A 57671-nucleotide genomic window follows, 5' to 3' on the forward strand; every position below is an offset into this window, starting at 1 on the left:
TCAATGATTTTATCCTCTCCATCTGCACCAGTACTTCGATCTCCTCCTCCGTCTCCACCGTGTCCAGCTTTGATATGACGGGCGAATTTTAAATGAAACAGTGTCCAAAGACCTTTATTACCCACTAAATATACGTGTCCTCCACGTCCTCCGTCACCTCCGTCCGGGCCTCCTTTTTCAATAAATTTCTCCCTATGTAAATGCGTAGATCCCTTTCCTCCTTTTCCGGAAGAAACGTATATCTTAACATAATCTACAAAATTTCCTTCTGTCATTGTTTTTGTTTATGTATAGTTTCAGGTTTCAGGTTTCACGTTCCAAGTTTACTCAATGCTGTTAACCTGAACTTGAAACCTGAAACCTGAAACAAATTCTCTCTACTCTTTTAATGCTTTCACAAGCACTTTATCAATCTTTACGCCGTCCATATCGACAACTTCTAAGACAAATTTCTGCCAAATTAACTTTTCGCCTTCTTTTGGAATATGTGAAAGCTCGGTCATGATCATTCCGCTTACGGTATTTACTTCGTAATCGTTTGTCAATTCATCTAATTCGAAATACGTTAAGAAATCGTGTAATGAATAATGTCCATCAACCAGCCATGATCCGTCTTCTCTTTCTATTAATTGAAATTCGTCCTTATAAAAATCTGATGCATCACCTACCAAAGCTTCCAAAATATCGTTTAAGGTAATCATACCCTGAAAAACACCATATTCATCAGAAACCAATGCATAATGAACACCTGTTTTTTTGAAATTCTCCAAAGCTTTGTAAGCAGTGGTTTGTTCCATTAAATAAGGTGCTTCTGTCATTATCGTAGCCAGATCAAAATTATCTTTTTCGATATTGGCAAAAATATTTTTTAAGGTTACTACACCCACGATGTCATCATAATTATCCTTATAAACCGGATAAACGGCATGTAAATCATGCAAAACCAGTTCTTTAATTTTAGCTTTATCGACTTTTAAAGGCAGCATGTCTACTGATTTTCGATGCGTCATGAGAGAGCTTACTTTACGGTCTCCAATGTGAAAAACACGTTCCACAATATCCTGCTCTATTTCCTGTACTTCGCCAACTTCTGTTCCTTCTTTGATGATGGCTTTGATTTCTTCCTCCGTAACTTTTCCGTCAGCAGTTGGTTTTATCTGAAAAACATTCAGTAAAAAATCCGTTGAAGAGGTCAGCAGCCAGATAAAAGGCGCTGTGATGATCGAAATCACTTTCATTGGCATCGCTACCATTTTGGCAATTGATTCAGGATAATTTAAACCGATTCGTTTTGGCAGTAATTCGCCTAAAACTAGTGAAAAGAAAGTTAAAACAACCACCACAATACCAACTGCAACAGAATTAGCATACGGTTTTAAAATTTCAAATCCACTGACAAAAACCTGAACATCGGTTGTGATTTTATCCCCGGAATAAATACCCGTCAAAATTCCGATAAGTGTAATTCCGATTTGTACTGTGGATAAAAATTTATTTGGTGAATTGGCTAAATCAAGTGCTGTTTTGGCGCTTTTATTTCCTTTTTTTGCAGCAGTTTCAAGTCTGTTTTTTCTTGCCGAAATCAATGCGATCTCTGACATTGAGAAAACTCCGTTTAGTATTATCAGAAAAAATATTATTAGTATTTCCATTTTTAAGTTAAAAGTTAAAAGTCAAAAGTTAAATGTTTTGAGTATTTCAAATTCCTTCCTCACATTTAACTTTTAACTTCAAAACAGATTTATTACAAATTATCTATAACTGACGTTAATCTTTCTGTAATTTCTTCAATTGTCCCTATGCCGTTTACAGCATGAAATTTATTTTGCTCTTTGTAATATCCAATTAAAGGAGCAGTTTTTTCGTTATATTCCTGATATCTTACACGAATTTTTTCTTCATCCTGATCATCTGCTCTTCCGCTTGTTTTCCCTCTTTCTAATAAACGTGCTACCAAAATTTCGTCATCAGCTTCTAAAGCGATAGTAGCGGTAACTTTTGAACCAATTGTTGGCAAAAATTTATCTAAAGCTTCAGCCTGATTGATTGTTCTTGGATATCCGTCGAATAAAAATCCTGCTGTATCAGGATGTTTTTTTACCTCATCAATTAACATTTCGGTAGTTAATTCGCAAGGAACCAACTCTCCATTATCCATAAAAACCCTTGCTTTTTTACCTAGTTCTGTATCATTTTTTAAATTGAAACGAAAAATATCTCCTGTTGAAAGGTGTGTTAAATTATATTTTTCTTTTAAAAATTCTGCCTGAGTTCCTTTTCCTGCTCCCGGCTTTCCAAATAAAACGATGTTAATCATAATGAATGTAATTGTTGTGACTCCCTATTTTTTAAGAAGTTTAAAATGAATATATAGTTGTGTTTGTTTAAAATTATTCTGCTAACTTATAGATTTCGGGTAAATTTCTTCCCAGACCATCGTAGTCCAACCCATAGCCTACAATGAATTTGTTTGGAATCCTGATTCCGACATAATCTATTTTGATGTCTTTTTTATACGCTTCCGGTTTAAAGAACAAAGTTGCAATTTTAAAATGCTTTACATTTCGCTCCTTAAACTTCTGTTTTAATGCTTCGATTGTGTTTCCGGTGTCAATAATATCTTCAATTATAACAACAGTCCTTCCCGAAAGATCCTGATTAATTCCGATTAATTCTTTAACCGAATTAGTACTTTCTGTTCCTTCATACGATGCCATTTTGATAAATGAAACTTCGCAGGGACTTTTATATTTTTTCAGAAAGTCTGCAACAACCATAAAAGCACCGTTCAGAACACCAACAAAAATGGGCGTGTCATCTCCAAAATCATCTTCTACCTGTGCCACTATTTTGGATAAAGCAAAATCAATTTCTTTAGCCGAAATAAACGGAACAAATTGTTTATCGTGAAGTTGTATCATTATTTTTGTACTTTAAAATAATGGACAAAGATACAGAATTACTACCAAACTGTAAGTATCAAAATTTTATAGTACCTAGAATTTTTACGAATGTTAAATATCAGTTAATATTTACAAACGATTTAGGGTAACTCTTTCAGAATCATTAAATTGTTGTTTGACAAATATTTAATCAAAATCACCATGAAAATCACCATACAAATATTATCTGTATGCTTATTAACTGTAATAACAGCCTGCAATGGCCAGGTGAAAAAAGAAGAAAAAGAAGCGCTGGCAAAACAGCCTGCAAATGTTGTAAAAACGGCTATTGGAAATATTACACTTCCTCCGCCCTACGCAACAGAATCTAAATCTAAAAACAGTAAAGTAATAGGCTGGCCAGAAGGCAAAACACCAAAAGCACCGGAAGGATTTACGGTTACAAAATTTGCTGACGGATTTGAGAATCCGCGTTGGTCATATATCGGTCCAAACAATGATATTTTCGTTGTTGAAAGCGGTACCAGGGCAAGTAAAAACCAAATTGTAGTTTTGCGTGACAAGGATAAAGACGGTGTTTTTGAAACCCGAGAGGTTTTCTTGAAAGGTCTCAACAGACCTTTGGGAATGCTTATCCTGAAAGACTTTTTTTATGTAGCTAACACTGATGGTCTTTACCGTTATCCTTATAAAAATGCCCCATTAAAACTTGAAACACAGGGGGTCAAAATTGTTGAACTTCCGGCTGGCGGATACAACAACCACTGGACACGAAGTCTTCTCGCCAACCCGGAAGGAACTAAAATTTATATTGGCGTAGGTTCTGGAAGTAATGTAGGTGAAAATGGTATGGACAAAGAAATTCGACGCGCTGCAATTTTAGAAATCAATCCTGACGGAACTGGCGAAAAAATTTATGCTGAAGGTCTAAGAAACCCAATGGGAATGGACTGGAATCCTGCCAATAAAAAAGAACTCTGGACTGCAGTTAATGAGCGCGATGAACTGGGCGATGATTTGGTTCCGGATTATATCACCAGTGTAAAAAGAGGTGGGTTTTATGGATGGCCCTATTCTTATTTTGGAAATATTCCTGATCCGAGACTAAAAGGCGAAAGAAAAGATCTGGTTGAAAAAGCAATTGTTCCTGACGTTCCGGTTGGTGCACACACCGCTTCATTGGGATTGGCTTTTTATACGAAAAATGCTTTTCCGGCAAAATATAAAAACGGAGCTTTTGTAGGTCAGCACGGTTCATGGAATCGTTCTGTAATTTCGGGTTATAAGGTGTTGTTTGTTCCTTTTAAGGACGGAAAACCATCCGGAAAACCGGAAGATTTTTTAACTGGCTTTATTTCTGATGCTGATAAAGCCGAAGTTTACGGACGTCCGGTTGCTGTTACGGTTATGAATGACGGATCGCTTTTGGTAAATGATGACAGCGGGAATACGATTTGGAAAGTTACAGCGAATAAGTAAACCTATTATTTTACTCTTTTTTGTCATTTCGACGAAGGAGAAATCACACTCGGGATTCGACAAAGATTGGCGACTTTCATTGCGGAGCTTCTAGTGTGATTTCTCCTTCGTCGAAATGACAAGATTGTGTTTAAACTTTGTATTTTCTGAAAAACCTTAGCGTCTTCCACAGTTATTTTTTTTCATTTTTAAGAAACTCTTTTATGCTTTTAAAAAAATATTTTCTTCTTCTTTTTGCATTGATTGTTTTACAAAACTTGAATGCACAAGAAAAAGAAGTCCAAAATATTGATTCTGTAAAAACTCAAAAACTAAACGAAGTTTTAATTAGTCCGCTTCATCTTAATCGTGATTTACAAAATAGTCCTGCTTCGATTGGCATTTTATCCGAAAAAGAATTACTTCGAAATAACACTACCGATATCAGCAATGTCATTAATACGATTCCCGGCGTTTTTATGCAATCGTCAAACATCACCACAACCCGAATTTCGATTCGGGGAATTGGAGCGCGAACGCCTTATGGAACAAATAAAATTCGTGCTTTTTACGGAAGTATTCCTTTAACTTCAGGAAATAGTGAAACCGTAATTGATGATATCGATCTTCAAAACATTAATCAGATTGAAATTATAAAAGGTTCGCTTTCAAGCGTTTACGGAGCCGGATTGGGCGGCGCTATTTTAATTTCTCCTCAAACATTAAAAAAAGGGAATTATCAAGCCGAAGTCAGTTCTGTTTTTGGCTCTTACGGCTTATTGAAAAACAGAATAAGTTTTGATTTAAATGAAAAAAGCTCATCTCTAAACATCAGCTATCACAATTTAAAAACAGAGGGCTGGCGCGAAAACAGCGCTTACAATCGGGAAGGAATAACGCTTGGCGGAGAATTATTTAGAAAGAAAAACAGCAAACTGAGTTATTTTTCGAATTACACCTATTTAAAAGCATATATTCCGAGTTCGATCAATAAAACTACCTTTGAGAATAATCCCAAGGCAGGTGCGCCGACCTGGGTTGCTTCAAAAGGTTTTAAAGAATACAAATCGACTCTGGCAGGACTGGCTTATGACTTTAAAATAAACGACCATCTCAATAATTCAACTTCTATTTTTATTAATTATAAGGATAGCAACGAACCTCGTCCATTTGATGTTTTGCGTCAATATACTTTTGCTTCCGGCATACGAACGCAATTTTCGGGTGATTTTAAAATCGGAAAAATCAACAATCAGTTTATTGGTGGAATTGAATATTTTGCAGATAATTATAACGGAAATACTTTTCAAAATCTGTATCAGCAAAATAATGGAAACGGAAGTTTGCAAGGCGATCAGCTTTCGGCAACTGATCAGAAAAGGCACTTTTACAATGTTTTTTCCCAACTTAGAACATTACTTTCTGACCGATTTGAGATTCAGGCAGGTTTAAATTACAATAAAACCAAATTCGAACTTCAGAATGATTTTCCTGCTTATGCGAATAATCCAATGGAACATTATAGTTATGATGGCATTTTTTCGCCACAGCTTTCTTTGTTATTCAGACCAAATGAAATTCAGACTTTTTACTTTTCTGCAAGCAGAGGATTTTCTCTTCCCGCAACCGAAGAAACTTTAACAAGCACTGGAAATATCAATCAAAACATAAAACCAGAAACAGGTTACAATTTTGAATTAGGAAGTAAACTGCATCTTTTCAGTAAAAAATTATATGCTGAAATTGCCGTTTATCGAATGGAAATTAAAGATTTACTGGTTGCCAAAAGAATTGGAGACGATCAGTATGAAGGCGTAAATGCCGGAAAAACATTTCATCAAGGAATCGAAATTGCATTAAAACACAATTGGACAATCAATCGGGCTTTTAATTTAAATTCTTATGTCGGAGCTTCCATAGGAAATTATGAATTCAAAGAATTTGTAGATAACGGAAATGATTATTCTGGAAACAAATTAACGGGAGTTCCCGCCAATACGGCAAGTGCAGGTTTTAACTTCAATACTAGTACAGGGTTTTATTTTTCAGCCGATTTTCAGTTTACCGATAAAATTCCGATGAATGATTCAAACGCTAATTATTCAGATTCTTATTCTTTATTAAATTTAAAAACTGGTTATCAATTTGAGATTCTATCGGGTTTTAAAGCACATTTCGATGCTGGAATCAACAATGTGGCAAACGAAAAATATGCTTCCATGATCTTGACCAATGCAACGGGTGTCGGAAATGCGCAACCACGATTTTATTATCCTGGTTTGCCCATAAATTATTACGGAATTGTCTCATTGAATTACGTATTTTAGCAAAGTATTTAAACTTCTAAAAATGCTTTCTGAATTACAGGAAAAACTGAATTATGTAAATGCTTACAGGGAAAATCGGCTAAGTGCAGCACAATATGTTTTAGAAAATCATTCGCTTTTTAGCGAATTAGTTTCAATCTGTTTTACACCTTCAGACAAAAACAATCATAAAGCCTGCTGGATTTTAGAATTTGTTTCTTACGAAGAATTACTTTGGCTGCAGCCACACCTTGATTTTTTCTGCTCAAATTTAAAAGTTTTGAAAGATGAAAGTGCAATGCGTCCAATTGCAAAAGTCGTTCAGCTGTTAGTCAAATCACATTATCAAAAAGAGGGAAACAAAATCTGTTTATCTGAAGAAAATATACAGGATTGTATCGAAGCGAGTTTTGACTGGCTGATTAGTGATGTAAAAGTGGCTACAAAAGCTTACTCGATAAGAACTTTATATCTTTTAGGAAAACATTATAACTGGATTCATCCTGAACTAAAAATCATTCTTGATAAAGATTTTGGAGATCATTCCGCAGCATACAAAGCTGTGGCAAAAGAAGTTTTGAAGAAAATTAAATAACACCTCTTGAATTTTTACGTATATTTGTAAAAACTTTACGTATATGAATACTAAACTCACATTATCTTTAGAAAAAGAAGTTATCGAGCAGGCAAAATCGTATGCTAAAAAAACGGGCAGAAGCTTATCTGAACTGGTAGAAAGCTATTTTAAAAATCTGACCGAAAAGGAACAAACTTACGATGACATTCATCCAAAAGTTAAAAAACTGATTGGAATTGTTACACTTCCAGACGACTTTGATGAAGAAAAAGTACGAGAAGAACATTACAGGGAAAAGTACGGTCTATGAAAAATGTATTTATCGATACCAATATTCTGATGGATATTTTTGCCAACAGGCAGCCTTTCGTTCATAATTCCTTACGAATTTATACTTTAGGCGTTGACAAAAAAATTCAGCTTTTCTCGACATCAAACACTATTATTACATTGCATTATCTTTTAAAAAGGTTAATTCCTGAAGAAAAGATAAGAATGGCATTAGATGAGATTACACAAAACATAGAGATAATTCCTGTTGATGCAACGATTATAAAAAAAAGTCTAAAATCGAATCACAAAGATTTTGAAGATGCGATTCAGATTACATCGGCACAATCGATACATAACATGGATTGCATTGTAACCAGAGACATTAAAGATTTTAAATTTTCAGAAATTAATGTCTTTACACCAGACGAATTTCTAAACATACTATAAAAAAAATGAATTATTTTTCTTCTGATTTTAAATTAGGAATATTAGGCGGCGGACAATTAGGTAAAATGCTTTTGTTCGACACCAGAAAATTTGATATACAAACGTACGTTTTAGATCCAAGTGACGAAGCACCTAGCAAAATTGCTTGTAATAAATTCTTTCAGGGCGATTTAATGGATTATGATACAGTTTACAATTTCGGAAAACAAGTCGATGTTTTGACTTTCGAAATCGAATTGGTAAACCTTGACGCTTTAACACAATTAGAAAATGAAGGTTTAAAAGTATATCCATCTCCAAAAACCTTAAAAGGAATTCAGAATAAAGGCGTTCAAAAAGATTTTTATGCTGCACATAATATCCCAACTGCAACATATAAAAGATTCGAAAATTTAGAAAATCTAAAATCTGCCGTTTCATCAAACGAAGTTGCCTTGCCATTTGTATGGAAATGTACTGAATTTGGTTATGATGGAAATGGCGTAAAAATAGTTCGCCAAGTTTCCGATTTAGATACGCTTCCAAATGTAGAATGTATTGCCGAAACTATGGTTCCTTTTAAAAACGAACTGGCGGTAATTGTCTGCAGAAATCCATCAGGAGAGATCAAAACCTATCCGGTTGTCGAAATGGAATTTCACCCAGAAGCCAATCAGGTAGAATACGTAATCTGCCCGGCAAGAATCGATGATAAAGTCGCTGAAAAAGCCAGAGCAATTGCCTTAAACGTTTCTGAAAACTTCAATCACGTTGGACTTCTGGCAGTTGAAATGTTCCAGACTGCAGATGATGAAATTTTGGTTAACGAAGTAGCCCCACGTCCACACAATTCAGGACATTATTCTATTGAAGCAAGTTATACATCCCAATTCGAAAATCATTTACGTGCCATTCTAGATCTTCCGTTAGGAAACACAGAAAGTAAAGTTGCCGGAATCATGGTAAATTTAGTCGGCGCCGAAGGTTTTTCCGGAGATGTGGTTTATGAAAACATCGAAACCATTTTAGGATGGAACGGCGTTACACCACATATTTACGGTAAAAAACAAACGCGTCCTTTCAGAAAAATGGGTCACGTAACTATTGTGAATGAGAATATGCAAGAAGCGAGACGAATTGCTGAGGAAGTTAAAAACACAATTAAAGTGATTAGCGCTTAGTAATTAATCGTATTATAAAAAATATAGTTGCCACGAATTACACAAATTTTCACAAATTTTTCTTTAATGAATTTTAAATTTAATTCGTGTGAATTTGTGTAATTCGTGGCAAAAAACAAATAACTTTAGATTTCAGCTTATCAACTTGAAACCTGAAACTTGAAACAAACAAAAAAACATGAGCAAAGTAGCTATTATAATGGGAAGCATCTCAGACATGCCAGTCATGCAGGATGCAATCGACATATTAAAACAATTCAATATTGAAGTTGAGGTAGATATTGTTTCGGCACACAGAACGCCTGAGAAATTATTCGATTTCAGTAAAAATGCACATACTCGCGGGATTTCGGTGATTATTGCCGGAGCTGGTGGTGCGGCACATTTACCGGGAATGGTAGCTTCGATGTCTCCGCTTCCTGTAGTTGGGGTTCCGGTTAAATCAAGCAACTCAATTGACGGCTGGGATTCTGTTTTATCGATTTTGCAAATGCCGGGCGGAGTTCCTGTTGCGACTGTCGCGTTAAATGGTGCAAAAAATGCCGGAATTTTAGCAGCACAAATCATCGGAAGCCATGACAAAAAAGTTTTGGACACGATTATTGCCTACAAGGAAGAATTGAAAGCGGCGGTAAATAAAGCGGCTGAAGGTTTGAAGAAGTAATTTCACAGAGATACACAAAAGTTACACAGAGACACACAAAGATTTTGTGAATCTCTGTGTTTTTTCTTTGTGGAACTTTGCGAAATAATCTTAACGAATCATTATTATTATTTTTTAAAGAAAAACTTAACTTTGAGAAAAAATGATAAAATGATTATTAAACCTTCTAAAATAGAATTAACAAAGAATGATAGTCATTTCATTCATGAAATAGGCGACAAAACTCCGCGAAATGAAGCTCTCTCAGAATTGCTAAAACAAAAAATAGATGAAGCTATTTATTCTTTAGACAATAACAAAGGTATCTCTAATGATTTGGTTATGGAAGAAACTAAAAATCGTTATCCAAAATATTTTTAATTAATGAATTCTAAACCCATAAGGTTTTGAAAACCTTGCAGGATAAAAAATTACACTATGAGCGTATTAACACAATACTTCAACACCAAACACAACACTGCCCCTTTTTTGCAAATAAAAATCGAAGATTATTTTCCGGCTTTTCAGGAAGGAATTGCTTTGGCGAAAGCCGAAATTGATGCGATTGTAAATAATCCTGAAGTACCAACTTTTGAGAATACTATTCTGGCAATGGAATTTTCGGGTGAGATTCTGGATCGTCTTTCGAGTATTTTCTTCAATCTAAATTCGGCTGAAACGAATGACGAAATGCAGAAAATTGCTCAGGAAGTTTCGCCTTTATTAGCTGAATTCGGAAATGACATTACACTAAATGCGGAATTATTCGCCAAAATAAAAGCAGTTTACAATCAAAAGGAAAGTCTGAACCTCAACCCGGAACAAACTACACTTTTAGATAAAAAATACAAGAGTTTCTCCAGAAACGGAGCTAATCTTGCCGAAGACAAAAAAGACCGCTTACGCGAAATTGACAAAGAATTATCGAAATTGAGTTTGCAATTTGGCGAAAATGTTTTGGCAGAAACCAATAACTTCGAATTGCATTTAACGGATGAAAGCGATTTAGCCGGATTACCGGAAGGCACAATCGAAGCTGCCCGATTACTAGCCAAAGAGAAAGAAAAAGAAGGCTGGATTTTCACTTTAGATCATCCAAGTTATGTTCCTTTTTTGACTTATGCTGATAATCGCGAACTGCGTAAAAAAATGGCGATTGCCTTTGGAGCAAAAGGTTTTCAAAAAAACGAATTCAATAACGAAGAAAATGTTCTGAAAATTGCTAAACTTCGTCATGAAAGAGCCAATTTATTAGGGTATAAAACACATGCTCATTTTGTTCTGGAAGAAAGAATGGCGCAAAGTCCTGATAAAGTTTTTACTTTTTTAAATGATTTATTGGCAAAGGCAAAACCGGCGGCTCAAAAAGAATTTGCTGAATTGACTGCTTTCGCAAAAGAGCTAGACGGAATTGAGCAATTGGAAAAATGGGACGGCGCTTATTATTCTGAAAAGTTAAAACAACAGCTTTTTAATTTAGATGATGAAAAGCTAAAACCTTACTTTCAGTTAGAAAAAGTTTTAGAGGGTGCTTTTACTGTTGCCAATAAACTTTTCGGATTAACATTTACCGAAGTTTTTGATATAGATAAATACCACGAAGAAGTAATAACCTATGAAGTTCACGATGCTGATAATAATTTAGTTTCGATTTTCTACGCTGATTTTTTCCCAAGAAAAGGAAAAAGAAACGGCGCCTGGATGACTTCATTCAAATCGCAATATGTAAAAGACGGTGTAAACGAAAGACCGCACATTTCGAACGTTTGCAACTTTACAAAACCAACCGAAACAAAGCCTTCCTTATTGACTTTTAATGAAGTAACCACTTTATTCCACGAATTCGGTCATGGATTGCATGGAATGCTGGCGAATACAAACTACCCTAGTTTATCCGGAACTTCTGTTTTCTGGGATTTCGTAGAATTACCAAGTCAGATTATGGAAAACTGGTGTTACGAACCGGAAGCTTTGGCTTTATTCGCAAATCATTACGAAACGGGAGAAATTATTCCGATTGAGTATGTTCAGAAAATTAAAGAAAGTGCGAGTTTTCAGGAAGGTTTGGCCACACTACGTCAATTAAGTTTTGGATTGTTAGATATGGCGTGGCACGGACAAGATCCAACCAATATTACAGATTTAAAATCATTCGAGACAGAACAATTTGCCAACACGCAATTGTATCCGGATGTAAAAGAAAATGCGATGAGTACAGCATTTTCTCATATTTTTCAGGGCGGTTATTCTTCAGGATATTACAGTTACAAATGGGCGGAAGTTCTGGATGCTGATGCTTTTGAATACTTTCAGGAAAAAGGAATCTTCAATGAAGAAGTAGCGAAAAAATTCAAAGACAATGTACTTTCAAAAGGAGGAACAGAACATCCAATGACTTTATACAAGCGTTTCAGAGGTCAGGAACCAAAACCTGAGGCCCTGTTAAAGAGAGCGGGATTATTATAAAGTTGCTAAGTGTCTTAAAAATGAAATACTGAAACCGAGGTAGAAATGCTTCGGTTTTTTTATTTGATTTTATCTAAAAATAAATTTAGTTATCTTCGTTATTGAACCTAATCTTATATTATATACATTTTGAAAAAATATTTTAAAATAGCGCTGTATCTAGCCATTATTGGATTGATTGCAATTGTTTCTGTAAATTATCACGTAAAATCATCGACCAAAAAATATATTCACTATTCTTTGAGAAAGTTTCCTAAAAATGACATTGGAATTATTTTTGGCGCCGGAATCAACGGAGACCAGCCAGGTAAATATTTAAAAGACAGGCTTGATGCAGGAATCCGTTTGTACAAAGCAAAAAGAATTAATAAAATATTGCTATCCGGAGATAATGGAAGTGAGAAATATGATGAATTGAGCGTAATGAAAAATTATTGTCAGCGACATGGAGTTGACACCACAAAAATTTTTATTGATTACGCCGGTTTCGATACCTATTCTACCCTGTACAGAGCAAAACATATTTTTAAAATAAAAAAAGCAACTTTAATTTCGCAGGAATATCATTTGAATCGCGCCCTTTATATTGGAAGAAGTCTTGGAATAAAATCAGCGGGTTATTCGGCTAACAAAGGAGAATATCGTGGTTACCAATATGTCAGATTCAGGGAATATATTTCGATATTCAAATCCTTTTTTGATGTTTTGCGAAATCGTGAGCCTCACTTTTTAGACAATTCAATAAATATTAACGGTCCTTCAAATTATTCCAAGGAAGACAAACGATAAAAAAAACAAAACCCTACGAATTAACTGTAGGGTTTGTAGTTTAAAGACAAAGATCGAAATCTTCATTCTTTACTCTTTATCTAAAACCCGTTTTGCCAGTTTTCCAACTGTTAATCCTTGAACAACAATTGAGAATAAAACGACAATATAAGTTACTTCGAGCAGCAGGTTTTTATATTCTCCTTCTGGCATGGAAAGTACAAGTGCAATAGAAACTCCACCGCGAATTCCGCCCCAGACCAGAACCATTAAAGAACCTTTGTTGTAGGCTGATCTGATTCCAAAAAACTTAAATATGTCGAAAAATTGCCAGGGTAAAACTATAGAGGTTAACCTTGAAAAAAGCACTATAAAAATAGCAACAAAACCTGTTAGTAATTGTTTGTTCAAATCTGGCAGCAATAACAATTCAAAACCAATAAATAAGAATAAAACAGCATTTAGTATTTCATCAATAAGTTCCCAGAACTTTCCCAGATAGTCTTTAGTAACTTCGCTCATGGCTACTTTTTTACCATAATTTCCAATAATTAATCCGGCAACAACCATTGCCAGCGGGCTTGAAACGTGAAGACTTTGGGCAACTAAAAACCCTCCTGTTACAATCGAAAGTGTGATTAAAACAGAAACTTTATAATCATCTATTTTTTTCATAACCTTCGATGCAGTAAATCCGAAAACAACTCCCAATAAAAGTCCGCCAATCCCTTCCTTAATAAATAACCAGGTAATCGAGCCTAAAGTTGCATCAAATGCAGGATCAGTAGCCATTTTAAGAACAACCGCAAACATCACTACTGCTACTCCATCATTAAATAAAGATTCGCCAACGATTTTGGTTTCTATTCTTTTAGGGACTTTAGCCTCTTTTAAAACTCCCAACACCACAATTGGGTCAGTTGGAGATATTAATGTTCCAAAGACTAAACAAAATATATAAGGAATTTTTATTCCTAAAATTGGCGCAATGTAATAAAGCAGCATTGAAATGATTAAAGCTGATAGTACAACGCTTATAGTAGAATAAATCATAATGGGAACTTTCTGCTCTTTAAGATCAGACATATTTACATGAAGTGCCCCTGCAAATAAAAGGAAGTTCAACATTGCGCCCATTAAAATTGCATTGAAATCAAATTCTTTTATCAAATCAAAAAAATGTTTTGTAGTTGCAGGGAAATAAGAATCTCCTAAAAGACGAATCCCTACTGAAACCAGCATCGCAATAATCATGATTCCGATCGTGCCGGGGAGTTTTAAAAATCTTAGGTTTAAATAGGCGAAGAAAGAAGCCAGTACAATAAGTACCGAAAAGGTGTAGTATAATTCCATAAAAAGTGATTTTTACAAAAATAGCTGCATCATTATCTAATCTAAAATTTGAAGGGCTGAATTAACAAAAAATTACAATTATAGACATAAAAACAGCGCTAAATCTATAATAAGTCCCAATCATGTGATGAAAATCATTACGTAACATTTCCTGAAGAAAATCAATAAAGTAAATCTATAATTAAAAGTTCCCTTAGTCGGCAAAGGGATAAACAATTTCAACAGCAACCAATTGGCAGGAAGAATCTTCGATACTGTTGTCCGGAGGTCTGTATCCTGGAGGCTGGGGCTTAATTTTTACTACTATTGAATTATTATTTTCACTTCCAAACTCATATGTATAATTTAATGTTTCTGATGGATTCCCAACAGATTTTCCTAAAAAGCTAAATTTAGATGTCTTATTTGCTTCAAAGTATTTTTTTACTTTTCTGGTATTACAATCTGTAAAAGTTATGTACAATTCTAGAAATTGACTGAATACGAAGGAATTTATAAATCCAAAATCTCCTCCTTCCTTAAAATTAAAATTGGGTTCACTATTGAATACATATCCTGTAATGTTTGTTGGTGCCGGATATCCATTTTTAATTGCATCTTTTACAGGTTCAGTAAGCATCCAGCCAGTATTGGTTAAAATGTCAAAAGGTACAGGAGTAACCCTTAATTGTGGATTGATGACAGGATTGTTGACTATTGCTTCAACAACATAAGATGTTCCTGAAAATGTTTCTTTAAAAATGCTATTGCTCATTCCGTTTTCTAAAGTATTGGATAAAAAACGCAACGGTGGGATCATAATTTGATCTACTTGTGATACGTCTACCTTCAAGAGACCTGAAGACAATTTAATGACATTATTATTATTCTTATACGAAACAACCGGACTATTATTTAACTGATTAATAATATCTTCAGGCTCACTTCGCTCAAAAAATAAGCCCGGGATTAATTTGTTGGTTCCTGTCAGGGAAAGTCCTTTATTTTCAATGGTAGGTCTTAACAAATTATTTATTATCACTCCTAAGGAATGAATAGCATAAGCAATACGTGATGTTATTTCACCAGAAGCACCTGATATTTTATAAATCTTTATCATTAATTCGATCATCTTGTTCGGAACCGTTTTCGGAATTTGATTATAAACATTTTCGAATTCATCAATATGCTCATAAGGAAATGAAGGTTTTTGTTTCAGGATTGGAATAAATTCGGGATTAATCCATACTGTATTTAAGGTATCTGTAATTTGAATTAAGGCAATATCTGTATTAGTTTCATTTAATTTACTTATATTTTCTATATGAAATTCATTGACATAAGCATTCCATATCGGAATAAGTCCTTTTACTGTAGAAGCTACATCAGTATTTATTCTTTGTTGTTCATTTTTGTCTTTTTGAGATAATTGGTACCTTAATTTCATATAAACACTTAAATAGCTATTTATAAAAGAATCTAATGTTAAACCTGCCTGTCTTACTCCGTATTGAGTTCCTTCTCCTGAGATTCTTTGGTTCAAAAAATTATTGTACAAACTGGCATTAACAGATCCTTTCGCATCCTGAAAATAAAATGAAGCCTGTCCGCTTGATGTTCCTGTTAAAAATTGCAATTTATCCGAATTTGGCAATTGTAAAATGATATTTGACATATATTCTGCATAAATCTGATATTCTTCGGCAGCATCACCTATGCTTTCCCTATTTGTTTTATTATTGGTATTGGATAGTAAAGTTTCCATAAACGTTCATTTATATTCTATTGATTAGAGGATTACTCTATTTAGTATATCTAATAACAAGAGGGTTATCAATCATTATTTATGATTAACAACCCTCTTTATTATTTTGTGCCTAATAAATTATGCAAAAGGGTATTCTACCCCTACGGCCACTAATTGAGACAACGATTGATTGATACTATCAGTTCCCGGAACATATCCCGGAGCCTGAGGTTTTACAGTAACTTTAATAGAAGTAGCTGTTTCTTCACTGTAAGAATAGGTATAACTTGCAGATTGGCTTGCTCCTCCTAAACGAATTCCTAAGAAATAAACACCAGTGTTGATATGTTCTTCAAAGTATTTTCTAACTTGTTTGCTGTCACATTTATCAAAACTGATATTGATTTCTAAAAATTGGCTGAATACTAACGAATTAACATAGCCAAAATCTGCACCTTTATCAAAATTAAAATTAGGTTCACTATTAAACACATAACCAGTAATACCTGTTGGAGCAGGATATCCGTTTTTGATGGCATCTTTTACCGGAGAAGTTGACATCCATCCTTGTCTGGTTGAGATATTGTAAAGAAGAGGGCTGCTGCTCATAAGAGGGCTAAGTGTGGCATTATTAACTACGATTTCTACTCTAAAATCTGAACCGGAATAATCTCTTTCAAAAATGCTTGTTTTTGCTCCCCCGCTTACTCCAACAGAAAAGAATGACAAAATTGGAATTGATATTCCTGCACTAACAGACGCTTCAACATTTAATGTTGTTTCACTCGATTTAGTAACTCTTTTTGAAATTCTGTAAACTGAAGATGGAGGATAAGTACTAAGCTGTTCTACTAAAGCATTAGGTCTGGCAGGTTCAAATTTCAATCCCGGAATTGCTTTATCTGATCCGGTAATTGACATTCCGCCATTTCCATCATCTCCAGTTGTAGGTTTTTGAATATTGTCAATAATACCTGCTAAAGTTTGTGTAGCATTTGCAATATCTGCCGTGATTGCTCCGGCTGCGCCTGACTTATTAAATACCTCTATCATATAGTCTCTCATTTGCTTAGAAACTGATACCGGTATTCTGTTGTAAATAACATTAAAATCATTTAAGTGAGTGTACGGAAAAGAAGAATCTTTTTCCAGCGTTTCTTTGTATTCAGGATTAAGCCATACCGTATTTAAAGTATTAGTCATTTGAATCAAAGCGATATCAGTATTGGTTGCATTAAGCTTTTTAACATCTTTTGGCTCAATAGCTTCAATCCACGCATTCCAAACCGGAATAAGAGCTCTTACTGTTGATGCAACATCTGCATTCACCCTTTGTTGTGTTGCTTTGTCATTTGGAGATAATTGATATCTTAGCTTTGTATATACACTAAGATAACTATTTGTAAATGAATCTTGTGTAAGACTAACCTGGTCAACACCGTTAATTGTTCCTTCGCCTTCAATTCTTTGATTTAATAAATTATTATACAAAGTAGAGTTTACAGCACTCGTTGCGTCATCCAAAAAATAAAACGATGCCTGAGCACTTGATGTATTTGTTAATAATTTCAACTTGCCCGGATTTGGAAGCTGCTTAATAATGTTTGACATGTATTCAGCATAAACATCATATTCTGCCGGTGTGCCAATCGTTTTTAAAGTTGCATTTTCTTTTAAAATTTCTTGTAAAGTTTCCATGATAAAAAGTTTTTTGGGTCCTACTCATAAGGCTTTTCAGTTACGCCTTCGCTTTTATACTGTGCGAAACAGTTCGTTTTTTTTAGTGGGTTCTGCTCCACCAAAATGGCTTACAATTTTTTATTCAACCTGAAAGTTTTCTTAGAGTTTTCTCTTCAGTCAAAAAATATATTTTAGTTTTTAATTGAGATAAAAATTCAATTTACACTTGTCAAATTGAAACATCCTTTAAACTTTCCGAGTTCTATTAGTATTACCAAACAATCCTGATGCTACTTTTCTGACTTAGTATTGGCTATTGATTCGTTTTATTTTCAAAACCAAAATTACACCTGATAATCAAATAGATACATAAAAATGTTATAAGAGAAAGATTCTTTGACATAAGAAATAAAAAACACACCATAAGATTATAATTACAAAAAAATAATTATTTAAAATAAACTTTCAATTATTTTTGAAAGTTTAAAAACTTTTACTTACATTTGGACTATGACAATAAGCATTTATGCGATTTGCATTTGACCATTTAAAAACAATAAAATCGACAAATGAAATTCAAAGAAGCAAAAAATAAGTTTGTACAAACCTGGGGAGCCTTAGGTTCTCAATGGGGCATTAATAAAACCATGGCACAAATACATGCTTTATTGATGGTTTCGAACGAAGCAGTTTCGATGGAAGACATTATGGAAGAATTGCAAATTTCCCGCGGAAATGCCAGTATGAACCTCAGAGCCTTAATGGACTGGGGAATTGTGTACAAAGAATATAAAGCCGGAGAACGTAAAGAGTTTTTTACAGCCGAAAAAGATTTAGACGAATTAGCAGTAAAAATTTCGAGAGAAAGAAGCAAGAGAGAAATTAAACCTGCTTTGAAAATCTTAAAAGAAGTTTCGACAATCGAAGCCAAAGAATCCGCAGAGGAAAAACACTTTGTAGAACAAACTACTAAGTTGTATGATTTTGTTTTAAAGGCAGATAATATGCTGGATAAAATAACGGAATTTAATGATAACTGGTTAGGGAAATTAGTCATGAAAATCATGAAATAATTCTACAACTTAAAAAAATTTCACTAAAACTTTCATTTTTTTCTGAAAGTTTAAAACAATCAATAATTATGAAAATTCTAAATTGCATAAATATTTTTTTAGTTGGAATTCCAATAATCCTTGTTGCTTTAGGTTTTGTGATACAACAAAGCAGTGGAAATTTAATTGGTTATGGGGTAATGTTTACGCCAGTACTTGGTTTGTTTCAAGTTCTTTCAGGCGTATTACTTTTAATTTATAATCCAAAAGACAAAATGCTAAAATGGTATATATCTGGTGTGTGCTTATTTTTCTTTTGCTGGATATGCAACTCAAATATCATCTATATACCTTTTTTAGAATTTATCCAATTTGCCCTTCCTCCAATATTGGCAATATATTTTTCTGTATTAATTTATAAAAAAGCTAATATATGAACCTCAACATCATTTCCTACTTCATTTACCTCAGTATTACCGTCTTCATAATCCTGAGAGTTGGAAAAATCTGCTACAAAAACGGAAACATCTATGTCGCAGAACTAATTCCAAATCACGCTGATATCTGTCAAAAAATCAATCAGGTTTTACTTTTAGGTTATTACCTTCTAAATATTGGTTATTGTGCCATGACATTGATTTCCTGGCAAAAAATAATATCGGTAACGCAATTAACTGAAATCATCTGTTTCAAAACTGCTGTTATCATTTTTATTATATCAGTGTTGCATTATTTAAACATTATAGTTATCACAAAATACATTCAAAAATTAATCAAATAAACTAAAATCAAACAATTATGGAAACTACAAAAATTTTAATCGGTTACAGTATTTATTTACCAATTGCCTTATATCTTACCTATTATGTTTCTAAAACACTATTTAAAAATGGCAAAATATTTATGCTGGATATTTTTAAAGGCCGTGAAGATATTGCAGAAGCTACCAACAAACTTTTTGAAACCGGATTTTATCTTTTAAATATTGGCTTCGCACTTATGATCCTCCAAATGAATATCAGCGAAAACAGTTATCAGGAATTAATCGAAAAATTAAGCTATAAAATTGGCGGATTTTCTATTTATCTGGGTATTATGTTGTTTTTTAATTTGTATTTCTTTTTTAGAGGAAAAAGAAAAGCTAAAGAAGCTCAGCAAGAAGAAAGATTGGTTTTTAAAGCTTAATTTTATAATGAGCCTGACGGATTTTAAAATCTGTCAGGTTAAAATATCAAAAAAATGAAAAAACTCGTAATTGCAGCAGGAACCGGATTTTTAGGACAGGTTTTAGTAAACCATTTCAAAGATAAATTTGAAGAAATCGTAATACTGACCAGAGGAAACTCAAAAACAATTGACGGAATTAAATACGTAAACTGGAATGCCAGAAATTTTACAGACTGGGAAAAAGAATTGGAAAATGCTACGGTTTTAATCAATTTTGCAGGAAAATCAGTAGATTGCCGTTATACCAAAGCGAACAAAAAAGAAATTCTTTTATCCCGAATTGAAAGCACCAAAATTCTGAACAAAGCAGTTTTAAATTGCCAGAATCCGCCAAAGCACTGGCTGAATTCTTCAACCGCGACCATCTATCGTTTTTCATTAGACAAACAAATGGATGAAACGGATGGCGAAATAGGAAATGACTTTTCTATCAATGTGGCGCTTTCATGGGAAAAAGCGTTCTTTAAAACTGAAACGCCAAAAACCTTAAAAACTGCTTTGCGAACTTCTATTGTTTTAGGAAAAAAAGGCGGCGCTTTTATTCCGCTGAAGACTTTAGCAAAAACCGGTTTCGGAGGAAAACAGGGAAAAGGAGATCAGTTTGTCAGCTGGATCCATGAAGAGGATTTTGCGAATGCTGTTGATTTTATAATCGAAAAAGAAATTACAGGCGTTATCAATGTCGTTTCTCCTAAGCCCATTCGAAATGCAGATTTCATGCAGAAACTTCGAAAAGCAATTGGTTTTCCTTTTGGTATTCCGATAAGCAAATTTTTATTGAAAATTGGTTCTTTCTTTATTCGAACAGAAGCAGAACTGGTTTTAAAAAGTCGAAATGTGATTCCGAAACGATTATTAGAAAATGGTTTTGAATTTAAGTTTGGAAGTATTGACACGGCTTTTCAAAATTTATTGCGCTAATGACAACCATTCATCTTACCACAAAAATAAATGCTCCGTTAAAAACCGTTTTTAATGTTTCAAGAAGCATCGATATTCATCAGCAATCTGCAGCTCCTTCAAAAGAAAAAGCAATTGCCGGTGTGACTTCTGGTTTAATCAGTTTAAACGAAACGGTAACCTGGCGCGGCAAACACTTCGGATTTTACCTGACTCACAAAAGTAGAATTACGGCTATGAATTTCTACGATTATTTTGTGGATGAAATGGAAGAAGGAAAATTCAAATCTTTCAAACACGAGCATTTTTTTAAAGAAATAAACGGAGTCACCATAATGACAGATCAACTGCACTATGAAACTCCGTTTGGCATTATCGGAAAATTATTCGATACTCTGTTTTTAAAGAACCATCTGATTTATTTTCTATTGGAAAGAAATAAAACTCTCAAAAAAATAGCTGAAAATAAATAGAGTAATCCAAAAACAACAACTTTAATCCCCATCAAAATGGATTAACTTTCCCCCAAAAAAGCATAATCTGTTAGCGGTTATTAGTGTTTAGCACGAACAAACTCTTTAAACGATTTAATTTTCTTAATCTTAAAAATACTCTCGCAATACAAAAGACTAGCTTTTTTTAAAATATATTTATTCGCTGAAACTACTTATACTAATTCAGCCTGGTTTACAGCTTTTACGGGTACATCTTCCACATTATGTCCAAAATATGAAAAACCTCCAGTACCATTCCATTCGTTGTCTATAGCTAAATGGGCATCAAAATTTGCTAAGAAAGATCCAATTGCCGGTGGAGAAACTGAGTGCACATACTGTCCTTTTAAACCAACAACCTGAGTAACATTTCCTATGCCGGTTGCAAATATTTTTCCTGTTACTGGTACTACGATATGACTATCAGGACCTTGTACAGCCTGAGTAATGACTACAGTACCTGACACAGAATGCTGTGATGGTACCACTACTAAACTAAATGATGCAACTGGAGCACCTGGCATTCCAACATTTCCGATTGTTCCTTTTGCTAGATAAGCACCTGCTAATAAATCTGACATAACTTTTCAATTTAATATTTTCTTACTCGTAAGGCTTTTCAGAACCGCCTCGTTTTTTTAGTGGGATCTGCTCCACTGATTTTCATTACACATTCTATTCAATACCAAAAACAACTGAACAATAATGTGTTATATATTTCTATATCAAAACTATATATGATTTGTAGGGTTTAATAAAAAAATGTCATGAGATGGAAATTCTTAGTCATGAAAAGAGGAAAAATTCACATGAAATTAGTAAAAGAGGCAGGATCATTGGTTTAAAAACCAAATACAACTCCCCCAAGAAGCAAACAATGAAATCTATCAAAAATGATTTTATAATTTACAGAAACACAATCATAAGCCACCAAAGTATCGGCACGCTTTCGACCCAAAAAGAAGTATAATATTTAGAACGGCTGGGATTTGCAAAGAAAATAAAAAGCATCAGCATTACAACCATAATAAGATTTATTACAGCATCACGGTAATTAAATGTTGAAATCAAGATTTCTAAAATCCAAAACGGAATCAGTAATAAAAAGCCCAAAAGTTTAGTTCTTTTTACTCCAATTGTTTGTGGAACGGTTTGCAAATGCGGGTCATCATTGGCTAAATCAATAATTTCAAAAACCAAAATCAGTACAAAAACCAATACGAAACGCTGAATCGATTTTATAAAAAAATCAGATGTTAATCCTGCTCCCGCATTAATTAAAGGCAAAACCAGCGTTGCTCCTACCCAGCAAATGGCCACAATGTAAATTTTTACCCCCGCCCAGTTTCTGGCATTTTTTCGATTCGGAAAAAAAGGAAGTGTATAAAGTGCCGTAATAGCAAATATTGCGACAGAAACAATTTGAGTAATCCGCTTTAAATGGAAGAAATAATAGCCAACCAAAATCACCGAAACAAAACTCAAAACAGCAATAATTTTCAACTGGGTTCCAATTGGTTTTTTCTTAACCCGGACCAGCGCATCATATTTTACGAAATTATATCCTACAATAGTTCCAAAAAAAACAAACAACGCCATGGCATCATCATATTGTATGTGAAATACATGAAACGTAATCCGTACCAGGGCATAACAGGACAAAGCCACGTGAATACTGCTGTTTAAGTAAAAATCGAATATCTGTTTCAATAGTTTCATCCTTCAAATCTAATCAATTGTTAACAAACCAACCTATTGGTTGAAAAATTCATAAAAATTGAAGTTAAAAATACCCATTAAATTATTAATAATACTTAATTTTGCGCCACAAAAAAACAACACATTTACTATAAAATGTAATAAAGCTTGTGTTCTTCTAAAAAAATTAAAGAATACAAACATAAGATTACATTCTTTTAAAAATTAGATAGCTACAAATGAGAACAGATGCTTTTGCTTTAAGACACATTGGCCCAAGAGAAGCCGATCTTCCACACATGTTGAAGACTATTGGGGTTGACTCGATTGAACAATTGGTTTACGAAACCCTTCCGGACGACATCCGTCTAAAAGCACCGTTGAATTTAGATCCTGCTATGACAGAGTATGAATTCGCAAATCACATTCAGGAATTAGGGAAGAAAAATAAAGTATTCAAATCGTATATCGGTTTGGGTTATCACCCAACTATCGTTCCGGCTCCAATTCAGAGAAACATCTTCGAAAACCCAGGATGGTATACCGCTTATACGCCTTATCAGGCAGAAATCGCTCAGGGTCGTTTAGAAGCTATTTTGAATTTCCAAACTACAGTTATTGAGTTGACTGGAATGGAAATTGCCAATGCCTCTTTATTGGATGAAGGAACTGCTGCTGCAGAAGCTATGGCGTTATTATTTGACGTTCGTACAAGAGATCAAAAGAAAAACAATACACACAAATTCTTCGTTTCTGAAGAAATTTTACCTCAAACTTTATCGGTTTTACAAACACGTTCAACTCCTATCGGAATTGAATTGGTTGTTGGAAACCACGAAACATTTGATTTTTCAAATGACTTCTTTGGAGCGATTTTACAATACCCAGGAAAATACGGTCAGGTAAACGATTACAGTGCTTTTGTTGCTAAAGCAAAAGAAAACGAAATCAAAGTGGCTTTTGCCGCTGATATTTTATCACTTGCAACTTTAACTTCTCCTGGAGAAATGGGAGCTGCAGTAGTTGTTGGAACAACGCAACGTTTTGGCGTACCAATGGGTTACGGTGGTCCTCACGCTGCTTACTTCGCTACTAAAGATGAGTACAAGCGTTCTATGCCGGGTCGTATCATCGGAGTTTCTGTTGATGCAAACGGAAACCGTGCTTTACGTATGGCTTTAGGAACTCGAGAACAACACATCAAACGTGAAAAAGCGACTTCAAACATTTGTACGGCTCAGGTTTTATTAGCTGTTATGGCCGGAATGTACGCGGTTTACCACGGGCCAAAAGGTTTAAAATACATTGCAAACAAAGTTCACGCATCTGCAGTAACTACTGCCGAAGCTTTAAATAAATTAGGAGTTTACCAAACTAACACAGCTTACTTTGACACTATTTTAGTAAAAGCTGATGCTCAAAAAGTAAAAGCTGTAGCAGAGAAAAACAAAGTAAACTTCTTCTATCCTGATGCTGAAAGTATTTCGATTTCATTCAATGAAACGACTGCAATTACCGACATCAACCAAATCATTGCCATTTTTGCTAAAGCTTTAGGAAAAGAAACTTTCACCATTTCTGAATTATCTCAAGCAAGTCAATTACCCGCTTCATTAGAAAGAACTTCTGCTTTCTTAACGCATGATGTTTTCAACAATCATCATTCAGAAAGTCAGTTAATGCGTTACATCAAAAAATTAGAGCGTAAAGATTTATCATTGAATCACTCGATGATTTCGTTAGGTTCTTGTACAATGAAACTGAACGCGGCTTCAGAAATGTTACCTCTTTCAATGCCAAACTGGAACAGCATTCACCCATTTGCACCAGTTGACCAAGTTGAAGGTTACCTTACAATGCTGAAAAGATTAGAACAGCAGTTAAATGTAATTACAGGTTTTGCCGGAACAACTTTACAGCCAAACTCTGGAGCTCAGGGAGAATATGCTGGTTTAATGGCAATTCGTGCGTATCATATGTCAAGAAACGAAGGACACCGTAATGTATGTTTGATTCCTTCATCTGCTCACGGAACAAATCCTGCTTCTGCAGCGATGGCGGGAATGAAAATTATCGTTACGAAAACGACTCCGGAAGGAAATATTGATGTAGAAGATTTAAGAGAAAAAGCGATTGAGCACAAAGATGATTTATCTTGTTTAATGGTAACTTATCCATCTACTCACGGAGTTTTCGAATCTTCGATTATTGAAATCACAAAATTAATCCACGATAACGGCGGATTAGTATATATGGACGGTGCAAACATGAACGCGCAAGTTGGATTAACAAATCCGGCTACAATTGGTGCTGACGTTTGTCACTTAAACTTACACAAAACTTTCGCTATTCCTCACGGAGGCGGTGGACCTGGAGTTGGACCAATCTGTGTGAACGAAAAATTAGTTCCGTTCTTGCCAACAAATCCAATTTTAAATGTTGGAGGTGAGCAGGCAATCACAGCTATATCTTCTGCTCCTTACGGATCGGCGCTAGTTTGTTTAATTTCTTACGGATACATCACTATGATGGGTGCTGAAGGATTAAAAAGTGCTACAGAACACGCAATCTTAAATGCGAACTATATGAAAGCGCGTTTCGAAGGTCATTATCCAATTCTTTATACAGGAGAATGCGGAAGAGCGGCACACGAAATGATTTTAGATTGTCGTTCATTCAAAGAAAACGGAATCGAAGTGGGAGATATCGCAAAACGTTTAATGGACTACGGTTTCCACGCGCCAACAGTTTCTTTCCCGGTTGCCGGAACTTTAATGATCGAGCCTACAGAATCGGAAGATTTAGCAGAATTAGATCGTTTTTGTGATGCGCTTATCTCAATCAGAAAAGAGATTGAAGAAGCAAAAGCAGATGACAAAAACAACGTATTAAAAAATGCACCGCATACTTTAGCCATGTTAACTACAGACAACTGGGATTTCCCTTATACAAGAGAAAAAGCAGCTTATCCATTAGATTACATTGCCGAAAATAAATTCTGGCCATCTGTTCGTCGTGTTGATGACGCTTACGGAGACAGAAATTTAGTTTGCAGCTGTGCTCCTATTGAAGCTTATATGGAGAATTAAAAAATAACTCCATTTTAAACAATAAAAATTTAAAAATCCCTTATTAAAGAGCTACTAATCGGTAGCTCTTTTTTGTTGGTGTAATTATGAAGTATCCTCTCTGACAAAATTCGCTTTTACTGAAAAACACTCATTTATAGTTATTTCAGCACTAATACGAATTAATCCCTTTTTCTTATTTCTGGCTACAATCGGTTGTTGAATTTTTTAGTATTATAATAATATCTAATAGGTTTACTCAATAAAGCACAATAACTAATACATTAATAGTTAAAAATTTACAATTAAACATTTTAATATTTTTCCCACAATCGGTTGTTTTTTATTATTATATTAGCTAAATATTTAACCTCAAAAAACCATTATTATGAAAAAAAGAATCGCATCTTTATTACTAATTAGTGTTTTAACATTTACAAGCTGTTCAAAAGATGAAGAATCAGCAGTAATTGAAAACACAGTTACGCAAACGGATACAAAACCTACAAATCTTACCGGTAAAGTAAGTTCTAATGCTACTATTGAAGCCGGAAGCGTCCAGCAATATATTAGAGGTTTTGGCGGAGCCAACATCAGAGGCTGGATAGCTGATTTAACTGCCAGTCAAAAAGTCAAAGCCTTTTCAACAACTGAAGGCTTAGGGCTAAGTGTACTTAGAGTCAGAATTTCTCCTAACAGTTCTGACTGGACAGCAGAAAAAGCAACAATTGACGCTGCTAAATCCTACGGTGCAACCATCATAGCGTCTTCATGGACTGCACCGGCTTCAATGAAAGACAACAACAATCTTGTGGCAGGAAAACTAAAAACGAGTTCGTATGCTGCTTACGCACAACACCTTAAAAATTTCAATACAACTGTAGGAGGAGTTGCAGCAATTAGCCCAATAAATGAACCCAATATTAATGTAAGCTATGAATCAATGGAGTTAACAGCTTCAGAAGTTGCAAATTTTGTTGCTGCACAGGGAGAGAACTGCGGTACTAAAATAATGGCTCCAGAACCTTTTAACATGAATACAACTTATATTAATACCTACCTGAGCAACACAACAGCGAAAAACAAAACCAGTTATATTGCCGGTCACATATACGGCGCAAATCCGACTTATGTAAATTTTGGAAAAGAAGTATGGATGACAGAGCATATTACGGATACAAACGATGCCAACATCTGGACAGGTGCCATGAACACTGCCAAAGAAATACACAAGTGTATGGTGGCGGGCTACAGTATGTACACGTGGTGGTATATAAGAAGAAGCTATGGCCTGCTTGATGAAAACGGCAATATAACAAAACGCGGTTACGCAATGACACATTTCTCCAGATGGATTCGTCCTGGATTTAATAAAGTTAACTGTACTGCAAACCCTTCATCTGGTGTTTATATTACGGCATACAAAAAAGATAATAAATTAATAATTGTGGCTATAAACGATAACTCCGAAATAACGTATCAGCCTTTTAGTTACAGCAATATAGCGATCACTGGATTTAATCGTTACAAAACAACCAGTTCATCCAATTTAGTGGCTGATAACATTTCTGTTTCCGGCGGTAACTTTGGAATCAACTTGCCTGCATCAAGTATTACAACTTTAGTTTCTTACTAATTTCTCCAATTTACTAAAACATTAAATGCCCCGATGAATTTGGGGCATTTTTATTATATCAAATACTTTGATACTAAGCTTTAAAATTTCCTCAAAACTTCATTTTCATTGAAAAATAGACAGTTTTCAGCTAAAAATATTACTATTCCATAATTATATGCGTGCATAGTAATTTTTATGACTGTTCTATCGTATTTATTTATAAATTAGCTAAAATTTTGGAAAAAATAAGTAATGAAAATAAAGATAATAGGTATAGGAAGCTATATTCCGCAAAAAGAAGTTAAGAATACCGATTTTGACAAACATGTTTTTTTAAATGAAGACGGAACTCCTTTTGGTTATCCTAATGAAACAGTAATTAAAAAATTCAAAGGAATTACCGGAATCCAAAACCGGCGATATGCCGAAGATCAGCATATAACTTCTGATTTAGCTTTTTTTGCAGCCGAAAAAGCCATTGCAAATGCTAATATCGACAAAGAGACTTTAGACTATATCATTTTTGCGCACAATTTTGGTGATGTTAAATCCGGAACTGTTCAGTCAGACATGATTCCAAGTTTAGCAACCCGTGTTAAAAACAAACTGGATATCAAAAACCCAAAATGTGTGGCTTATGATATTCTATTTGGCTGTCCGGGATGGATTGAAGGCGTATTACAGGCCAATGCTTTTATCAAATCCGGTATGGCAAAAAGGGTTTTGGTAATTGGTGCAGAAACCCTTTCGAGAGTGGTTGATGATCACGACCGCGATTCTATGATTTACTCAGACGGTGCCGGGGCTTCAATTCTAGAGGCTTCTACTGACGACGCAGGTTTGTTATCGTACGAAAGTGCTACTTTTGCAAATGATGAAGCCAACTTTTTATACTTCGGAAAATCATACAATCCTGATCTGGATCCGGATATCAAATATATCAAAATGTATGGCCGCAAAATCTACGAATTTGCACTAAGCAATGTTCCTAACGCCATGAAGGAATGTCTAGATAAAAGCGGAATCGCCATTGATGAGGTTAAAAAAATCCTGATTCATCAGGCAAACGAAAAAATGGACGAAGCTATAATCGACCGTTTTTATAAACTATATGACAGAACCGCTCCTAAAGACATTATGCCAATGAGTATCCATGATTTAGGAAACAGCAGTGTTGCTACCGTACCAACTTTATACGACCTGTTAATTCAGGGCAAAATAGAGAATCACGAAATAAACAAAGACGATGTAGTTATTTTCGCTTCGGTTGGAGCAGGAATGAACATCAACGCATTCGTATATAGATATTAATTTCAGCAGCTATTCCGGCTATCCATTACAAGTCCACACTTAAAAAATGTGTTTTTTATGCCTTAAAAAAGCTTCTTCCAGTCGCTTCTTTAAACCTGCAAAAACTACACTTTTTAAGTCGTGGGCTTTTCATTTCTATCCGGGCTAAAAAACACCAAAACTAGAAGATATCTTTGTATATTTGCCACCTAATCAAAAAATCAAGAACTGGCCCTGCTTCGTTCACACTTATACTATGTACGAAAAAACGTTTCCAAATAAAAGATTCAAACTTACTCTGGAGTTTTTACAAAAACACATCAAAACATCTGAAACGATCCTTGATTTAGGAGTTGAAAACCCGTTTTCAAAAATCATGAAAGAAGCCGGTTTTTCAGTAAAAAATACGAGCGGAGAAGATTTAGACATGAATCAGGATGCTTTAAAAAATGATAAAACTGACGTGGTAACGGCTTTCGAAATTTTCGAACATTTATTGAATCCGTTTACGATCCTGAACGAAATCCAATCGGATAAACTTTTAATTTCGATTCCGATGCGTTTATGGTTTTCTCCGGCTTATCGTTCTAAAACAGACATGTGGGACAGACATTACCATGAATTTGAAGACTGGCAGCTGGACTGGCTTTTGGAAAAAACCGGCTGGAAAATCATTGACAGACAAAAGTGGACCAACCCGGTTAAAAAATTCGGACTAAGACCATTTTTAAGAAGCTTCACAAACAGATACTACATTATCTATGCTGAAAAGGCATAAATAATGTAAATTCCAAAAAATAAAATTGCTACGCCCTTTCGCTATCGCTCGGATCCAAATTCCAACTTTGGAAATCATAAAACTCCAAATTCCAATTTGAAAATCGGTTCGAGTTGGAATTTGGAATTTAAGAGACTGGGATTTTAAATTGAAAATTTATGAAATATTACATAGTCATACCCGCACACAACGAACAGGATTTAATTGGCCTGACTTTACAATCCCTGGTTTCACAAACCGTTTTACCATCAAAAGTTGTAGTGGTTAATGACAATTCAACTGATAAAACAGAAGAAGTAGTTTTAGGTTTTGCAAAAGAAAATCCTTTTATTTCTGTTGTCAACAAAAGTTCAGATGCGATTCACATGCCGGGGAGCAAAGTAATTCAGGCATTCCAGAAAGGCTTTGAAACTCTAGATTCTGATTATGAAATCATTGTAAAAATAGACGGAGATTTAATTTTCCCACCAAACTATTTCGAAACCATTATTAAACATTTCGAATCCGATTCAAAAGTCGGAATGGTTGGTGGATTCTGTTATATCGAAAAAAACGGTGACTGGGTTTTAGAAAATCTAACCGACAAAGATCATATTCGCGGCGCTTTAAAAGCGTACCGCAAAGAAACCTTCAATCAAATAGGAGGATTACGTCCTGCAATGGGCTGGGACACGGTAGATGAATTATTATGTAAATATTACGGCTGGAAAATTGTCACAGACGAATCGTTACACGTAAAACACTTAAAACCAACTGGTGCCAATTACAATAAAACAGCCCGTTATAAACAAGGCGAAGCTTTTTATACTTTAGGTTATGGCTTCTGGATTACAGCTATTGCTTCTGCAAAACTGGCCATGATGAAGAAAAAACCATTTCTTTTCCTGGATTATATCAGAGGTTTCTTTAAGGCAAAAAATGCAAAAACCCCTTTATTGGTTACTCCTGAACAGGCTAAATTTATAAGACAGTATCGTTTTCAAAAAATGAAACAAAAGTTAATTTGATTGCCAAAGCAATCGAAAATGCGAAAGTCATAACCCAAAACTCATAACTTCTTTTTACCTTAGCCAATATTTGTAAAACTATGATGTTAATTCGTTATTTATCCCAGATAGGGAAATATTTTTTAATGCTGAAAGAAATTTTCAACAAACAGACTAAATGGTCTGTAATGAAAAAATTAATTTTCAAAGAAATCGACGATTTAATAATTGACTCCCTCGGAATTGTTTGTTTTATCTCTTTCTTTATTGGCGGGGTTGTAGCTATTCAGACTGCTTTAAACTTAACTAATCCTTTAATTCCAAAATATTTAATTGGTTTTGCCACACGTCAGTCTGTAATCCTGGAATTTGCACCTACTTTTATTTCGGTAATTATGGCCGGAAAAATGGGTTCTTATATTACTTCAAGTATTGGAACTATGCGTGTTACCGAACAAATTGATGCTCTTGAAGTTATGGGTGTTAATTCCTTAAACTATCTGGTTTTCCCAAAAATAATAGCTTTATTAATGTATCCGTTTGTAATTGGAATCAGTATGTTTCTCGGGATTTTTGGAGGATGGCTTGCCTGTGCTTATGGAGGATTTTCTACAAGTCAGGATTTTATCCAGGGAGCTCAAATGGAATTTATCCCTTTCCACATTACATATGCTTTTATTAAGACTTTGATTTTTGCGATGTTGTTGGCTACAATTCCATCTTTTCACGGGTATTATATGAAAGGCGGTGCATTAGAAGTTGGTAAGGCAAGTACAGTATCCTTTGTATGGACATCAGTTTGTATCATTCTTCTAAATTATATATTAACTCAATTATTATTAGGATAATGATAGAAGTAAAAAACATAGAAAAATCATTTGGTGACAGCAAAGTTTTAAAAGGTGTTTCGACAGTTTTTGAAACTGGAAAAACCAACTTAATTATTGGACAGAGTGGATCCGGAAAGACAGTTTTATTAAAAACACTATTAGGAATTCACGCTCCGGATTCAGGAACAATTGAATTTGATGGCAGGGTTTATTCTGATTTAGATAAGGATGAAAAACGTGAGTTGAGAACGGAAATCGGAATGGTTTTTCAGGGAAGCGCTTTATTTGATTCGATGACTGTAGCAGAAAATGTAGCTTTTCCGTTAAGAATGTTCACAAATAATAATAAAGCCCAAATCAAAGAACGTGTTGACTTTGTTTTAGAGAGAGTAAATCTAGTTGATGCACATCAAAAGCTTCCTTCTGAGATCTCAGGAGGTATGCAAAAACGTGTGGCTATCGCCCGGGCAATCGTAAACAATCCCAAATATTTGTTTTGTGATGAGCCAAACTCCGGTCTGGATCCGAATACTTCAACATTGATTGATAATTTGATTCAGGAAATTACAAAAGAATACAACATCACAACCGTGATTAACACACACGACATGAACTCTGTGATGGAGATAGGAGAAAATATTGTTTTCTTAAAAAAAGGATTAAAAGCCTGGCAGGGAACTAAAGAAGAAATTTTTAGAACGGAAAACAAAGACATTGTGAAATTTGTTTATTCTTCGAATTTATTCAAAAAGGTAAGAGAGGCTTATTTAAAAGGGTAAAAGCTTTTAAATTCAATCTTTTAAAATTCCAAATTCCAATATTAGTGTAATTGGAATTTGGAATTTAATTTCTCTTTATTGAATATTTATCAGCTCTACTTCAGCATTTGGATTAAAAAGATATAATTTCCCGGTACTAATTTCGAGACATTCAAAACGTTTTGTCCGTACAGCAATTTTCTTGAATATTTTGCCGTTTTTTATTCTGAAAACACTTCCATACGGAATTTCAAAAACATAATTTTTATCATTTTCCTTATCATATTGTTTCAAAGCCAATGATAAAGTGGTATCAGTATCACTGCTTGCCGAAGGATTTTTAAAATGTCTCGCCAATAAGGGAAGAATTTGATTTGGAAAAATCTCCGGACGAATAAAGGGTATCATTAATCGCTGAAAGGTCAATTTCCATTCATTTCCATGGGGCTTAATGTTTCGCCCAAACTTTTCAAAAGCAACTAAATGAGAAATTTCATGGATAAGCGTAATCAAAAAACGATATTTATTTAAACTCGCATTGACTGTTATTTCATGTTTGCCGCTCGGTCTTCTCCTGTAATCACCGTGACGTGTCTGACGCTCGTTAACGATTTTAAGATGTACCTGATTGGCAACAATCAAATCGAAAACAGGCTTTACGGCATGTTCGGGGATATATTTGGCTAATGTTTCGCTCAATCTTAGTAAAATGTTTTCTGTTAAAAGTTAGATGTATTTGGAATTTGGGTTTTTAAAAATTGGAATTTAATCTACGGATTGGTCGAAGAAACCTCTAATACCTTTCCATTAAAATATTTATTTCCGTTAAGTGTAAAATCATAAATATAAGTTGCCATTCCTTCTGCAGAAATCGGTGCCTGATAACCGGGGAAAGCTTCGTTCAGCATTTCAGTCTGGACAGAACCTAATGCCAAAACATTAAATGAAATCCCTTTTTCTTTGTATTCTTCAGCCAATAATTCTGTTAAGGTACCAACAGCTCCTTTACTTGAACTATAAGCTGCTAAACCTGCGAATTTCAAACTTCCGCGAACGCCGCCAATCGAACTAATGGTTACTACATGACTGCCTTTTTCAAGATACGGCAAACAAATCCGGGTCAGATTAGCTACAGCAAAAACATTCACTTTGTAAATACTTTCAAAATCAGCCTGAGTGGTTTCTTCAAAAGGTTTCAAAAGCAAAGCACCTGCGTTATGCACCACAGCATCTATTTTTTTCCATGTCGAAGAAAGAAAATCGCTTACAATATCGAGTTGTGATTCATCTGCGAGATCCACCGAAAGGCAGGTTACATTTTGGTTTTCTAAAAGAGCCTGTGGAATTTTTCTGGAAATCGCTAAAACATTATGTCCTGCATTTGCGAACTGTAAAGCCAGTTCATAACCAATTCCTCTTGAAGTTCCTGTAATTATAATATTTTTCATGAAGCAAAAATAATCAAATCTTAGAAAAGGAATCCTTATTTTGTCATTGTAATTTCTTGCGTTGGAGTTGTTGTTATTTGTGTAACCGCCGGCAAAAATTCCTGTATAAATTTAGTGATATGCGGAATATTCATCACCTGAAATTCATCTGACGGATGATGATAAAATTCGAAATTCTCAAAATCAAAAGTACTTATGGACTGACACGGTTTTTTGAATGCTTCATAAAAAGAATAATTGTCAGAACGGTAAAAGAGCTCGTATTCGGCTTCTTTTGGAAGAAAACCAATTGTATTTTTTCCTGTATATTGGTTAATTCTCTCCGCCATATTTGACTTATCAAAACCTGTGATATAAGCCAGATAATCGCGTTTCATTGGCACTCCAACCATTTCAATATTAAGCTGGGCGTATAAATTAAAATCTTTCTTTTTAAGTTTTTGCACTAAACTTTTAGATCCTAATAATCCTTTTTCTTCTCCGGCAAAAAACACAAAAAGAATGCTTCTTTTATTCGATTTTGTCTTAGCGAAATACTTAGCCATTTCTGCAACTACGGTTACTCCGGAAGCATCATCGTTTGCACCGTTATTAATGACATCATCCTGCTTGTTTTTCAGTAATCCAATATGATCATAATGTGCACTTAAAACCACAAACTCTTTTTTGAGTTCAGGATCGCTTCCTTCTAAATATCCCACAATATTATATGCCGGCAACTTAAAATTCGTAAGCGTATCACGATACGTACTGAAATAAGGCTTTACATTATTCTCCTTAAAAAAATCCTCTAAAAAAACAGCTGCTTTTTCAATCCCCCTCGTTCCTGTCTCTCTTCCTTCGAGTTCATCAGAAGAAAGATATTTTAAAAAATCTGAGACTTCATTCTGTTCAACCAAATAATTGCTTTCAACAGCGGTTTCCTTTGAAGCTGTTTCTCCGACTGATGAAATAGTAGATTTGCAGCCTAATAAAATTAATGACAGAAGAATGTATATATTTTTCATAAAAAAGAAATTTAGATTGGTGTTGTTAAGGCAAAACTTCTGAAAAGTAAAAAAAATAATCGTAAAAAAACCCTTTCAAAGGTAAAAAGCCGAAAGGGTTATAATTAAAAGAGAATCCGCTACTCTGCAATAACGGATCTTGAAATTACAATTTTCTGAATCTCTGAAGTTCCTTCGTAAATCTGCGTGATTTTAGCATCACGCATCATACGCTCTACATGATATTCTTTTACATAACCATTTCCTCCGTGAATCTGAACCGCTTCTACGGCTGTATCCATTGCCACCTGAGAAGCAAATAATTTAGCCATCGCGCCACTTACATCGTAATTTTTGTGCTGATCTTTGTCCCAGGCCGCTTTCATACACAAATGACGTGCAGCTTCAATATTTACCGCCATATCTGCCAGTTTAAAAGCAATCGCCTGATGATTGCAAATTTCTGTACCAAAAGCTTTACGCTCTTTGGAATATTTCAAAGCCAGTTCATAAGCCCCTGAAGCGATTCCCAAAGCCTGAGAAGCGATTCCGATACGACCTCCGGCAAGCGTTTTCATGGCAAATTTAAATCCGAATCCGTCTTCACCGATTCTGTTTTCTTTCGGAACTTTCACATCACTAAACATTAATGAATGTGTATCAGAACCACGAATCCCCATTTTTTGCTCTTTTGGCCCAACCGAAAACCCCGGCATATCTTTGGTCATAATCAGCACATTTATTCCTTTATGTTTTAATTCAGGATGCGTTTGTGCGATAACTAAATAAACAGAAGCCGTATTCCCGTTTGTAATCCAGTTTTTTGTACCATTTACCAAATAGTGATCGCCCATATCGATAGCGGTTGTTTTTTGCGAAGTGGCGTCACTACCTGCTTCAGGCTCGCTTAAGCAAAATGCCCCATGAACTTCACCCGAAGCCAGACGAGGCAGGTATTTTTGTTTTTGTTCTTCAGTTCCAAATTCCTGCAGTCCCCAACAAACTAAAGAATTATTTACAGACATCACTACTGAAGCCGATGCATCAACTTTAGAAATTTCTTCCATCGCAATTACATATGAAATTGTATCCAGCCCGCTTCCTCCGTATTTTGGATCAACCATCATGCCCATGAACCCTAATTCGCCCATTTTTTTCACCTGTTCGGCTGGAAAAATTTGCTTTTCGTCTCTTTCAATTACACCCGGCAACAGTTCATTTTGAGCAAAATCTCTTGCAGCCTGCTGGATCATTAAATGCTCTTCTGTTAGATTAAAATCCATAATATTGGTTCTTTAGTTGTTAAATTTCTTTCATGCTCTCCATAAAAGAAGCTTTTCAAAGATAAATTTTAAATACCAAATAACAATGCATGCATAGTATTTTAAGTTTTAATCCAAAAATACTATAACGTTTTCGTTTCAACTCTAAACTAAAATTAATAAAACCTAAATATTACAATATATTATTCAAAATTTAAGGGTAAAATTATAGATAGTAAAAATTACAAACTGACCATTTATGGATTTCTCACATCAACAGCTGCTGCACTGTAAATCGAGGATAAAAATACTCTTACTAATTTGATTTTTAATTCAATATATTTTCAAACCAATTGCAATATCATAAAAAACTTGTCGTTTAAAAGACTAATTTTTGCAGATTAACAGTACTTTTGCAAAAAACAAAAACACTAAAAAAACAATTATTAAGAAAGACTATGAAAAAGATTTTACTATTACTCACGCTTGTTTTAAGCATACAGTTCTCAGTAACTGCGCAAACACACATTGATGTAAACGGCGTTACTGTTCCAAGAAAAATTGAGGTTTTGAACAAAACTTTGCAACTTAACGGAGCTGGCGGAAGATCAAAAATGTGGATGGAAGTATATGTCCAGGCTTTGTACCTATCGCAATTAACACAGGATGCCCAATTTATTATGGACAGCGATACCGAAATGGCCATCCGGATTGAAATTACTTCGTCTATGGTTTCTGCCAACAAATTGGGTAAAGCAATGGATACAGGATTTGAAAAATCTGCTGCAGATAAGCTTGAGACATTACGACCAAGAATTGAGCAGCTGAAAACATTTTTAAGTGACAAAATCACAGAAAAAGATGTTTTTATATTAGCTTATAGCCCTTTAGATCAAACGATAAATGTTTTCAAAAACGAATCATTAAAAGGAAAAATCCCCGGGTTTGATTTCAAAAAAGCATTGTTCGGAATCTGGCTATCTGACAAACCTGTTGACGAAACGTTAAAGAAAAATTTATTAGGACAGTAATACATTATTTTTATAAATAGTAAAGCCGAAAATAGTTTTTGTTTTCGGCTCTTTTTTTAGAATTTGATTCAAATACATTTAATATTGACATCTTTCATATTTACCTAACTACATACTAGACAAAATGAAAAACCAGTTCTAAAACATACTTTTAATCCCTTTTTATATTTAAAATTGCGTTCAGGGCAGGTTTTGGTTTTTTATTACGATCATATAATAATGGGTAATTTATCCTGTTTGCAATAGGATAATCATTTTTCCAGGACATTCCGTCATGCAGACCCCAGAAAGTAACACGATCAATTTTGTCGCGTTTTCTGTAAAAAATTTCAAATAACTCCGCATATCTGTTTGCCAATTGCTTCTGGATGCCCTCTGGCAAACCTTTACGGTAAGGATCTAAAAATGTTTTAAATTCTTCTAATTCATATTGAGGATGTAACAATCCGGTTCCAATAATTTGTCCTTCTTTTGTTAATGGTAACACGTCAATATCTAATTCTGTAATCATTACTTTTACCCCTAACGAAGCAAATGAATCTATTGCCGCTTCTATATATTCCTTTTTAGGATAATTAAGACCCCAATGACCCTGAATACCAATCCCATCAATTCTCACACCTTCTTTTTTCAGCATTCTCACCATACGCATAATACCGTCTCTTTTTGTCGGCCTCCAAACATTAAAATCATTGTAATATAATTCTGTGTCTGGCGCATATTTACTTGTAAATTTAAACGCATTCTTTACTAAAGTGTCACCATTACCAATACCATTAACCCAGTTGGTTTTACGATAAGAGCCATTTTCGTCCATCACTTCATTTACAACATCCCAGGCTTGTACTTTTCCTGCATATCTGCCGGCAATAGTCTGAATATGGGTTCTCATTCGTTCCATTTGCGCTTCCTTCGTATTTGGATTTCCATTTTTATCCTGAAAAAACCATTCAGGCGTCTGGTTGTGCCATATTAAGGTATGCCCCACTATAAACATTTTATTTTTTTGTCCAAATGCCACGAAGTCATCTGCAGGTTTAAAATTATACACTCCCGGTTCCGGATTTATTCTTTCTGCTTTCATGACATTTTCCGGAGTAATAGAATTGAATTGCTTTAAAATAATATTTTGAGACACTGAATCCTTTCCGGATGATATCTCTTCATTTACTGCCATTCCTATTCTAAAGTCATTTTTGAATGATTCTTTTAAAGTTAAATCTGAATGGTTATTATTTTCCGTATTCTGTTTTTTACAACTAATCAAAACAGTAAATATGGCTAAGATAATTACTTTCAATTTCATATTTTTTTAAGATTAAAGTTTCTGAAAAGATAGTAAAATTATTTTCCTAAAATTTAATAAAATCGAGCAACAATACTTAAAGCACTAATTATCAAATTTATATATCAAAAAAACAATGGCGATTTTTAAAATTTAATATTCTAAAAATGTAAAAACTACACATATAAAAAAATAAAAATAGGTTAAATACTATTAAAAAAATCAAATGTTTTTTTGTTTTTTTTATGTTTACAAATGCTCTTAGCAATTCAAAAAAATAACTTCTAAAACTTCCATGCTAATTGATCGTTAAACATAATTAAAACATAAGAAATACCTTGTGTTTGTTATGTTTTCGATGATTTTGATTATATCTAATTAAAAGTCAACCTAAAAAATATATTTACTTAAAATCAAACCATTTTTTTTCGAAATTCATAAAAAAACTATAGCAATGAAATCAAAATTGCCTGAATTTTTTGACAATTTATGATCCGCTTTTAATTATTCTTTATTTATTTGTTTAATTAACCTCTCACTTTTTTATTAACCAATCCAATTAAACAGATAACTTATGAAGCGTAAAATTAAAATTTATTGCAAACCGATATGTATGCTGAAACAGGTATATATAAATCGTGCGGCTATGTTTATCATCACAATGTTGGGGATATTTAACCCAATACAGGCTCAAACTGTAAAAGGTACTGTAGCAGATGATAAAGGAGAACCATTATTTGGCGTGAATGTTGTATTAAAAAACTCAAAAACCGGTGTTTCTACAGATCTAAATGGACAATTTGAAATTTCCATTGGTAATCAAAGTAATGCAACCTTATTATTTAATTACCTTGGATACAAGGAAAAGGAAGTTTTAGTTGCTGGTAAAACTGTTTTAAATGTAACCCTAACTCAAAGCGAATCTGCGCTGGACGAAGTAGTAGTTACTGCTTTAGGAATTAAGAAAGAATCAAAAAAACTTGGCTATTCTGTTGAAACTGTAAACAATGATGATCTTCAGAAGAACAGAAATGCCAATATGATGGCGTCACTTGAAGGAAAGGTTGCGGGTCTTGATATATCTCCTCCTTCTGCTGGTGCTGGCGCAAGTGCAAAAATTCGTTTGCGTGGCCAATCTGCATTTGCAGGAGCGAGCAACTCCCCCCTTATTGTTGTCAATGGTCTTCCTATGGATCAGAATGCACGTGGTGCAAATGGAAACGATTCACGGGATTTAGGAGATAATTTACAGGGAATAAATCCGGATGATATCGAAAGTATGACGGTTTTAAAAGGGGCCACTGCAGCTGCATTGTACGGTTACAGGGCAGCAAATGGAGCTATAATTATTACCACTAAAAACGGAAAAAAAAATCAGGGATTAGGGATTGAACTTACTTCTAATTTTACCAGTCAGGCTGTTTTGGATTATTCTGATTTTCAAAAAGTATATGGTCAGGGTGTTGGTGGAAATAAACCAACGTCAGCAGCAGATGCCGCATCAAACGGACAATATGGTTTTGGAGCCAGATTAGATGGTTTACCAACTTACAATTACGATGGCATTTTGCGTCCTTATTCTTATGACAATAACAGAATTAAAGGATTTTACAGAACCGGACTTCTGTTTTCCAACACTATAGCTATTTCTGGCGGTAGTGAAAAAGGCAGTTTTAGAGCTTCTTTTTCTCATTCACAAGCAAGTGGTATACAGCCTGATAATGAATACACCAAAAAAATTGCTAATTTAGGTTTAAATCATAACCTTTCTAAAAAACTTAGTGTATCAGTAAACTTAAACTACACTCACGAGGATAATATTAATCCCCCGGAAGTAGGTGTTCAGGGCGCGGGCGCCCCTAACTTTCTTTACAGAATGGCAGGGTCAATTCCTTTAGAGGCTTTCAAAACGAGCGTAGTAGACCCTGTAACAACAACAGAATGGAGAACTTCAGGTTTTCAAAGCACCGTGATAAACCCTTACTTCAATTTGGGTCGCCAATTCTTTAATGATATTAGGGACCGGTTTCTAATGACAGCCTCTTTAAAATACGAATTAACAGATTGGCTATATGCTCAGGGAAGAATTAACTACGATTATTCAGACAATACAAGAGAATTTAATACTCCGACGGGAAGAGGTTCTTCGACACCAATGAATGGTGCTGGTACAGGATATAATGGAAATTATGAAGTACGAAATATGAGGGGTACCGATTTAAATGCAGATTTCCTGATTGGTGCAAATAAAACGTTTGGGGATTTTTCTGTTGATTTAAGTGTAGGCGGAAATATATATAAAACCAAATCTTCGGACTCCAGACAATTTGTAACCGATTTTACTGTGCGCGATCTTTACTCTATAGAAAATGGTATTACAAAAAACCAGAGTTATGGTATTGGCAGATCGCAGGTTAATTCCCTATACACCTTTGCTGACTTTGGATATAAAGGTTTAGTTTATTTAAATGTAACTGCAAGAAATGACTGGTATTCCGTTTTAAATCCTAAAAACAATAGTTATTTATATCCGTCTGTGGGTGGTAGTTTTATTTTTTCAGAATTAATTAAAGATAACGATTGGTTAAGTTATGGTAAGATAAGGGCGTCTTATGCCGAAGTTGGTAGTTCTAATGGTATTGGAGCATTTAACGGCAACCTAAACTACAGCATCAATCAAAATCAATTTAATGGCCAGGTTTTAGGATCTATTGCAGGTGACGGCAGTTCTCCAAATCGAAATCTAAAACCCTTTACAGTAGCAGAAAAAGAAGTAGGTCTGGAATTGAAAATATTTAAAAGCAGAATAAACCTGGATGTGGCTGCATTTGAAAAAACGACTACAGATCAAATTTTAAATGTTCAAATTTCAAGTACTTCGGGCTATACTAATATTCCACAAAATTTAGCATCCTTACAGAATCGTGGTGTCGAGTTTATGCTGGAATTTATACCTGTAAAAACTAATAATTTTAAATGGAGCAGCAACTTCAACAGTACTTTCGTTGAAACAGAAGTGCTGGAATTGGCTCCGGGTATTAATAATTTAGTGGTCCAAAGTTATGGTGGAAATGAATTCTTAGGTCAATTGGTATATCAGGTAGGACAGCCTCTTAATCAGCTGTCTGCAAAAACATATAAAAGAGATGCTAATGGCAGATTGCTTCTTGATAGTAGCGGGCGTGTCCAGGCATCCACTGAATATGTGAATTTTGGTAGTGCATTACCTAAATGGACAGGGGGCTGGACCAATACTTTCTCTTATAAGAATATGAGCCTTTTAGTCTTTTTTGATTATAAATTAGGAGGGAAAGTTATTTCATCTACCGCTTTAAACGGAGCAAGGCAGGGTCTCAATAAAATGTCTTTATACGGTCGTGAAGGCAATGTTGTGCTTGACGGTATAATTGAATCGACAGGTCAGCCCAATACCAATACATTAGATACAAGATCCTATTGGACAGACCATAGAAATGGACAAATTGGAGACCCCTTTATTTTTAAGTCAGATTTTGTCAAGCTGCGAACGATTACATTTACCTATGACCTTACCAGTCTTATAAAACAAAATAATAATTTTATTCAGGGCCTTACCCTGGCAGCCTCTTGTCACAATGTGATTCTTATTTCCAGTGATCTGCCTGATCTAGACCCGGAGGCTTTTGCATCTTCCGGAGATTATCGGGTTGGTTATGAACAGGCGACACTACCCACAACCAGAAATTTCAGCCTAAATCTTAATGTCAAATTTTAAAAAAAATCATATGAAAACGATAACAAAAAGTATTATTACAGGCTTTTTATTTTTTGCAATGACAGGCTGTGACAATGGTTTTGAAGAACTTAACACCAACCCTTACGCTGTAACTAACCTGGATCCTGCCCTTTTGTTTGCAGAGTCACAAAGACTAACTCCTGTAGGGACATGGACCGGAGAAAGTACAGTAGTGCAGCAATTTGTTCTTGCCTATGATACTGGTGCTACATCAGGCTTCAATTTTAATGATGATACTGATAACTTAAATAATGATACCTGGGATGCTTACACCGAATCTATTAAATTAATCACTCAAAGTCTTGTAAATATTGAAGGGAAGCCAGAACGATCCAATCTTTACAATATGCTTCGTATCTGGAAGTCTTATGTTTTTATGAATTTGGTAGATGCTTATGCAGATGTTCCTTACACTCAGGCTGGAAAAGCATATTTAGAAGGGAATTATGCTCCTGTTTATGACGATGATGCCGCTATTTATGCTGACTTATATACCGAAATAAAATCTGCTACAGCAGCATTAAATCCATCAGGCGATATCGTTACTGCCGACCTTTTTTATAAAGGTGATATTGCTAAATGGAAAAAATTAGGTAATTCTATTTTATTAAGATTAGGAATGCGCTATTCAAAATTAGATACCAATAAAGCAAAAAGTATTGTTGCTGAAGCTGTTGCTGGTGGTGTGATGCAATCTAATGCCGATGACGCAATTTTAAAATTCAATGCGTTATTTATCACACCTCCTAATGAATCGATCAGAGCTCAAAATCCATACACCTATTATGCTGCTGAGCCTATTGTGAATCAGTTTAAAGCAACTAACGATCCAAGATCGACGTACCTTATAGGAAAATACGCTGATCCTAATTTGGTTTTAGCTACTAATCCTGATACTGCAATTTCGAATCAGTTTGGCTTTCCTGTGGGATTTGATTCAGAATCGATTAAAACAAATCCTAATTACAGAGGAACAAAAGGAAGCGGTTTAAATTACTCACAACTAAATTATAATGCTATTGCAAGCGCATTGGCACCTATATTTTTAGTTACAAACTCCCAAACCAAATTGCTTTTGGCTGAAGCAACTGCAAGAGGCTGGATTGCATCTGAAGGTACTGCCCAATCACTTTATGAGGCTGGAATTATAGCCAGCATGAATCAATATTCGCTTTATCCGGGTGGTTATGGTGCCATTTCAGTTGCTGAACAAAATACTTATATAACACATCCTAATGTCGCTTATAATCCTGCCAATGCACTCTCATTGATAAATACTCAGTATTGGATATCAAATTTTGGCTATTCAATGGAAGCATTCGCAAACTTTAGGAGAACTGGAATTCCTGCACTGACACCTAACAATTACAACAATAACCTCAATGGTGGTTTCATACGCAGATTCTCTTATCCTGACGTTGAAGCATCCAGAAACTCAAAAAATTTTGCTGATGCATCTAAAGCAATTGGTGGTGATGTTTTAACAACAAGAGTCTTTTGGGATATTCCGTAAGTAAATATCAGGAAACGATGAGCTAAGCATATCAGATAAAAAAAGAAACAACAGCGGCAAATCTTATTAGCTGCTGTTGTTTTATTGAAGGCAAAAATTCCAAAACATTAGCTTAAAATGAATTATACATTTATGTTTTTACCTGAATATTATCTATAAACCAACACTCGCATTTATAATTATAAAAAGAAAACAAAGTGCATATTTCTCATAAAAGCTTTCATATATTTGCTCAAAATAAATATATCGCAACAATATGAAAGATTTATTGCAACAATTCGAAAATAAAGAACCTGAAATTGTTTTCAACTGGAAAGATTCCGAAACCGAAGCCGAAGGCTGGACTGTCATTAATTCACTTCGCGGAGGAGCTGCAGGAGGCGGCACCAGAATGAGAAAAGGCCTTGACATGAACGAGGTTTTATCATTGGCAAAAACAATGGAAGTAAAATTCTCCGTCTCAGGTCCTGCAATTGGAGGCGCTAAATCCGGAATAAATTTTGATCCGAACGATCCGCGTAAAAAAGGTGTTTTACAACGTTGGTACAAAGCCGTTTCTCCTTTATTAAAAAGTTATTACGGAACCGGCGGTGATTTAAACGTAGATGAAATTCATGAAGTGATTCCAATGACCGAAGAATGTGGTGTGTGGCATCCGCAGGAAGGTGTTTTTAACGGGCATTTTAAACCAACAGAAGCTGACAAAATCAACCGCATTGGCCAATTGCGTCAGGGCGTTATAAAAGTGATTGAAAATCCTAAGTTCTCTCCTGATGTAACCAGAAAATATACTGTCGCTGATATGATTACCGGCTTTGGTGTTGCTGAGGCTGTTCGCCATTTTTATGCAACTTACGGCGGAAACATCAAAGGCAAAAAAGCAATTGTGCAGGGATTTGGGAACGTAGGTTCGGCTGCTGCTTTTTATTTAGCCGAAATGGGGGCGAAAGTAATCGGAATTATAGATCGCGACGGAGGTCTTATCAATGAAGAAGGTTTCTCTTTTGAAGAAGTAAGAACATTGTTTTTAAATAAAGACGGAAACAAATTAGTAGCCGATAGTATGATTCCGTTTGAGGAAATCAATTCTAAAATCTGGACAATTGGAGCAGAAATCTTCACTCCTTGTGCTGCTTCAAGACTGGTAACTCAGGCACAAATAGAAAATTTAATTGCAAATGGCCTTGAGGTCATTTCATGCGGAGCAAATGTTCCTTTTGCGGATAAAGAAATTTTCTTCGGATCAATCATGGAAGAAGTAGACCGTAAAGTAAGTTTGATTCCTGATTTTATTTCAAATTGCGGAATGGCGAGGGTTTTTGCTTATTTTATGGAGAAAAAAGTTCAAATGACAGATGAGGCGATTTTTAACGATACTTCAGAAATTATAAAAAATGCCATTGTAAAAGCGCATGCTTTAAATCCTTCAAAAACCAATATTAGTGCAACTGCTTTTGAGATTGCATTGAAACAGTTAGTGTAATTTTTTTATACATCATTCTAAACGGGCTAAATAATTTAGCTCGTTTTTTTTAGATTTAACCGCAAAGAACGCTAAGGTTTACGCGAAGTTCGCAAAGACGTTTTGTATTTTATCTCGTAAAGACGCAGATTCACAAAGAAAACCTAAAATAAAACTTTGCGGCTTCGCGGCTTTGCGAGAATAACTTACCGTTCCTTGCGTCAGCCTTAGCGCTCTTGGCGGTTAAATTCTCTATTTGATTCTAAACAATTTTTAGTACTTTTAAACGTTTTATTAAATACAATTACAAAATTCAGAATCAAAATGACTTCTACGGATTCTTCAGATAAAAAGAAATCACTATTAATCTCTACTGCAATTTATGGTTTGCTGTTATTGCTATTGTTTTTTATACGTTTCTGGCCTCCTTATAATCCTGAAAATAATGCAGCACTAGCTGAAGGTGGCGGTGGTGGCGGTGTCACAGTGAATTTTGGTGACAGTGATTTGGGTTCGGGTTCCAATTATAAAAGTGAGGTTCTGGATGTAAAAAACAATGTAAAACAAGCGCCTGCAAAAGCAACTCCTGAAGAAGAAGCCATCATTACTCAGGAAAACACAACAGCAGCTAACGATGTTGTTATTCCGACAAAAGAAAAACCTAAAAAACCTGTTCCGGTAGAAAAACCGGTTACCAAACCTGTTCCTGAAAAACCCAAAGTATCGAATTCTACCAATGATGCGTTATCCAGCATTTTAAAAGGATCTAACAAGGGCGGAGATGGTAATGATAAAGTAGCCGGAAATAAAGGAAAAGCAAATGGAAGCCTAAGTTCCGGAGGTTATTACGGAAGCGGTGGTTCTGGCGGAGGAACCGGTGGCGGCAACGGAACCGGAAATGGCATTGGTACCGGAAGCGGTTACGGAGCCGGAAGCGGTGGAGGTTCTGGCGGAGGATCAGGATATTCTTTAGGAAACCGCAGAGCACTATCCAAACCGGCACCAAAATATACCTGCAATGAAGAAGGAAAAGTTGTGGTTGAAGTTTCGGTAGATCAAAACGGAAAAACAATCAGCGCTACTCCCGGAATTAAAGGAACAACAAATACAGCAAAATGTTTATTAGACCAGGCAAGAATTGCTGCCATGAATACGAAATGGGAATCTGACAATGACGCTCCTGTAAAGCAGGTTGGGAAGATTATTTATAATTTTAGTTTGAATTAAAAACACGGATTTCACTAATCAACACGGATTTAAATCAATCACATAAAAAGGGCTTTCTGTTATTTTCAGAAAGCCCTTTTTATTGACTGTGAGAAAAGTCTTTGCGAGGAACGAAGCAATCTCACGATGCTTATAACGCAACGTCAATTGTTAGTGAGATTTCTCGTTCCTCGAAATGACAAGATTGAGCGTTTTTCTCGCGTGAGGGATTACTTCACTTTATCTTTATTTTCATCGGAGTTCAGTGAACTTCGTTTGCAGCAAGCTACCGAAGTAGCGCGAATAGCCCGACCGGAATAAAAAAATGGGCGCATCAACATCCTGCTGATTAGCCCATTTTTTTATTGTGGTCACGCCCAAATGATTCTTTTACTTCGGACTCGTTGCAATTACGAACTTCAAATTGTTCTTTACTCCTATTTGTAATACATCTACCAGATCCTGAACCTGCAGGTTAAACGGAATACGAACTACAACGGTTTGCTCCTTGTTGTCTCCAATTTTAGACATAAGGCTGGTTTCTAATTCTTCAAAAACAACAGGCTGCTTGTCAATATAGAATTTTTTATCCTCAGTAACCGATAAACTGATTAATTGCTTATTCGTTTTTTCGTTTGATTTTGCTTTTGGCAATGTCATTTTAATAACATTCGGATTTGCAAGCGTTGAAATAATCAGAAAAAACAACAGCAGGAAAAACATAATATCACTTAACGACGATGTCGCCACCTCAGCATGAAATCTTCTTTTTCTCTTGATTGACATGGCTTATGCTCTTTGGATTATATTGACAAATTCTAATATTTGCTTTTGAATTTTCAGGGCAAAATCATCAATTTTCCCATTCAGTATATGGTATCCACTGTACGCTATAATACCCACAATAAGTCCTGCCCCACTACTGATCATCTTTTCGTATAATCCTCCGGAAATGTTTCCGATACTAATATTTTCTGTTACCGAAATGCTGTAGAAAATCTTGATCACGCCGGAAATGGTTCCAACAAATCCAAGCGTTGGTGCGATACCGGCAATAAGACCAAGATGACCTAAACGGCTTTCCATTTCGCCAATTTCAATGTCAGCAGCGCGATCCATATTCGATTCGATCTCAGCAATTGGACGCCCGATAACCAAAACGCCTTCTTTTAAAATATTTCCGGAAGCCGTATTGTTTCTTTCTACAATTGACCTTGCGAGTTCTATGTTTCCTGCATGCAGTTTATCACCCACATCCTGCATTAAACGGCTGTCTATTTTTGATGCTTTTGCAATGTATAAATAACGCTCTATGATAACATAAATGGTGTAAAACAATAAAATTGCAATTGGGATCAGGAATACACCTCCTTTTAAAATAAATCCTAAAACTGAAATTTCGGTATTAGGTGCAACTTGTTCGATAACTACGTTAGATGCGGCGTTTGCGATGGTATCTGTTTGTAATTGAATGAAGCTAAACATATATTAATCCTGGTTTATAATAATTAATTCTAAAAAATATTTGAAATTTGCAATAAAGATAATTTTCACTCTACTATTAAACTAATAAAATCGAAAATTATTTCAATTAACCGCTATTTTATTCGAAAATGAACTATCAGGAAACTACAAATTGGATGTTTAATCAATTGCCCATGTATCAGCTTCAGGGCGCTTCAGCGTACAAAGAAGACTTAACCAATATCAGACTGCTGGCGGCACATTTGGGCAATCCGCATAACAGGTTAAAATGCATTCATGTTGCAGGAACAAACGGCAAAGGCTCTACTTCGCATATGCTGTCTTCGGTTCTGCAGGAAGCAGGATATAAAGTTGGTTTGTACACTTCACCACATTTGAAAGATTTCAGAGAGAGGATCAAAATAAACGGAAAGGAAATCTCGGAAGATTTTGTTATTGAATTCATTGCTAAACATAAAGATTTCTTTGAAGCAAACGATATGAGTTTTTTCGAAATGACGGTTGGTCTGGCTTTTGACTATTTTGATTCTGAAAAAGTTGATATTGCGATTATTGAAGTTGGTTTGGGCGGAAGATTGGATGCTACGAATATCATTACGCCTCAGGTTTCGGTAATTACCAATATTGGTTTAGATCATACCCAGTTTTTAGGCAACACGCTGGAAGCTATTGCAGGAGAAAAAGCCGGAATTATCAAACCAAATGTCCCGGTAGTTATTGGCGAATATACAGATGAAACCAAGCCGGTGTTTTTGGTTAAAGCCGAAGAAAAAAACGCACCAATTTCTTTTGCATCCGATTTGATTGATCAGATTTATTTGTCTGACTTAATTGGCGATTATCAGTTTCATAATAAAAAAACGGTTTTGCAGGCGATTGCAATTCTGAATAATCAAACGGATTTTAAAATTTCGACTGACCAATTAAAAGAAGGTTTATTGCATGTTGTCAAAAACACTGGTTTGCAGGGAAGATGGCAGCAATTGGGCAAAAACCCAAAAATCATCTGTGACACGGCACATAACCAGCATGGACTGACTGTTGTAATGAACCAGCTTCAAAATGAAAAGTATGAGAAACTCCATATTGTTTTGGGTGTTGTCAACGATAAAGATTTAGATGCTATTCTGCCTTTATTTCCAAAAGAGGCACAATATTATTTCTGCAGCCCAGATTCTTCGAGAGGATTACCTGCCGAAACCTTAAAAAATGCAGCTGAAAAATTTGGTTTAGCGGGCGAAAAATACGATTCGGTTGGGATTGCTTTCGCAGAAGCAAAGAAAAATGCTGCTGAAAATGATTTTATTTATGCGGGAGGAAGCACTTTTGTAGTGGCTGAACTGCCTTTGAATTAAAAACAGTTCTTTTTTGTCTAAAAGTTTAGAAAAACACTTTTAATAACAAATTCATAAACAAGGAGATAAAATTTATTTTTAAAAAAGTTTTATTTTTTTACTTGATTTTCTTTGCAGAACTCAAAAACTACTGTATATTTGCACTCGCAATCACGAAATGATAGCAACCTAGTAAAATAGGGCGATTAGCTCAGCTGGTTCAGAGCACCTCGTTTACACCGAGGGGGTCGGGGGTTCGAACCCCTCATCGCCCACTAAAAAACTCCTTAAGAAATTAAGGAGTTTTTTTTCTTCATTTTTCATTTACTCTAAAATGGATCAAGGATCATTTGCAAAAGTTGGGATCCTGTATCAATACGAAAACAATAATTCCGGACCAAATGATAAATTCACATTAATCAAATCAAAGCCAACATGAGGGTAAAATAAAAAATAAGAATCATTGTCTTCATTTTTTGAACGAAAACCCGCTTCTATTCGTGCTTCTACAAATTGTAAAATATACTGTAGGTTTGCTAATAAACCAAACGCTTTATGTTCAGAAATATATTCGAAATAATAATTATGAGCTGGTCTGTACAAGCCCCAATCGTCTTTGAATTTAAAAAATTATATCCGACTCCAAAAGAATATTTTTCCAGTTTACTGTATCCAAACTTCACAGAAGGTCAGTAAACATTATTTTGACTTATAGCTTTTAATTGGAAAAAGATTAGAAAGCACAGAATAAGGCTTAAGCTTTTCATCTTTTATAATAAAAGTACAGTTTACGATTTACATCTTCTCCCTGATCGACAGCTATACTAATACTGTTTTTATCCCTTATCTTATTTATTGCATTGCAGATGTCAGTAAAAAATAAATTACCACGCTGAATATTCACAATTTCTGAAGTCCAACGACCTCTGCTAGATACTGAATCCTCAGGAAGATCTATATTTTTAGTTTGGGTATTTTCCATTTTAAAACTTTTAAAATGAGTACTTTCTTCTGGAATCGAAGCTGTACCGGTATAAAAAACATAATATTCATTTTTGCCGGGTTCGACAAGAATGGCTGTATCAGGATTATGGATAACTTCGTTCAAAATAAATTCAATCTTAAGTACATTGGTAGTATATATAGCAGCTTCATACTGAGCAGCTACATTTAATTTTTTGTGTTTCATAATTGTTTGATTAATGTTTTTTATTTTTTTACAGGATGTTTCTTATTTATATTTTAAATCATAAAATAAGAATACGTTTTTTTAAATTATTACTCGTTTAGCATTTACATTTTTGTACGTTACCATAAAAGGAACAAATTTTAAAGGTTATAGGCTGGCTCTGTGTTACAAAAAAACATCCAAATGTTTTCCAAGCCCCAGGTTCTAAAGTAAAGGGAACATGCTCTAAAACCTCTCTTCCTTCATACAACCAGCTTTTTGTGACACAACCTGTAATTAGATTAGTACTGTGCATGTTGGTAAGCCTGTAATAACTATACCCATGCATTACGCATGAAAACTGATCTACATAATAATTATCTGCTCTTAAATGGTTTATAGATCCATCTGAGGATTGTTCAGTATTTATTTGTACAAGATTTAAGTCGTTAAGTTGCGAAGTACCGGTTATTCCGCTTTTGCTCATGTGATATGAGACGAATTTCTTTATAGGAGTTCCGTTAATTTCCGTTAATTCATTACTCCATACTAATTGATATAATTTTTTTAAATCTTCAATGTCGCTGTTTTCTAACTTACTTTTCTCACCATAATTCATAATAGAGAAAGGAGTATCTGTCCCAAATAATTCGCTTTTCCATCTCGTTTCACTAATGTTGGCGAAAAAATGTCGTAGCCCAAAAATGTGTCCCATTTCGTGTTGAATCGTTTCTATCTGTTCCTGATAAGATTGTTTGAACATGGTTGGATATATGTAAAATGTGTTTTGGCCTGCTCCGGGAAAAAATGCTGATGCCAATACACAGCCTGATTGATCACAATCTTCTGTGTGCATTTTTATTTCAAAATCCCAACCGTCTCTCACTTCGTGAAATTTAACAGGACATGCATCTTTCCACCCTATTGCTGCCTGCAGAAAAAGATCTCTGACACCATTTTTTGCTGCTTCCGGATTTTTAAAATAACTATCAAATGATTTACTGAAGCGCCAGTTCAGGATTACTCCTAAATCCCAAAGGGGAATAAATCCGTCTGTGGCATCTACCCTGATTTTATTCGGACTGCTATTTTCCGGCTCAGGATAACCTTTTGAATCTGTTACGCAGATTACTTTATTGTTGTAAACATGTCTATATTCTTCAGCTGGTAAAAATGTTGATGTGTTTAAATCAAAAGCCGACTCTATTGTAGTTGTTTTATTTGTTTTCATTTTTATTTTAATTACTAAATTAGTTGTTACATTCCTGTAAAAATTACTGAGATAAATCAATACAAAAATAAATTACCTACTCTTCTTTGGTTTTTCGACTTGCCCCAATTTTATTTTGATTTATTCAGATTATTTTTTATCTATTATAAATTGTATCATACAAATTATTCATCTACCGGATTGAAGCTTTTGATTGCTACTTTGAAAACGATTCCAACAGAAATCTGTTTGGTGAAATTAATCGCCCCTTCTCTGTTTTTGTTAAACAAATCATCTGCCTGAACAAATAGGCCACCGGCAATAGTACCGCTTTTTTTATTAAAGGAATAGAAGCCGAGTCCTATAGACGTATTAGGTTTTAAAGTTTCAGAATTGCTGTAAAAATTATGTCTTATGTAGGGATTAATACTTAGCAATAGCCTGCTTTTTTTCATTTCTTCTTCAGAGGCGTTGCTGTCATAAAAAGGAACTAACCGTACATAATCAAAACTAAGCGTATATTTAAAAAAGGTGTCAAAAGGTCCGGATAGTGCTTTGAACTCGGTTCCAGTCGTGATGTTGGGTGTTACAGAAGTATCTGTTGTTTCAAATTTATAAGTCGTACTTGTTAAATCTTCGGCATTAGAAGTCCTGTTCATGGCCAGATTGAGCCCTAGAAAATTATAGCGCTTAAATTGTCTTGTGTATCCTAACTCAAGCCTGTATCCCTGAAAATTTTTACTTTCAAAGCGATCTGCAATTGCGGTACTGCTGTTTGCTAAATCATATTTAAATGAACTGCCTAAAAATCCGGCTTTAAAATACATTAAATTTCTCAGAATAGTATATGTGTTTCCTTTAGCAATTTGTAAGTCTGCAAACATATCCGTGTTATTATTTTCTAAAAAAGATTTATATGCTTCATACGCATTCATAATAGACTCTTTTGAATAAGTTGTTCCTTTTTCTTTAATTTCAGATAATTCAGATAAATTATACATACTAGCTTTAAGTGCATCCTCGATTGTGGTTTTAGCATTTGTCCATGTTGCAGCAGATTCTAAATCTTTAAAATCTTCATATTCGATTTTCAGATTTAAAGGTTTAATATGTTCACTTTTTAAGTAAGCATCAAAAAGGTCAATATTTGTACGTAATTCTTTAGAATCAACTTTATTTTGTTGATTTAAAATGTCGTTTATATTTACTGTGGCATTATATTTAGTGATAGCGGCTTGTATAACCGGAATCTGAGCTAACATTTTTTTTAAGGTTTCAATTCGTTCTTCAATAGCATGTATTTCTTTAGCCTGATCCATAAAGCCGCTCTGTGTTTTTATGGAAGAGATTTTGTTATTAAGACTCTCTATTTTATCTTCTTTAGATTTCATGCTCATAAAATGTAATAAATCATCTTTCTTGCCTTTGTCTATAATTTTTGCTTCTAATAAATGGTTTATGACTTTTTCTATATCAGCAATGAGATCTAATTCTTTCTTTGAGTTTTGACCTGTGTAATTGTAACTTTTGGTTACATATTCATCCAGTTTTTTACCTTCAATATATGATCTTTTGTGCCATCTTAAACCAATTAATCCAGAAATGGAAGAACTAGTAAGTAATTGTTCATTGCTAATCAGTTGTGTTAGACCATCAGAAGACCTTCCTTTTAAATCAACACCATAAATAAATCCACGTTTTTTAAAAATTGATTCTTGTGTTTTCCAGGAATCTATTAACATTGACTTGTATTGCTCTATGTTTTCACTTTTTAAACGGTTCAATTCATCACTATTGTAAGGAATCTGAATGGCATTTGGATCCTCTTTTTTGAAATGCTCCTGATAAAAATTCAGAGTTACGACCTTATCTGTGAAATCTAAATTAAAAGAAGCGGAAGGCTGTACAATAGAACTAAAACCCTCCTTATCCTGCCCTAAAACCTGGGCATATAAGCTGCCATAAAAAAGCACAGAAAAAATAAGTAATATATGTGTTTTCATAATATTATAAGTTTCCAAGTTGAACATATGCACTATCCCTGTCGCTTACCAATTGGCCGCCACTTTGCTTTCTTTTTTTGCCATTTGAATCTATAATTCTGGAAATTTTAAAAGTCCATTCAACAAATTCACTCTCCTTTTCAACATCAATAGAAAAAATATTATCATACAACGGAACCCCGCTGTAAGATCCTGTTGACGATGATTTGGTTTTTCCGTTTATTGTTATCGAGTTAATTTTATCAGCAGGACTAATTTCATAATCAAAACTTACGGTTGTAAAGCTATCAGATGCATATAGACTTCTGGCAAGACTAACCAGATAATCGTCTCCTGCATTATTTTGGATTGCACTACCAGTAACGAAAGCTCCTCTTAAGTTTTCAGAGAAATCCTCAGTTGTTGCTGTATTTCGGGAAAGAATAGCAGTGCTTAGCTTTACACCTTTAATTTTTTCTTCCTCTGCTGTTTTTTTAGCATTATCAGCTTCTTTTTTGGCTTTATCGGTTTCCTTTTTTGCCTGATCTGCATTTTCCTCTGCTTTTTCTGCTCGTATCCTGTGTATGTCTTTTCCAAAAACATAGCCTAATGCAGCAAAAACAATGGCTTCGATTCCAGAGAATAAGTACAGCATTCTGTTCCAGTTTGTTTCTTGCGTCACACCTGAATTATAAAGCATAAAAGCAATAAAAATGAGATAAACTATTAGAATTATAACAGCTAAGATAAATTTTTGTGATTCTGATGTATTGCTTTTTGCAATTGCTAATGAATCAGTTTCCTGATCGTCTTGTTGGTTGTTTTCTGTAGTTTTCATAATTTATTGTTTAGGTTAATTTTCATTTCAAAACTACTTCAGCCTGTAATTTTGCTGCTTAGGTAAACACCTAAAATGGATATAGTTTTATGCCTAATGATTTGGATTTTAGCCGGATGTGATTTATTTGGAGGAAAATCGCTATTTTAGCCGATATGTTAATTGATAGGGTAAAAATCTAATAAAATAGGGTTTTACCCAACTATATGAAATTGGGTAATTGTAAAATTTGAAGTATAAATTATTAACACCTTAAATAACTTTAATCATGAAAAAATGTACCCTAATTTTAATGGCTGTTTTAACCATTACAGCGTGTAAAAAAGAAAAAGAAGACAGCCAAGTCGCAACTATTGAAGCTAATGTAGAGAAGCCAGCTTCCACAATTGATTCTTTGACTTTAGATGACTATTACCAGTTACCCAATACTGAAGAAAAAGCGAAATGGTTAAAACAGCATGGTGATAGAGTTAAACGTAAAATATTAGAAGAAGCGGTCTTAAAAGATCATAAAGTAATAGGCACTGTAACTAATCAAAAAGGAAATTATGTTATTACCTGGGGAAAGCTTAAAAAAATTATTAAGAATCATGGATATGATGCCTATTTAAATGTAGAATATAAAGGAGATAAAATTGATTCATTGAAAATGGTGCCTGAATATATTTCAAAAGTGGGGGGTCCACATTATCGTTTTTCTACAACTTTAATAAGAAGTCTTGCAAAAGAATATGCTAAAAATAATGATAATGCCGAATTTTATTTCAGTTTTGCTACCATAGATAAATCTCCAGAGCATGTCGTTATCATTCAGGTCAATGAAAATCCTAGCAACAGAAAACCTGTCAATACCACGCCATATTATGATTATTCAACAGACCCTAAAAAAAAGAATCATGATCCTACTCCTGAACTTAATATACCATTGTAAATAAAATTGAATATATTAGATATCATAAATCCAATAAAAGCATGCGTTTTAATAACGCTGCTTTTTGCTTTATGTAATCTTCGCTGGAAAATTAAAATGCACCGATATGTACTGTATATTCTTTTTATAGTTTTTTTTACGGAATTAATAAATTCTATTCTTGTATATAATAATTTGCCAATTCGAATACCTTTTAATATCAGTATTATTTTTCATGATATTTGTTGGATGCTGGCTTTTAAAGAAACCTTAAACAGAAAAAAAATATCAAATATTATACTGTCCATTTTTATTCTTTTTTCTGTTATCAATTTTATAGTTATAGAAATAACAGACGAATATAATTACTACACCTTTGTTTTTGGTGCTATTTTATATGTCTCACTTTTCATTTATGAAAGTTATAAGCATTTAAAAGAAGAGAATTTAATGTATTTTATATCTAATAATTATCTGCTTTTGTTTGCACCCGTTTATTTCTTTTTTGGTATGGGGTTATTGTTAGGATTTAAACCATTAGGAGTTACAAAAATAATTTTATTTGGTCAGGTTACATTATATGTCTTCATTGTTAATATAGTTTGTATCGCCTATTATACTTTAATTAATATTTACATCTACAGAGAAAAAAATAATTACAAATGAATCAAGTCGTAATAGGGATAATAATAGCCTTTATTTTTATTGGTTTAATACTGTTTTTTTGTGTTATTCTGATTCGTCTTTATTTTAATAAGATAAAAAAATACACAGAACTTCTGCATCAGAAAGATCTCGATTTCCAAAAAGGAATTACCCAAACTGTAATTGAAACGCAGGAGCAGGTACTCAATAATATTTCTCAGGATCTTCATGATGATGCCGGACAGCAATTGACCTATATTAATTTTCAGATAGAAAATATTAAACTGGATTCTCCTGAGCTTCAAAAAACATTAGAACCATTGTCACAATCCGTTACTAATTTATCACAATCAATAAGAAGTATCAGTCATGCCTTAAATGGTCAATTATTATTGCAGCAAGATGTGATAAAAGCTATAGCTGCAGAAATAAAGCGATTGCAAAAAAACACCAAAATTGACATTGTATACTCTTTTGAAGAAATCGAGGTGAAGAAATTTGATGATAATGAAAAAATAATCATTTACCGCATTTTTCAGGAATGTATCAATAATGTTTTTAAACATGCCAAAGCTTCTAAAATGAGTATTTTGATAACAACCAGTCCTGATTTTAAAATGATAATTGCAGATAATGGTAAAGGATTTGATTTTGCAGATAAAAAAAGCAAATTGTCTTTAGGATTGCTAAACATGATTAACAGAGCTAATAGCATAAACTATGTTTTAGCTGTAGAAAGCCAAATAGGATCTGGCACTAAAATTACCCTTTCTGAAAATAAAAGAATCTAAAGTATGGAACAGACTACTATTTGTATAATCGATGATCACTCTATTGTAAGACAAGGTTTGAAAGAATTGCTGTATAAAATGGGAAATTACAAAGTGATACAGGAGTTTGATAATGGTGGTGATTTCCTGCAGGCATTACCCATAAACCCGTCTCCACATATCTATATTCTGGATTACTCCATGCCTCACATGAACGGTATTGAAGTATTGCAGGCACTTGAAGAAAAGGAAGAAGAGTTTAAAGTATTATTGTTGACACAGCACCTTGACGAGCAAATAATCGATGCGGCTTATCATCATGGCGCCAGAGGATTTCTGCATAAAAATTGTACAGCTCACGATTTGAAATTTGCTATTGATAACATTATTAAAATAGGGTATAACAACGTGTCTGAAATTCTTAAGCGTGTGCGCAATTATGATAGCAATAACGAAAAAAAGGAAAATATTGTTTTAACGCAGCGTGAATTCGATTTCCTGAGGCTAGTTTGTGATGAAAGGGAATTAACCTATGAACAGATGGCCGAAATTATGAATCTATCAATAAAATCCATTGAGGTTTACAGGGCTGCTTTATTTGAAAAATTCAATATCAAATCAAAAGTAGGGCTTGTGTTATTTTCTTTTAAACATCGTCTGACAGAACCGTTTTTATAATTTGGACAACTTTATAAAAATAATCCCCTTTGTCTCTCCATATAAGACTTATAAATTTTCCATCGATAGATACCTATTTAAAAATAGTCTTTATCATTGAGTTTAGTATCTTAGATATAAAAAGGATGATGGCATCTATAAACTCTTAACCTAATTAGTATTCGAGTCTTAAAAAAAACTATTTTAAACGTTCGATTACAGGCTCTGACACGCCACCAAAAAAA

Annotated in this window: 53 protein-coding genes and 1 tRNA gene (1 of these 54 cut by a window edge); 34 read left to right on the forward strand and 20 right to left on the reverse strand. The window is 34.4% G+C overall.

Annotation, left to right across the window (positions count from 1 at the left end):
* From obgE to hpt, 4 genes are all read right to left on the reverse strand, one after another.
* On the reverse strand, positions 1 to 275 hold the 5' end (the start) of the coding sequence (obgE, locus tag K8B81_RS06645; RefSeq protein WP_223680141.1) for a GTPase ObgE. 727 nt of this gene lie to the left of the window's left edge; only the first 275 of its 1002 coding nucleotides appear in the window; the start codon lies at positions 273 to 275; the stop codon falls past the left edge of the window.
* A 102-nt stretch (positions 276 to 377) separates the two neighbouring features.
* Positions 378 to 1652: a hemolysin family protein gene (locus K8B81_RS06650; RefSeq protein WP_223680143.1), complete on the reverse strand. Its 1275-nt coding sequence runs from the start codon at positions 1650 to 1652 to the stop codon at positions 378 to 380.
* 92 nt (positions 1653 to 1744) lie between these two features.
* Positions 1745 to 2317, reverse strand: a complete 573-nt coding sequence (locus K8B81_RS06655; protein WP_223680145.1) for an adenylate kinase — start codon at positions 2315 to 2317, stop codon at positions 1745 to 1747.
* 73 nt (positions 2318 to 2390) lie between these two features.
* Positions 2391 to 2921 (reverse strand): hypoxanthine phosphoribosyltransferase, encoded by a 531-nt coding sequence (gene hpt / locus K8B81_RS06660; protein ID WP_223680147.1) that lies wholly within the window; start codon positions 2919 to 2921, stop codon positions 2391 to 2393.
* Positions 2922 to 3104: 183 nt separating this feature from the next.
* On the opposite strand from hpt, the gene K8B81_RS06665 reads away from it, so the two are divergent.
* From K8B81_RS06665 to K8B81_RS06710, 10 genes are all read left to right on the forward strand, one after another.
* The gene (locus K8B81_RS06665; protein ID WP_223680149.1) at positions 3105 to 4382 is read left to right on the forward strand and encodes a PQQ-dependent sugar dehydrogenase; all 1278 of its coding nucleotides are present in this window, start codon (positions 3105 to 3107) and stop codon (positions 4380 to 4382) included.
* A gap of 203 nt (positions 4383 to 4585) precedes the next feature.
* On the forward strand, positions 4586 to 6688 hold the full coding sequence (locus K8B81_RS06670; protein ID WP_223680151.1) for a TonB-dependent receptor: 2103 nt from the start codon (positions 4586 to 4588) through the stop codon (positions 6686 to 6688).
* Between the two features lie 22 nt (positions 6689 to 6710).
* On the forward strand, positions 6711 to 7262 hold the full coding sequence (locus K8B81_RS06675; protein ID WP_223680153.1) for a hypothetical protein: 552 nt from the start codon (positions 6711 to 6713) through the stop codon (positions 7260 to 7262).
* Between the two features lie 43 nt (positions 7263 to 7305).
* On the forward strand, positions 7306 to 7554 hold the full coding sequence (locus tag K8B81_RS06680; protein WP_223680155.1) for a DUF6364 family protein: 249 nt from the start codon (positions 7306 to 7308) through the stop codon (positions 7552 to 7554).
* Positions 7551 to 7964: a type II toxin-antitoxin system VapC family toxin gene (locus K8B81_RS06685; RefSeq protein WP_223680157.1), complete on the forward strand. Its 414-nt coding sequence runs from the start codon at positions 7551 to 7553 to the stop codon at positions 7962 to 7964. Before K8B81_RS06680 ends, K8B81_RS06685 begins: the two co-directional genes overlap by 4 nt.
* Positions 7965 to 7969: 5 nt before the next feature.
* Positions 7970 to 9124 carry a 5-(carboxyamino)imidazole ribonucleotide synthase gene (locus tag K8B81_RS06690; RefSeq protein ID WP_223680159.1) on the forward strand — a complete coding sequence of 385 codons (1155 nt, stop codon included), beginning with the start codon at positions 7970 to 7972 and terminating at the stop codon, positions 9122 to 9124.
* A gap of 178 nt (positions 9125 to 9302) precedes the next feature.
* Entirely contained in the window at positions 9303 to 9788 is a 486-nt protein-coding gene (purE, locus tag K8B81_RS06695; protein ID WP_223680161.1) for a 5-(carboxyamino)imidazole ribonucleotide mutase, read from the forward strand.
* 150 nt (positions 9789 to 9938) lie between these two features.
* A complete protein-coding gene (locus tag K8B81_RS06700) occupies positions 9939 to 10148 on the forward strand; it encodes a hypothetical protein (protein WP_223680163.1) in 210 nt (69 codons plus the stop codon).
* 57 nt (positions 10149 to 10205) lie between these two features.
* Entirely contained in the window at positions 10206 to 12233 is a 2028-nt protein-coding gene (locus K8B81_RS06705; protein ID WP_223680165.1) for a M3 family metallopeptidase, read from the forward strand.
* Between the two features lie 129 nt (positions 12234 to 12362).
* Complete coding sequence (locus tag K8B81_RS06710) at positions 12363 to 13022, forward strand: SanA/YdcF family protein (protein WP_223680167.1); 660 nt, start codon at positions 12363 to 12365, stop codon at positions 13020 to 13022.
* A 69-nt stretch (positions 13023 to 13091) separates the two neighbouring features.
* Here K8B81_RS06710 and K8B81_RS06715 read toward each other — a convergent pair whose 3' ends face one another.
* The 3 genes from K8B81_RS06715 to K8B81_RS06725 all read right to left on the reverse strand — a co-directional run bounded on the left by K8B81_RS06715 (position 13092) and on the right by K8B81_RS06725 (position 17778).
* Positions 13092 to 14354, reverse strand: a complete 1263-nt coding sequence (locus K8B81_RS06715; protein WP_223680169.1) for a cation:proton antiporter — start codon at positions 14352 to 14354, stop codon at positions 13092 to 13094.
* 193 nt (positions 14355 to 14547) lie between these two features.
* Positions 14548 to 16098, reverse strand: a complete 1551-nt coding sequence (locus K8B81_RS06720) for a hypothetical protein (RefSeq protein WP_223680171.1) — start codon at positions 16096 to 16098, stop codon at positions 14548 to 14550.
* Between the two features lie 120 nt (positions 16099 to 16218).
* Entirely contained in the window at positions 16219 to 17778 is a 1560-nt protein-coding gene (locus K8B81_RS06725) for a hypothetical protein (protein WP_223680173.1), read from the reverse strand.
* A 551-nt stretch (positions 17779 to 18329) separates the two neighbouring features.
* Here K8B81_RS06725 and K8B81_RS06730 point away from each other — a divergent pair.
* The 6 genes from K8B81_RS06730 (at position 18330) to K8B81_RS06755 (ending at position 21412) form a co-directional block, all read left to right on the forward strand.
* Positions 18330 to 18833: a GbsR/MarR family transcriptional regulator gene (locus K8B81_RS06730; protein ID WP_223680175.1), complete on the forward strand. Its 504-nt coding sequence runs from the start codon at positions 18330 to 18332 to the stop codon at positions 18831 to 18833.
* A 68-nt stretch (positions 18834 to 18901) separates the two neighbouring features.
* Positions 18902 to 19249, forward strand: a complete 348-nt coding sequence (locus K8B81_RS06735; RefSeq protein WP_223680177.1) for a hypothetical protein — start codon at positions 18902 to 18904, stop codon at positions 19247 to 19249.
* The gene (locus K8B81_RS06740) at positions 19246 to 19593 is read left to right on the forward strand and encodes a hypothetical protein (RefSeq protein ID WP_223680179.1); all 348 of its coding nucleotides are present in this window, start codon (positions 19246 to 19248) and stop codon (positions 19591 to 19593) included. Before K8B81_RS06735 ends, K8B81_RS06740 begins: the two co-directional genes overlap by 4 nt.
* Before the next feature lie 17 nt (positions 19594 to 19610).
* Entirely contained in the window at positions 19611 to 19997 is a 387-nt protein-coding gene (locus tag K8B81_RS06745; protein WP_223680181.1) for a hypothetical protein, read from the forward strand.
* Between the two features lie 54 nt (positions 19998 to 20051).
* Positions 20052 to 20960: a TIGR01777 family oxidoreductase gene (locus tag K8B81_RS06750; protein WP_223680183.1), complete on the forward strand. Its 909-nt coding sequence runs from the start codon at positions 20052 to 20054 to the stop codon at positions 20958 to 20960.
* Positions 20960 to 21412 carry an SRPBCC family protein gene (locus K8B81_RS06755; RefSeq protein ID WP_223680185.1) on the forward strand — a complete coding sequence of 151 codons (453 nt, stop codon included), beginning with the start codon at positions 20960 to 20962 and terminating at the stop codon, positions 21410 to 21412. The genes K8B81_RS06750 and K8B81_RS06755 overlap by 1 nt, the downstream gene beginning before the upstream one ends.
* Positions 21413 to 21606: 194 nt before the next feature.
* Here K8B81_RS06755 and K8B81_RS06760 read toward each other — a convergent pair whose 3' ends face one another.
* Both K8B81_RS06760 and K8B81_RS06765 read right to left on the reverse strand, forming a co-directional pair.
* On the reverse strand, positions 21607 to 22014 hold the full coding sequence (locus tag K8B81_RS06760; protein ID WP_223680186.1) for a DUF1842 domain-containing protein: 408 nt from the start codon (positions 22012 to 22014) through the stop codon (positions 21607 to 21609).
* Positions 22015 to 22339: 325 nt separating this feature from the next.
* A complete protein-coding gene (locus K8B81_RS06765; protein ID WP_223680188.1) occupies positions 22340 to 23152 on the reverse strand; it encodes a UbiA prenyltransferase family protein in 813 nt (270 codons plus the stop codon).
* Positions 23153 to 23370: 218 nt separating this feature from the next.
* On the opposite strand from K8B81_RS06765, the gene gcvP reads away from it, so the two are divergent.
* The 7 genes from gcvP to K8B81_RS06800 all read left to right on the forward strand — a co-directional run bounded on the left by gcvP (position 23371) and on the right by K8B81_RS06800 (position 32480).
* A complete protein-coding gene (gcvP, locus tag K8B81_RS06770; protein WP_223680190.1) occupies positions 23371 to 26220 on the forward strand; it encodes an aminomethyl-transferring glycine dehydrogenase in 2850 nt (949 codons plus the stop codon).
* A 367-nt stretch (positions 26221 to 26587) separates the two neighbouring features.
* Positions 26588 to 27835, forward strand: coding sequence for a glycoside hydrolase (locus K8B81_RS06775; protein WP_223680192.1), 1248 nt, complete (start codon positions 26588 to 26590; stop codon positions 27833 to 27835).
* 234 nt (positions 27836 to 28069) lie between these two features.
* On the forward strand, positions 28070 to 29128 hold the full coding sequence (locus K8B81_RS06780; protein ID WP_223680194.1) for a 3-oxoacyl-ACP synthase III family protein: 1059 nt from the start codon (positions 28070 to 28072) through the stop codon (positions 29126 to 29128).
* Positions 29129 to 29363: 235 nt separating this feature from the next.
* On the forward strand, positions 29364 to 29885 hold the full coding sequence (locus K8B81_RS06785) for a class I SAM-dependent methyltransferase (RefSeq protein WP_223680196.1): 522 nt from the start codon (positions 29364 to 29366) through the stop codon (positions 29883 to 29885).
* A 158-nt stretch (positions 29886 to 30043) separates the two neighbouring features.
* Positions 30044 to 30892: a glycosyltransferase gene (locus K8B81_RS06790; protein WP_223680198.1), complete on the forward strand. Its 849-nt coding sequence runs from the start codon at positions 30044 to 30046 to the stop codon at positions 30890 to 30892.
* A gap of 80 nt (positions 30893 to 30972) precedes the next feature.
* Positions 30973 to 31719, forward strand: coding sequence for an MlaE family ABC transporter permease (locus K8B81_RS06795; protein ID WP_223680200.1), 747 nt, complete (start codon positions 30973 to 30975; stop codon positions 31717 to 31719).
* Positions 31719 to 32480 (forward strand): ABC transporter ATP-binding protein, encoded by a 762-nt coding sequence (locus tag K8B81_RS06800; RefSeq protein ID WP_223680202.1) that lies wholly within the window; start codon positions 31719 to 31721, stop codon positions 32478 to 32480. Before K8B81_RS06795 ends, K8B81_RS06800 begins: the two co-directional genes overlap by 1 nt.
* A 75-nt stretch (positions 32481 to 32555) precedes the next feature.
* On the opposite strand, the gene K8B81_RS06805 is transcribed toward K8B81_RS06800, so the two are convergent.
* From K8B81_RS06805 to K8B81_RS06820, 4 genes are all read right to left on the reverse strand, one after another.
* Positions 32556 to 33158, reverse strand: a complete 603-nt coding sequence (locus K8B81_RS06805) for a SprT-like domain-containing protein (protein WP_223680203.1) — start codon at positions 33156 to 33158, stop codon at positions 32556 to 32558.
* A 71-nt stretch (positions 33159 to 33229) separates the two neighbouring features.
* Entirely contained in the window at positions 33230 to 33907 is a 678-nt protein-coding gene (locus K8B81_RS06810; protein WP_223680205.1) for an SDR family NAD(P)-dependent oxidoreductase, read from the reverse strand.
* Between the two features lie 35 nt (positions 33908 to 33942).
* Positions 33943 to 34914 carry a M20/M25/M40 family metallo-hydrolase gene (locus tag K8B81_RS06815; protein ID WP_223680207.1) on the reverse strand — a complete coding sequence of 324 codons (972 nt, stop codon included), beginning with the start codon at positions 34912 to 34914 and terminating at the stop codon, positions 33943 to 33945.
* 119 nt (positions 34915 to 35033) lie between these two features.
* On the reverse strand, positions 35034 to 36176 hold the full coding sequence (locus K8B81_RS06820; RefSeq protein WP_223680209.1) for an acyl-CoA dehydrogenase: 1143 nt from the start codon (positions 36174 to 36176) through the stop codon (positions 35034 to 35036).
* A 437-nt stretch (positions 36177 to 36613) separates the two neighbouring features.
* Here K8B81_RS06820 and K8B81_RS06825 point away from each other — a divergent pair, with 437 nt between their 5' ends.
* On the forward strand, positions 36614 to 37186 hold the full coding sequence (locus K8B81_RS06825; RefSeq protein WP_223680211.1) for a chalcone isomerase family protein: 573 nt from the start codon (positions 36614 to 36616) through the stop codon (positions 37184 to 37186).
* A 151-nt stretch (positions 37187 to 37337) separates the two neighbouring features.
* On the opposite strand, the gene K8B81_RS06830 is transcribed toward K8B81_RS06825, so the two are convergent.
* Complete coding sequence (locus K8B81_RS06830; protein WP_223680213.1) at positions 37338 to 38486, reverse strand: endo-1,4-beta-xylanase; 1149 nt, start codon at positions 38484 to 38486, stop codon at positions 37338 to 37340.
* A 598-nt stretch (positions 38487 to 39084) separates the two neighbouring features.
* Between K8B81_RS06830 and K8B81_RS06835 the strand changes: the two genes are divergently transcribed.
* The 4 genes from K8B81_RS06835 to K8B81_RS06850 all read left to right on the forward strand — a co-directional run bounded on the left by K8B81_RS06835 (position 39085) and on the right by K8B81_RS06850 (position 46448).
* Complete coding sequence (locus K8B81_RS06835; protein WP_223680215.1) at positions 39085 to 42225, forward strand: SusC/RagA family TonB-linked outer membrane protein; 3141 nt, start codon at positions 39085 to 39087, stop codon at positions 42223 to 42225.
* A 10-nt stretch (positions 42226 to 42235) separates the two neighbouring features.
* Positions 42236 to 43759 carry a SusD/RagB family nutrient-binding outer membrane lipoprotein gene (locus K8B81_RS06840; RefSeq protein ID WP_223680217.1) on the forward strand — a complete coding sequence of 508 codons (1524 nt, stop codon included), beginning with the start codon at positions 42236 to 42238 and terminating at the stop codon, positions 43757 to 43759.
* A gap of 256 nt (positions 43760 to 44015) precedes the next feature.
* Positions 44016 to 45242: a Glu/Leu/Phe/Val dehydrogenase dimerization domain-containing protein gene (locus K8B81_RS06845; RefSeq protein ID WP_223680219.1), complete on the forward strand. Its 1227-nt coding sequence runs from the start codon at positions 44016 to 44018 to the stop codon at positions 45240 to 45242.
* 303 nt (positions 45243 to 45545) lie between these two features.
* The gene (locus K8B81_RS06850) at positions 45546 to 46448 is read left to right on the forward strand and encodes an energy transducer TonB (RefSeq protein ID WP_223680221.1); all 903 of its coding nucleotides are present in this window, start codon (positions 45546 to 45548) and stop codon (positions 46446 to 46448) included.
* Positions 46449 to 46817: 369 nt separating this feature from the next.
* Here the strand turns inward: K8B81_RS06850 and K8B81_RS06855 are convergent, their stop codons facing one another.
* Together K8B81_RS06855 and K8B81_RS06860 are read right to left on the reverse strand one after the other, a co-directional pair.
* Positions 46818 to 47213 (reverse strand): ExbD/TolR family protein, encoded by a 396-nt coding sequence (locus K8B81_RS06855; protein WP_223680223.1) that lies wholly within the window; start codon positions 47211 to 47213, stop codon positions 46818 to 46820.
* A gap of 3 nt (positions 47214 to 47216) precedes the next feature.
* Positions 47217 to 47912, reverse strand: a complete 696-nt coding sequence (locus K8B81_RS06860; protein WP_223680225.1) for a MotA/TolQ/ExbB proton channel family protein — start codon at positions 47910 to 47912, stop codon at positions 47217 to 47219.
* Between the two features lie 128 nt (positions 47913 to 48040).
* Between K8B81_RS06860 and K8B81_RS06865 the strand changes: the two genes are divergently transcribed.
* The 3 genes from K8B81_RS06865 (at position 48041) to K8B81_RS06875 (ending at position 49942) form a co-directional block, all read left to right on the forward strand.
* Positions 48041 to 49267 (forward strand): bifunctional folylpolyglutamate synthase/dihydrofolate synthase, encoded by a 1227-nt coding sequence (locus K8B81_RS06865; protein ID WP_223680227.1) that lies wholly within the window; start codon positions 48041 to 48043, stop codon positions 49265 to 49267.
* Positions 49268 to 49446: 179 nt separating this feature from the next.
* Positions 49447 to 49521, forward strand: a tRNA-Val gene (locus K8B81_RS06870).
* Positions 49522 to 49801: 280 nt separating this feature from the next.
* Entirely contained in the window at positions 49802 to 49942 is a 141-nt protein-coding gene (locus tag K8B81_RS06875) for a hypothetical protein (protein WP_223680229.1), read from the forward strand.
* 67 nt (positions 49943 to 50009) lie between these two features.
* Here K8B81_RS06875 and K8B81_RS06880 read toward each other — a convergent pair whose 3' ends face one another.
* The 4 genes from K8B81_RS06880 to K8B81_RS06895 form a co-directional block, all read right to left on the reverse strand.
* Positions 50010 to 50435 carry a hypothetical protein gene (locus K8B81_RS06880; RefSeq protein WP_223680231.1) on the reverse strand — a complete coding sequence of 142 codons (426 nt, stop codon included), beginning with the start codon at positions 50433 to 50435 and terminating at the stop codon, positions 50010 to 50012.
* A 97-nt stretch (positions 50436 to 50532) separates the two neighbouring features.
* Positions 50533 to 51645: a matrixin family metalloprotease gene (locus K8B81_RS06885; RefSeq protein ID WP_223680233.1), complete on the reverse strand. Its 1113-nt coding sequence runs from the start codon at positions 51643 to 51645 to the stop codon at positions 50533 to 50535.
* Positions 51646 to 51809: 164 nt separating this feature from the next.
* The gene (locus K8B81_RS06890) at positions 51810 to 53627 is read right to left on the reverse strand and encodes a hypothetical protein (protein ID WP_223680236.1); all 1818 of its coding nucleotides are present in this window, start codon (positions 53625 to 53627) and stop codon (positions 51810 to 51812) included.
* Positions 53628 to 53631: 4 nt separating this feature from the next.
* Complete coding sequence (locus K8B81_RS06895; protein WP_223680238.1) at positions 53632 to 54444, reverse strand: hypothetical protein; 813 nt, start codon at positions 54442 to 54444, stop codon at positions 53632 to 53634.
* 268 nt (positions 54445 to 54712) lie between these two features.
* On the opposite strand from K8B81_RS06895, the gene K8B81_RS06900 reads away from it, so the two are divergent.
* From K8B81_RS06900 to K8B81_RS06910, 3 genes are all read left to right on the forward strand, one after another.
* Positions 54713 to 55375: a hypothetical protein gene (locus K8B81_RS06900; protein ID WP_223680240.1), complete on the forward strand. Its 663-nt coding sequence runs from the start codon at positions 54713 to 54715 to the stop codon at positions 55373 to 55375.
* Between the two features lie 641 nt (positions 55376 to 56016).
* The gene (locus K8B81_RS06905) at positions 56017 to 56790 is read left to right on the forward strand and encodes a sensor histidine kinase (protein ID WP_223680242.1); all 774 of its coding nucleotides are present in this window, start codon (positions 56017 to 56019) and stop codon (positions 56788 to 56790) included.
* Between the two features lie 3 nt (positions 56791 to 56793).
* Positions 56794 to 57447, forward strand: a complete 654-nt coding sequence (locus K8B81_RS06910; protein WP_223680244.1) for a response regulator transcription factor — start codon at positions 56794 to 56796, stop codon at positions 57445 to 57447.
* Positions 57448 to 57671: the final 224 nt, after the last annotated feature.

This window comes from Flavobacterium hibisci, from assembly GCF_020026925.1.
Taxonomy (GTDB): Bacteria; Bacteroidota; Bacteroidia; order Flavobacteriales; family Flavobacteriaceae; genus Flavobacterium; species Flavobacterium hibisci.

Excerpts from the sequence above, each read along its gene's own strand:
- K8B81_RS06650 (WP_223680143.1), bottom strand. The coding sequence starts at position 1,652 with ATGGAAATACTAATAATATTTTTTCTGATAATACTAAACGGAGTTTTC.
- K8B81_RS06655 (WP_223680145.1), bottom strand. The coding sequence starts at position 2,317 with ATGATTAACATCGTTTTATTTGGAAAGCCGGGAGCAGGAAAAGGAACT.
- hpt (WP_223680147.1), bottom strand. The coding sequence starts at position 2,921 with ATGATACAACTTCACGATAAACAATTTGTTCCGTTTATTTCGGCTAAA.
- K8B81_RS06665 (WP_223680149.1), top strand. The coding sequence starts at position 3,105 with ATGAAAATCACCATACAAATATTATCTGTATGCTTATTAACTGTAATA.
- K8B81_RS06670 (WP_223680151.1), top strand. The coding sequence starts at position 4,586 with ATGCTTTTAAAAAAATATTTTCTTCTTCTTTTTGCATTGATTGTTTTA.
- K8B81_RS06675 (WP_223680153.1), top strand. The coding sequence starts at position 6,711 with ATGCTTTCTGAATTACAGGAAAAACTGAATTATGTAAATGCTTACAGG.
- K8B81_RS06680 (WP_223680155.1), top strand. The coding sequence starts at position 7,306 with ATGAATACTAAACTCACATTATCTTTAGAAAAAGAAGTTATCGAGCAG.
- K8B81_RS06685 (WP_223680157.1), top strand. The coding sequence starts at position 7,551 with ATGAAAAATGTATTTATCGATACCAATATTCTGATGGATATTTTTGCC.
- K8B81_RS06690 (WP_223680159.1), top strand. The coding sequence starts at position 7,970 with ATGAATTATTTTTCTTCTGATTTTAAATTAGGAATATTAGGCGGCGGA.
- purE (WP_223680161.1), top strand. The coding sequence starts at position 9,303 with ATGAGCAAAGTAGCTATTATAATGGGAAGCATCTCAGACATGCCAGTC.
- K8B81_RS06700 (WP_223680163.1), top strand. The coding sequence starts at position 9,939 with ATGATTATTAAACCTTCTAAAATAGAATTAACAAAGAATGATAGTCAT.
- K8B81_RS06705 (WP_223680165.1), top strand. The coding sequence starts at position 10,206 with ATGAGCGTATTAACACAATACTTCAACACCAAACACAACACTGCCCCT.
- K8B81_RS06715 (WP_223680169.1), bottom strand. The coding sequence starts at position 14,354 with ATGGAATTATACTACACCTTTTCGGTACTTATTGTACTGGCTTCTTTC.
- K8B81_RS06720 (WP_223680171.1), bottom strand. The coding sequence starts at position 16,098 with ATGGAAACTTTACTATCCAATACCAATAATAAAACAAATAGGGAAAGC.
- K8B81_RS06725 (WP_223680173.1), bottom strand. The coding sequence starts at position 17,778 with ATGGAAACTTTACAAGAAATTTTAAAAGAAAATGCAACTTTAAAAACG.
- K8B81_RS06730 (WP_223680175.1), top strand. The coding sequence starts at position 18,330 with ATGAAATTCAAAGAAGCAAAAAATAAGTTTGTACAAACCTGGGGAGCC.
- K8B81_RS06735 (WP_223680177.1), top strand. The coding sequence starts at position 18,902 with ATGAAAATTCTAAATTGCATAAATATTTTTTTAGTTGGAATTCCAATA.
- K8B81_RS06740 (WP_223680179.1), top strand. The coding sequence starts at position 19,246 with ATGAACCTCAACATCATTTCCTACTTCATTTACCTCAGTATTACCGTC.
- K8B81_RS06745 (WP_223680181.1), top strand. The coding sequence starts at position 19,611 with ATGGAAACTACAAAAATTTTAATCGGTTACAGTATTTATTTACCAATT.
- K8B81_RS06750 (WP_223680183.1), top strand. The coding sequence starts at position 20,052 with ATGAAAAAACTCGTAATTGCAGCAGGAACCGGATTTTTAGGACAGGTT.
- K8B81_RS06755 (WP_223680185.1), top strand. The coding sequence starts at position 20,960 with ATGACAACCATTCATCTTACCACAAAAATAAATGCTCCGTTAAAAACC.
- K8B81_RS06760 (WP_223680186.1), bottom strand. The coding sequence starts at position 22,014 with ATGTCAGATTTATTAGCAGGTGCTTATCTAGCAAAAGGAACAATCGGA.
- K8B81_RS06765 (WP_223680188.1), bottom strand. The coding sequence starts at position 23,152 with ATGAAACTATTGAAACAGATATTCGATTTTTACTTAAACAGCAGTATT.
- gcvP (WP_223680190.1), top strand. The coding sequence starts at position 23,371 with ATGAGAACAGATGCTTTTGCTTTAAGACACATTGGCCCAAGAGAAGCC.
- K8B81_RS06775 (WP_223680192.1), top strand. The coding sequence starts at position 26,588 with ATGAAAAAAAGAATCGCATCTTTATTACTAATTAGTGTTTTAACATTT.
- K8B81_RS06780 (WP_223680194.1), top strand. The coding sequence starts at position 28,070 with ATGAAAATAAAGATAATAGGTATAGGAAGCTATATTCCGCAAAAAGAA.
- K8B81_RS06785 (WP_223680196.1), top strand. The coding sequence starts at position 29,364 with ATGTACGAAAAAACGTTTCCAAATAAAAGATTCAAACTTACTCTGGAG.
- K8B81_RS06790 (WP_223680198.1), top strand. The coding sequence starts at position 30,044 with ATGAAATATTACATAGTCATACCCGCACACAACGAACAGGATTTAATT.
- K8B81_RS06795 (WP_223680200.1), top strand. The coding sequence starts at position 30,973 with ATGATGTTAATTCGTTATTTATCCCAGATAGGGAAATATTTTTTAATG.
- K8B81_RS06800 (WP_223680202.1), top strand. The coding sequence starts at position 31,719 with ATGATAGAAGTAAAAAACATAGAAAAATCATTTGGTGACAGCAAAGTT.
- K8B81_RS06810 (WP_223680205.1), bottom strand. The coding sequence starts at position 33,907 with ATGAAAAATATTATAATTACAGGAACTTCAAGAGGAATTGGTTATGAA.
- K8B81_RS06815 (WP_223680207.1), bottom strand. The coding sequence starts at position 34,914 with ATGAAAAATATATACATTCTTCTGTCATTAATTTTATTAGGCTGCAAA.
- K8B81_RS06820 (WP_223680209.1), bottom strand. The coding sequence starts at position 36,176 with ATGGATTTTAATCTAACAGAAGAGCATTTAATGATCCAGCAGGCTGCA.
- K8B81_RS06825 (WP_223680211.1), top strand. The coding sequence starts at position 36,614 with ATGAAAAAGATTTTACTATTACTCACGCTTGTTTTAAGCATACAGTTC.
- K8B81_RS06835 (WP_223680215.1), top strand. The coding sequence starts at position 39,085 with ATGCTGAAACAGGTATATATAAATCGTGCGGCTATGTTTATCATCACA.
- K8B81_RS06840 (WP_223680217.1), top strand. The coding sequence starts at position 42,236 with ATGAAAACGATAACAAAAAGTATTATTACAGGCTTTTTATTTTTTGCA.
- K8B81_RS06845 (WP_223680219.1), top strand. The coding sequence starts at position 44,016 with ATGAAAGATTTATTGCAACAATTCGAAAATAAAGAACCTGAAATTGTT.
- K8B81_RS06850 (WP_223680221.1), top strand. The coding sequence starts at position 45,546 with ATGACTTCTACGGATTCTTCAGATAAAAAGAAATCACTATTAATCTCT.
- K8B81_RS06855 (WP_223680223.1), bottom strand. The coding sequence starts at position 47,213 with ATGTCAATCAAGAGAAAAAGAAGATTTCATGCTGAGGTGGCGACATCG.
- K8B81_RS06860 (WP_223680225.1), bottom strand. The coding sequence starts at position 47,912 with ATGTTTAGCTTCATTCAATTACAAACAGATACCATCGCAAACGCCGCA.
- K8B81_RS06865 (WP_223680227.1), top strand. The coding sequence starts at position 48,041 with ATGAACTATCAGGAAACTACAAATTGGATGTTTAATCAATTGCCCATG.
- K8B81_RS06875 (WP_223680229.1), top strand. The coding sequence starts at position 49,802 with ATGTTCAGAAATATATTCGAAATAATAATTATGAGCTGGTCTGTACAA.
- K8B81_RS06880 (WP_223680231.1), bottom strand. The coding sequence starts at position 50,435 with ATGAAACACAAAAAATTAAATGTAGCTGCTCAGTATGAAGCTGCTATA.
- K8B81_RS06885 (WP_223680233.1), bottom strand. The coding sequence starts at position 51,645 with ATGAAAACAAATAAAACAACTACAATAGAGTCGGCTTTTGATTTAAAC.
- K8B81_RS06890 (WP_223680236.1), bottom strand. The coding sequence starts at position 53,627 with ATGAAAACACATATATTACTTATTTTTTCTGTGCTTTTTTATGGCAGC.
- K8B81_RS06895 (WP_223680238.1), bottom strand. The coding sequence starts at position 54,444 with ATGAAAACTACAGAAAACAACCAACAAGACGATCAGGAAACTGATTCA.
- K8B81_RS06900 (WP_223680240.1), top strand. The coding sequence starts at position 54,713 with ATGAAAAAATGTACCCTAATTTTAATGGCTGTTTTAACCATTACAGCG.
- K8B81_RS06905 (WP_223680242.1), top strand. The coding sequence starts at position 56,017 with ATGAATCAAGTCGTAATAGGGATAATAATAGCCTTTATTTTTATTGGT.
- K8B81_RS06910 (WP_223680244.1), top strand. The coding sequence starts at position 56,794 with ATGGAACAGACTACTATTTGTATAATCGATGATCACTCTATTGTAAGA.